The 56,074-nt window shown below is 70.2% G+C and carries 55 protein-coding genes and 2 pseudogenes (1 of these 57 only partly in view); 31 read left to right on the top strand and 26 right to left on the bottom strand.

The annotated features are described in order from the left end of the window. A protein-coding gene (locus OG306_RS23700) for a MarR family winged helix-turn-helix transcriptional regulator (RefSeq protein WP_266748079.1) crosses the window boundary here: on the top strand, positions 1 to 195 show its end. The gene continues 315 nt to the left of window position 1, outside the view; only the last 195 of its 510 coding nucleotides appear in the window; its start codon lies beyond the left edge, outside the window; the stop codon is at positions 193 to 195. 178 nt (positions 196 to 373) lie between these two features. Here OG306_RS23700 and OG306_RS23705 read toward each other — a convergent pair. From OG306_RS23705 to OG306_RS23740, 8 genes and pseudogenes are all read right to left on the bottom strand, one after another. Next, a pseudogene (locus OG306_RS23705) lies at positions 374 to 1,087 on the bottom strand (IS200/IS605 family accessory protein TnpB-related protein); the annotation flags it as partial. Between the two features lie 157 nt (positions 1,088 to 1,244). Next, on the bottom strand, positions 1,245 to 1,631 hold the full coding sequence (locus OG306_RS23710) for a hypothetical protein (protein WP_371665600.1): 387 nt from the start codon (positions 1,629 to 1,631) through the stop codon (positions 1,245 to 1,247). A gap of 12 nt (positions 1,632 to 1,643) precedes the next feature. Further along, positions 1,644 to 2,237, bottom strand: coding sequence for a hypothetical protein (locus tag OG306_RS23715; RefSeq protein WP_266748081.1), 594 nt, complete (start codon positions 2,235 to 2,237; stop codon positions 1,644 to 1,646). 182 nt (positions 2,238 to 2,419) lie between these two features. Next, complete coding sequence (locus OG306_RS23720; protein WP_266748082.1) at positions 2,420 to 3,187, bottom strand: succinate dehydrogenase iron-sulfur subunit; 768 nt, start codon at positions 3,185 to 3,187, stop codon at positions 2,420 to 2,422. Next, positions 3,187 to 4,941, bottom strand: coding sequence for a succinate dehydrogenase flavoprotein subunit (gene sdhA, locus OG306_RS23725; RefSeq protein ID WP_266748083.1), 1,755 nt, complete (start codon positions 4,939 to 4,941; stop codon positions 3,187 to 3,189). Before sdhA ends, OG306_RS23720 begins: the two co-directional genes overlap by 1 nt. A 29-nt stretch (positions 4,942 to 4,970) precedes the next feature. Beyond that, positions 4,971 to 5,447, bottom strand: coding sequence for a succinate dehydrogenase hydrophobic membrane anchor subunit (locus OG306_RS23730; protein WP_266748084.1), 477 nt, complete (start codon positions 5,445 to 5,447; stop codon positions 4,971 to 4,973). Positions 5,448 to 5,452: 5 nt separating this feature from the next. After that, positions 5,453 to 5,833: a succinate dehydrogenase, cytochrome b556 subunit gene (sdhC, locus tag OG306_RS23735; protein ID WP_266748085.1), complete on the bottom strand. Its 381-nt coding sequence runs from the start codon at positions 5,831 to 5,833 to the stop codon at positions 5,453 to 5,455. Between the two features lie 207 nt (positions 5,834 to 6,040). After that, positions 6,041 to 6,571 (bottom strand): 2-oxo-4-hydroxy-4-carboxy-5-ureidoimidazoline decarboxylase, encoded by a 531-nt coding sequence (locus OG306_RS23740; RefSeq protein ID WP_327259652.1) that lies wholly within the window; start codon positions 6,569 to 6,571, stop codon positions 6,041 to 6,043. Between the two features lie 390 nt (positions 6,572 to 6,961). On the opposite strand from OG306_RS23740, the gene OG306_RS23745 reads away from it, so the two are divergent. The 3 genes from OG306_RS23745 (at position 6,962) to OG306_RS23755 (ending at position 10,223) form a co-directional block, all read left to right on the top strand. Then, positions 6,962 to 8,566 (top strand): beta-N-acetylhexosaminidase, encoded by a 1,605-nt coding sequence (locus tag OG306_RS23745; RefSeq protein WP_266748086.1) that lies wholly within the window; start codon positions 6,962 to 6,964, stop codon positions 8,564 to 8,566. 221 nt (positions 8,567 to 8,787) lie between these two features. Further along, positions 8,788 to 9,495 carry a DUF4328 domain-containing protein gene (locus tag OG306_RS23750; protein WP_266905668.1) on the top strand — a complete coding sequence of 236 codons (708 nt, stop codon included), beginning with the start codon at positions 8,788 to 8,790 and terminating at the stop codon, positions 9,493 to 9,495. A gap of 134 nt (positions 9,496 to 9,629) precedes the next feature. Then, on the top strand, positions 9,630 to 10,223 hold the full coding sequence (locus tag OG306_RS23755; RefSeq protein WP_266748088.1) for a hypothetical protein: 594 nt from the start codon (positions 9,630 to 9,632) through the stop codon (positions 10,221 to 10,223). 59 nt (positions 10,224 to 10,282) lie between these two features. Here OG306_RS23755 and OG306_RS23760 read toward each other — a convergent pair whose 3' ends face one another. Further along, positions 10,283 to 10,561, bottom strand: a complete 279-nt coding sequence (locus tag OG306_RS23760) for a DUF397 domain-containing protein (protein WP_266905664.1) — start codon at positions 10,559 to 10,561, stop codon at positions 10,283 to 10,285. A 1-nt stretch (position 10,562) separates the two neighbouring features. Next, on the bottom strand, positions 10,563 to 11,417 hold the full coding sequence (locus OG306_RS23765; RefSeq protein ID WP_327258861.1) for a helix-turn-helix domain-containing protein: 855 nt from the start codon (positions 11,415 to 11,417) through the stop codon (positions 10,563 to 10,565). Between the two features lie 198 nt (positions 11,418 to 11,615). Between OG306_RS23765 and OG306_RS23770 the strand changes: the two genes are divergently transcribed. The 3 genes from OG306_RS23770 to OG306_RS23780 all read left to right on the top strand — a co-directional run bounded on the left by OG306_RS23770 (position 11,616) and on the right by OG306_RS23780 (position 13,222). Beyond that, positions 11,616 to 11,843, top strand: a complete 228-nt coding sequence (locus tag OG306_RS23770; RefSeq protein ID WP_371665601.1) for a hypothetical protein — start codon at positions 11,616 to 11,618, stop codon at positions 11,841 to 11,843. Then, positions 11,843 to 12,289 carry an ATP-binding protein gene (locus OG306_RS23775; protein ID WP_327258860.1) on the top strand — a complete coding sequence of 149 codons (447 nt, stop codon included), beginning with the start codon at positions 11,843 to 11,845 and terminating at the stop codon, positions 12,287 to 12,289. The genes OG306_RS23770 and OG306_RS23775 overlap by 1 nt, the downstream gene beginning before the upstream one ends. Before the next feature lie 84 nt (positions 12,290 to 12,373). Beyond that, a complete protein-coding gene (locus OG306_RS23780; protein WP_266905660.1) occupies positions 12,374 to 13,222 on the top strand; it encodes a hypothetical protein in 849 nt (282 codons plus the stop codon). A 235-nt stretch (positions 13,223 to 13,457) separates the two neighbouring features. On the opposite strand, the pseudogene OG306_RS23785 reads toward OG306_RS23780, so the two are convergent. From OG306_RS23785 to OG306_RS23795, 3 genes and pseudogenes are all read right to left on the bottom strand, one after another. Continuing rightward, a pseudogene (locus OG306_RS23785) lies at positions 13,458 to 13,750 on the bottom strand (IS1380 family transposase); the annotation flags it as partial. 50 nt (positions 13,751 to 13,800) lie between these two features. Beyond that, positions 13,801 to 14,139 (bottom strand): hypothetical protein, encoded by a 339-nt coding sequence (locus OG306_RS23790; protein WP_266905658.1) that lies wholly within the window; start codon positions 14,137 to 14,139, stop codon positions 13,801 to 13,803. Beyond that, positions 14,136 to 14,753: a DUF6232 family protein gene (locus OG306_RS23795; RefSeq protein WP_266358566.1), complete on the bottom strand. Its 618-nt coding sequence runs from the start codon at positions 14,751 to 14,753 to the stop codon at positions 14,136 to 14,138. Before OG306_RS23795 ends, OG306_RS23790 begins: the two co-directional genes overlap by 4 nt. A gap of 745 nt (positions 14,754 to 15,498) precedes the next feature. Between OG306_RS23795 and OG306_RS23800 the strand changes: the two genes are divergently transcribed. Both OG306_RS23800 and OG306_RS23805 read left to right on the top strand, forming a co-directional pair. Further along, positions 15,499 to 16,380 (top strand): RNA polymerase sigma factor, encoded by an 882-nt coding sequence (locus OG306_RS23800; RefSeq protein ID WP_266752373.1) that lies wholly within the window; start codon positions 15,499 to 15,501, stop codon positions 16,378 to 16,380. After that, positions 16,380 to 17,642 (top strand): hypothetical protein, encoded by a 1,263-nt coding sequence (locus tag OG306_RS23805; protein ID WP_266748095.1) that lies wholly within the window; start codon positions 16,380 to 16,382, stop codon positions 17,640 to 17,642. Before OG306_RS23800 ends, OG306_RS23805 begins: the two co-directional genes overlap by 1 nt. Positions 17,643 to 17,899: 257 nt before the next feature. Here the strand turns inward: OG306_RS23805 and OG306_RS23810 are convergent, their stop codons facing one another. Next, positions 17,900 to 18,862, bottom strand: coding sequence for a L,D-transpeptidase family protein (locus OG306_RS23810; RefSeq protein WP_266905654.1), 963 nt, complete (start codon positions 18,860 to 18,862; stop codon positions 17,900 to 17,902). Between the two features lie 241 nt (positions 18,863 to 19,103). Between OG306_RS23810 and OG306_RS23815 the strand changes: the two genes are divergently transcribed. The 3 genes from OG306_RS23815 (at position 19,104) to leuE (ending at position 21,705) form a co-directional block, all read left to right on the top strand. Next, positions 19,104 to 20,684 (top strand): acyl-CoA mutase large subunit family protein, encoded by a 1,581-nt coding sequence (locus tag OG306_RS23815; RefSeq protein WP_327349423.1) that lies wholly within the window; start codon positions 19,104 to 19,106, stop codon positions 20,682 to 20,684. Between the two features lie 89 nt (positions 20,685 to 20,773). Continuing rightward, a complete protein-coding gene (locus OG306_RS23820) occupies positions 20,774 to 20,938 on the top strand; it encodes a hypothetical protein (RefSeq protein ID WP_266748098.1) in 165 nt (54 codons plus the stop codon). A 101-nt stretch (positions 20,939 to 21,039) separates the two neighbouring features. Beyond that, positions 21,040 to 21,705: a leucine efflux protein LeuE gene (gene leuE / locus OG306_RS23825; protein ID WP_266748099.1), complete on the top strand. Its 666-nt coding sequence runs from the start codon at positions 21,040 to 21,042 to the stop codon at positions 21,703 to 21,705. A 187-nt stretch (positions 21,706 to 21,892) separates the two neighbouring features. Here the strand turns inward: leuE and OG306_RS23830 are convergent, their stop codons facing one another. From OG306_RS23830 to OG306_RS23840, 3 genes are all read right to left on the bottom strand, one after another. Then, positions 21,893 to 22,966, bottom strand: a complete 1,074-nt coding sequence (locus OG306_RS23830) for an acyltransferase family protein (RefSeq protein ID WP_371666268.1) — start codon at positions 22,964 to 22,966, stop codon at positions 21,893 to 21,895. Between the two features lie 286 nt (positions 22,967 to 23,252). Next, entirely contained in the window at positions 23,253 to 24,638 is a 1,386-nt protein-coding gene (locus tag OG306_RS23835; protein WP_266748100.1) for a polysialyltransferase family glycosyltransferase, read from the bottom strand. After that, positions 24,638 to 25,615, bottom strand: a complete 978-nt coding sequence (locus tag OG306_RS23840) for a glycosyltransferase family 2 protein (protein ID WP_266748101.1) — start codon at positions 25,613 to 25,615, stop codon at positions 24,638 to 24,640. Before OG306_RS23840 ends, OG306_RS23835 begins: the two co-directional genes overlap by 1 nt. A gap of 208 nt (positions 25,616 to 25,823) precedes the next feature. Here OG306_RS23840 and OG306_RS23845 point away from each other — a divergent pair, with 208 nt between their 5' ends. From OG306_RS23845 to OG306_RS23860, 4 genes are all read left to right on the top strand, one after another. Continuing rightward, on the top strand, positions 25,824 to 27,173 hold the full coding sequence (locus OG306_RS23845; RefSeq protein WP_371665602.1) for a DUF6716 putative glycosyltransferase: 1,350 nt from the start codon (positions 25,824 to 25,826) through the stop codon (positions 27,171 to 27,173). 20 nt (positions 27,174 to 27,193) lie between these two features. Then, a complete protein-coding gene (locus OG306_RS23850) occupies positions 27,194 to 28,429 on the top strand; it encodes an acylneuraminate cytidylyltransferase (protein ID WP_266748103.1) in 1,236 nt (411 codons plus the stop codon). 131 nt (positions 28,430 to 28,560) lie between these two features. Beyond that, entirely contained in the window at positions 28,561 to 29,505 is a 945-nt protein-coding gene (locus OG306_RS23855) for an N-acetylneuraminate synthase family protein (RefSeq protein WP_266748104.1), read from the top strand. An 11-nt stretch (positions 29,506 to 29,516) separates the two neighbouring features. Next, positions 29,517 to 30,572: a hypothetical protein gene (locus OG306_RS23860; protein WP_266748105.1), complete on the top strand. Its 1,056-nt coding sequence runs from the start codon at positions 29,517 to 29,519 to the stop codon at positions 30,570 to 30,572. A gap of 34 nt (positions 30,573 to 30,606) precedes the next feature. On the opposite strand, the gene OG306_RS23865 is transcribed toward OG306_RS23860, so the two are convergent. Together OG306_RS23865 and OG306_RS23870 are read right to left on the bottom strand one after the other, a co-directional pair. Further along, a complete protein-coding gene (locus OG306_RS23865; protein WP_266748106.1) occupies positions 30,607 to 30,981 on the bottom strand; it encodes a type II toxin-antitoxin system VapC family toxin in 375 nt (124 codons plus the stop codon). Beyond that, complete coding sequence (locus tag OG306_RS23870; protein WP_266748107.1) at positions 30,981 to 31,223, bottom strand: type II toxin-antitoxin system Phd/YefM family antitoxin; 243 nt, start codon at positions 31,221 to 31,223, stop codon at positions 30,981 to 30,983. The genes OG306_RS23865 and OG306_RS23870 overlap by 1 nt, the downstream gene beginning before the upstream one ends. 256 nt (positions 31,224 to 31,479) lie before the next feature. Here OG306_RS23870 and OG306_RS23875 point away from each other — a divergent pair, with 256 nt between their 5' ends. The 8 genes from OG306_RS23875 to OG306_RS23910 all read left to right on the top strand — a co-directional run bounded on the left by OG306_RS23875 (position 31,480) and on the right by OG306_RS23910 (position 40,945). Further along, positions 31,480 to 32,100 (top strand): hypothetical protein, encoded by a 621-nt coding sequence (locus OG306_RS23875; protein WP_371665603.1) that lies wholly within the window; start codon positions 31,480 to 31,482, stop codon positions 32,098 to 32,100. A gap of 199 nt (positions 32,101 to 32,299) precedes the next feature. Then, complete coding sequence (locus OG306_RS23880) at positions 32,300 to 33,526, top strand: amidohydrolase (protein WP_266752377.1); 1,227 nt, start codon at positions 32,300 to 32,302, stop codon at positions 33,524 to 33,526. Between the two features lie 138 nt (positions 33,527 to 33,664). After that, positions 33,665 to 34,714: a BMP family lipoprotein gene (locus OG306_RS23885; protein ID WP_266748109.1), complete on the top strand. Its 1,050-nt coding sequence runs from the start codon at positions 33,665 to 33,667 to the stop codon at positions 34,712 to 34,714. Positions 34,715 to 35,129: 415 nt separating this feature from the next. Continuing rightward, complete coding sequence (locus tag OG306_RS23890; protein ID WP_266752379.1) at positions 35,130 to 36,713, top strand: ABC transporter ATP-binding protein; 1,584 nt, start codon at positions 35,130 to 35,132, stop codon at positions 36,711 to 36,713. Continuing rightward, the gene (locus OG306_RS23895) at positions 36,713 to 37,831 is read left to right on the top strand and encodes an ABC transporter permease (protein WP_266748110.1); all 1,119 of its coding nucleotides are present in this window, start codon (positions 36,713 to 36,715) and stop codon (positions 37,829 to 37,831) included. Before OG306_RS23890 ends, OG306_RS23895 begins: the two co-directional genes overlap by 1 nt. A 35-nt stretch (positions 37,832 to 37,866) precedes the next feature. Continuing rightward, positions 37,867 to 39,093: an ABC transporter permease gene (locus OG306_RS23900; protein WP_266752381.1), complete on the top strand. Its 1,227-nt coding sequence runs from the start codon at positions 37,867 to 37,869 to the stop codon at positions 39,091 to 39,093. After that, positions 39,090 to 39,521, top strand: coding sequence for a cytidine deaminase (locus OG306_RS23905; protein ID WP_266748111.1), 432 nt, complete (start codon positions 39,090 to 39,092; stop codon positions 39,519 to 39,521). Before OG306_RS23900 ends, OG306_RS23905 begins: the two co-directional genes overlap by 4 nt. 146 nt (positions 39,522 to 39,667) lie before the next feature. Continuing rightward, positions 39,668 to 40,945: a thymidine phosphorylase gene (locus tag OG306_RS23910; RefSeq protein ID WP_266748112.1), complete on the top strand. Its 1,278-nt coding sequence runs from the start codon at positions 39,668 to 39,670 to the stop codon at positions 40,943 to 40,945. 81 nt (positions 40,946 to 41,026) lie between these two features. Here OG306_RS23910 and OG306_RS23915 read toward each other — a convergent pair whose 3' ends face one another. Beyond that, positions 41,027 to 44,368: a S8 family peptidase gene (locus OG306_RS23915; protein ID WP_405681123.1), complete on the bottom strand. Its 3,342-nt coding sequence runs from the start codon at positions 44,366 to 44,368 to the stop codon at positions 41,027 to 41,029. Between the two features lie 302 nt (positions 44,369 to 44,670). On the opposite strand from OG306_RS23915, the gene OG306_RS23920 reads away from it, so the two are divergent. After that, positions 44,671 to 45,063, top strand: coding sequence for an STAS domain-containing protein (locus OG306_RS23920; RefSeq protein ID WP_266748113.1), 393 nt, complete (start codon positions 44,671 to 44,673; stop codon positions 45,061 to 45,063). A gap of 187 nt (positions 45,064 to 45,250) precedes the next feature. Here OG306_RS23920 and OG306_RS23925 read toward each other — a convergent pair whose 3' ends face one another. The 3 genes from OG306_RS23925 to OG306_RS23935 form a co-directional block, all read right to left on the bottom strand. Next, entirely contained in the window at positions 45,251 to 46,240 is a 990-nt protein-coding gene (locus OG306_RS23925; protein WP_266748114.1) for a sigma-70 family RNA polymerase sigma factor, read from the bottom strand. Positions 46,241 to 46,345: 105 nt separating this feature from the next. Further along, positions 46,346 to 47,062 (bottom strand): L,D-transpeptidase family protein, encoded by a 717-nt coding sequence (locus OG306_RS23930; RefSeq protein WP_266748115.1) that lies wholly within the window; start codon positions 47,060 to 47,062, stop codon positions 46,346 to 46,348. A gap of 110 nt (positions 47,063 to 47,172) precedes the next feature. Next, positions 47,173 to 48,495, bottom strand: a complete 1,323-nt coding sequence (locus tag OG306_RS23935; protein WP_266748116.1) for an MFS transporter — start codon at positions 48,493 to 48,495, stop codon at positions 47,173 to 47,175. A 62-nt stretch (positions 48,496 to 48,557) separates the two neighbouring features. Between OG306_RS23935 and OG306_RS23940 the strand changes: the two genes are divergently transcribed. The 4 genes from OG306_RS23940 to OG306_RS23955 all read left to right on the top strand — a co-directional run bounded on the left by OG306_RS23940 (position 48,558) and on the right by OG306_RS23955 (position 52,436). Further along, complete coding sequence (locus OG306_RS23940) at positions 48,558 to 49,511, top strand: LysR family transcriptional regulator (protein WP_266748117.1); 954 nt, start codon at positions 48,558 to 48,560, stop codon at positions 49,509 to 49,511. A 395-nt stretch (positions 49,512 to 49,906) separates the two neighbouring features. Beyond that, positions 49,907 to 50,806 carry an MBL fold metallo-hydrolase gene (locus OG306_RS23945; RefSeq protein WP_266748118.1) on the top strand — a complete coding sequence of 300 codons (900 nt, stop codon included), beginning with the start codon at positions 49,907 to 49,909 and terminating at the stop codon, positions 50,804 to 50,806. A gap of 166 nt (positions 50,807 to 50,972) precedes the next feature. Then, positions 50,973 to 51,368: a nuclear transport factor 2 family protein gene (locus OG306_RS23950; protein WP_266748119.1), complete on the top strand. Its 396-nt coding sequence runs from the start codon at positions 50,973 to 50,975 to the stop codon at positions 51,366 to 51,368. Between the two features lie 135 nt (positions 51,369 to 51,503). Next, positions 51,504 to 52,436, top strand: a complete 933-nt coding sequence (locus tag OG306_RS23955; RefSeq protein WP_266748120.1) for an NAD(P)H-binding protein — start codon at positions 51,504 to 51,506, stop codon at positions 52,434 to 52,436. 190 nt (positions 52,437 to 52,626) lie between these two features. On the opposite strand, the gene OG306_RS23960 is transcribed toward OG306_RS23955, so the two are convergent. Next, positions 52,627 to 53,304: an alpha/beta hydrolase gene (locus OG306_RS23960; RefSeq protein WP_371665604.1), complete on the bottom strand. Its 678-nt coding sequence runs from the start codon at positions 53,302 to 53,304 to the stop codon at positions 52,627 to 52,629. A 187-nt stretch (positions 53,305 to 53,491) separates the two neighbouring features. Between OG306_RS23960 and OG306_RS23965 the strand changes: the two genes are divergently transcribed. Together OG306_RS23965 and OG306_RS23970 are read left to right on the top strand one after the other, a co-directional pair. Continuing rightward, the gene (locus OG306_RS23965; protein ID WP_266748122.1) at positions 53,492 to 54,646 is read left to right on the top strand and encodes an adenosine deaminase; all 1,155 of its coding nucleotides are present in this window, start codon (positions 53,492 to 53,494) and stop codon (positions 54,644 to 54,646) included. A 136-nt stretch (positions 54,647 to 54,782) separates the two neighbouring features. Continuing rightward, on the top strand, positions 54,783 to 55,100 hold the full coding sequence (locus OG306_RS23970) for a hypothetical protein (RefSeq protein ID WP_266748123.1): 318 nt from the start codon (positions 54,783 to 54,785) through the stop codon (positions 55,098 to 55,100). 91 nt (positions 55,101 to 55,191) lie between these two features. Here the strand turns inward: OG306_RS23970 and OG306_RS23975 are convergent, their stop codons facing one another. Both OG306_RS23975 and OG306_RS23980 read right to left on the bottom strand, forming a co-directional pair. Further along, positions 55,192 to 55,392: a PspC domain-containing protein gene (locus OG306_RS23975; protein ID WP_266748124.1), complete on the bottom strand. Its 201-nt coding sequence runs from the start codon at positions 55,390 to 55,392 to the stop codon at positions 55,192 to 55,194. Positions 55,393 to 55,487: 95 nt separating this feature from the next. Continuing rightward, a complete protein-coding gene (locus OG306_RS23980) occupies positions 55,488 to 56,036 on the bottom strand; it encodes a VanZ family protein (protein WP_266748125.1) in 549 nt (182 codons plus the stop codon). Positions 56,037 to 56,074: the final 38 nt, after the last annotated feature.

Here is a 56,074-nt window from a genome sequence, read left to right on the forward strand (position 1 = left end):
GCCGACCGCCGCCGGGTCGATGTGGAACTCACCGACGAGGGCCGCTCGACCTGGCTGGGCGCGATGGACGTCCTCGGCCACGAGGAGTACCGGCTGCTCGGCGTCCTCGACAAGGACGAACGCACGCTGCTCAACGACATGCTGCGGCGCATCATGGTGGTCGCCGAGGACCGGGGCGGCGCCGAGTGGGACTGAGGTGCGGGGCGCCGGGCGGTCAGCCGGCGTCGTCAGGGTCTCTGACGACGTGATCGGCCAGCTCCGTCCGGAGTTCGTCCAGATCCTGCGCCAGGATGCGGCCGAGAGTCTCGTTCCATTGCGCGGCCGCCTGCTCCACCGACGAACGGAAGCCGCGCCGCAGCGGCACGCCCGCGAGCAGCAGGGCGAACGCGGCGGGCAGTTTGATGCTGACCTCGCCGTCCGGGGTGACGCGGATCGTTTCGTTCCCGAACCGTTTCCCCGACTCGCCGTCGGCGGCAAGGAACCAGCGTTCCGCCTCCCAGCGCTCTCGCCACTGGTCTTCGGTCAGCCGGGCCTGGGTGAGGTGGTGGCGGGTGTTGAGGAGGCGTCTGCCGCCCCGCACGACCCGGACGCGTCCGGCCTGCCGGTCGGCGACAACGGCCGCATGCCGCGCCTCCAGTACAGCGAGACGGCGGGACTTATGGAACCACTCACCCTTGGAGCGGTAGCCACCGGCCGCCCGCTTCGTTCCCGGCGCGCCGATGGGGAGGGACAGGCGGTGCCGCAGCGTCCCGATCCCGGCTTCCAGCGTCTGGATGTGCGCCGCCTGGCAACGGCGCGCCAGCGCCCACTGATCGTGTGTGGCCTTGGTGATCGCACCGGCGATCCGCGATGACGACTGTCCGGTCAGGTCCCGCTTGCGGGACGCCCAGGTGTTCGCGCTGTGCTCCAGACCATCCGCACAGCGGGTCCTGAGGTCACGGGAAGCGAGCGCGCCCTGATGCTCACCGACCGCACGCAGGACTATCTCGTCCTGGGGTGTGAGGTGCTTGAGGCGGTCCCGGATCGCCACCCCGCACGGCCCGGGCGCCACGAAGGATGCCGCCAACTCCCGCACACCACCAACCACAACGCCCCCTCCCACAGACTGGACACCTGCCCAACGAGCAGCAGACGCCAAGGTCACCCATTCGACCCCAGAACTTCTGTTCCCACTCGGTGAACCCGCCGACAGGACTCACTCCTGCTCACTACAACGCACTTCAGCTCAGCAAACCGACAGCAGCTCACAACCCCTCCGGGCCCCGCACCCGCCCCTCGATCTCCAGCCACCTGGGGCGCTCGGGGCTGCGCAGCCGCAGGGCCATCCGTCCGGTGAACTCCGGTGACCGCACCAGCTGTTCCAGGGCGACGACACTGCCACGCCGCCACTCCCGTACCACCGTCGCCTCCAGCTCCTCGGTGTCGGAGCCGGAGGGCTCGTACCGGGCGCCGGGTCGCAGATGGCGTCCCTTGACCAGGCCCAGGCCGTACGGGGCCCGCCCGTCGGGCAGCACGATGTCCTGGCCCCGCTCCCGGGTGGACTCGACGAGGTCGCAGACCAGCCCGGCATACGCGTGGAGCCGGTCGCGGTCCAGCGCGGCGACCGTGACGGTGTGCTGGAGACGGGACATCTGCGCGGCCCGTCAGATGCTCATCGAGCGGGCCGTGTTGATCTGGGCCATCACCATCTGGAAGGTCTCCGGGCCCGTCGCCGGGATCAACGTCGAGTGGTGCCTGCCGCCGCTGGTCACCGAGACCTGGATGTAGCCGGTCGTCTCCTTCTCCTTCATCAGGAGGAAGAGCAGACCGACCAGGCAGAGCAGCGCGAAGACGATCGCGAGCACGATCGCGACCGTCGGGATCTTCTCCTCGGTGCGCGAGAGGTCCGTGGCCGTCCACACGGCGCCCTTGAGCGGCATCGTGCCGGCCGGTGTCACGATCTGGTCGTTCATGACGGCGATGTCGCCGAACGCCAGCATCGGCGCGCCCGCGCCGGGCGGCAGGCCCGGCTGCTGCGGGTAGCCGTAACCCTGCATGGTCGGCTGCCCCGCCTGCTCCTGGGGGTAGCCGTATCCGGGCGGGGCCGCCGGACCGGGCTGCTGCGGGTAGCCGTAGGCCCCGGCGCCCGGGCCGGCCTGCCCGGGCGCCGGGCCGTCCGCGACGGTGGGCGGATTGCCCGGCTGCTGGGGAGGCCCCCACTTGTATGAGTCGTCCGCGTACGGATTCGGATCGCTCAACGTTTCCCGCTCTCGGTCAAACCTGTGCGCCCCGGGCCTTGTCGCGCCGGGGGCGGCGAACCGGTGTCCGGTTCGGCATGACCGTACCGGTCAAGCCCCGGACGGCGCAGCAAAAGGCCCCGCTTCCCGCACGGGTCGTGCGGAAAACGGGGCCCCTGATGTGACAGGTGTGCCGGTGGCGGTCAGAAGCGGCGCGTGATCAGCGCCCGCTTGACCTCCTGGATCGCCTTGGTGACCTCGATGCCACGCGGGCAGGCGTCCGTGCAGTTGAAGGTGGTGCGGCAACGCCACACGCCGTCACGGTCGTTGAGGATCTCCAGACGCTGCTCGCCGCCCTCGTCGCGCGAGTCGAAGATGAAGCGGTGCGCGTTGACGATCGCCGCCGGGCCGAAGTACTGGCCGTCGTTCCAGAACACCGGGCACGAGGACGTGCACGCGGCGCACAGGATGCACTTGGTGGTGTCGTCGAAGCGCTCGCGGTCCTCGGCGGACTGCAGACGCTCACGGGTCGGCTCGTTCCCCTTGGTGATGAGGAAGGGCATGACATCGCGGTAGGCCTGGAAGAACGGGTCCATGTCGACCACGAGGTCCTTGAGGACCGTGAGGCCCTTGATGGCCTCGACCGTGATCGGCTTCTCCGGGCTCAGGTCCTTGATCAGCGTCTTGCAGGCGAGCCTGTTCTTGCCGTTGATCCGCATCGCATCGGAGCCGCAGATGCCGTGCGCGCAGGAGCGCCGGAAGGTCAGGGTGCCGTCCAGCTCCCACTTGATCTTGTGAAGGGCGTCGAGAACACGCTCCTTCGGGTCGATCGAGACCTGGAAGTCCTGCCACTGGACCTCGTCGGAGACCTCGGGGTTGAACCGGCGGATCCGGAAGGTGGCCGTGATGTACGGGGAGTCGGCGAAGCCCGCCTCGGCCTGGCCGGCCTTTTCCATCGTCGGGGTAGCCATCAGTACTTACGCTCCATCGGCTGGTAGCGGGTCTGGACGACCGGCTTGTAGTCGAGCCGGATCGACTCGGTGCCGTCGGCCGCGACCTCGCGGTACGCCATGGTGTGGCGCATGAAGTTGACGTCGTCGCGGTTCGGGTAGTCCTCGCGGTAGTGACCGCCGCGGGACTCCTTGCGGGCCAGCGCGGAGGTCGCCATGACCTCGGCCAGGTCGAGCAGGTTGCCCAGCTCGATGGCCTCCAGGAGGTCCGTGTTGAACCGCTTGCCCTTGTCCTGGATGGACACGTCGAGGTAGCGCCTGCGCAGCTCGGCGATCTTGTCGACGGCCGTCTTGATGGTCTGCTCGGTACGGAACACCATCACATTGGCGTCCATGCACTCCTGCAGCTCCAGACGGATCGTGGCGACCCGCTCGGTGCCCGTCGAGTTGCGCAGCCGTTCGACCTGCTCCTCGACCATCTGCGCCGGGTTCTCGGGAAGCTCGACGAAGTCGTTCTTCGCGGAGTACTCGGCGGCACCGATGCCCGAGCGGCGTCCGAAGACGTTGATGTCGAGCAGCGAGTTCGTGCCCAGCCGGTTGGCGCCGTGCACGGAGACGCACGCGACTTCACCGGCGGCGTACAGGCCCGGGACGACGGTGGTGTTGTCGGCCAGCACCTCGCCCTCGACGTTGGTCGGGATGCCGCCCATGGCGTAGTGCGCGGTCGGCTGGATCGGGATCGGGTCCGTGTAGGGCTCGATGCCGAGGTACGTACGCGCGAACTCGGTGATGTCCGGGAGCTTGGCGTCGAGCTGCTCCGGCGGCAGGTGCGTGAGGTCGAGGTAGACGTGGTCGCCCTCGGGACCGCAGCCGCGGCCCTCACGGATCTCCGTGTAGATGGAGCGGGACACGACGTCACGGGACGCGAGGTCCTTCATGACGGGCGCGTACTTCTCCATGAAGCGCTCGCCGTCCTTGTTGCGGAGGATGCCGCCCTCACCGCGGGCGCCCTCCGTCAGCAGGATGCCCATGCGCCAGATGCCCGTCGGGTGGAACTGGAAGAACTCCATGTCCTCCAGCGGCAGGCCGCGGCGCCAGGCGGCGGCCTGGCCGTCACCGGTCAGGGTGTGCGCGTTCGACGTCACCTTGAAGAACTTGCCGGTGCCGCCGGAGGCGAAGATGATCGCCTTCGCCTGGAAGACGTGGATCTCGCCGGTCGCCAGCTCGTACGCGACGACGCCGGCGGACTTCTTGACGCCGTCGACGTCCTGGAGCAGGAGGTCCAGGACGTAGAACTCGTTGAAGAACTCCACACCCTCCTTGACGCAGTTCTGGTACAGCGTCTGGAGGATCATGTGGCCGGTGCGGTCCGAGGCGTAGCAGGACCGGCGGACCGGGGCCTCGCCGTGGCTACGGGTGTGACCACCGAAGCGGCGCTGGTCGATACGGCCCTCGGGCGTGCGGTTGAACGGCAGGCCCATCTTCTCCAGGTCGAGGACGGCGTCGATGGCCTCCTTCGCCAGGATCTCGGCGGCGTCCTGGTCGACCAGGTAGTCGCCGCCCTTGATCGTGTCGAAGGTGTGCCACTCCCAGTTGTCCTCCTCCACGTTGGCGAGCGCGGCGGCCATGCCGCCCTGCGCGGCGCCCGTGTGGGAGCGGGTGGGGTAGAGCTTCGTGAGCACGGCGGTACGGCTGCGCTTCGTGGACTCGATGGCCGCGCGCATACCGGCGCCGCCGGCGCCGACGATGACGGTGTCGTACTTGTGGATCTGCATGATTTCCTCTGGTCCCTCTGGCCCGGCGCCTAGCGGATGTTCGGGTCGAAGGTGAAGATCACCAGCGTGCCCAGCAGGACGGTGAACACCGTGGCGGTGTACAGCAGCATCTTCAGCCAGAAGCGGGTGTTGTCCCGTTCGGCGTAGTCGTTGATGACCGTACGGAGGCCGTTGGCGCCGTGCAGCATGGCCAGCCACAGCATCGCCAGGTCCCAGAGCTGCCAGAACGGCGAGGCCCAGCGGCCCGCCACGAAGGCGAAGCCGATCTTGGAGACGCCGCCGTCCAGCACGAGCTGGATCAGCAGGTGGCCCAGGACCAGGACGACCAGGACGATGCCCGACAGGCGCATGAAGAGCCAGGCGTACATCTCGAAATTGGTGCGCGAACCCTTGGGTGTCTTGCCGGTCCGCGTGCGCGGCGGCTCGATGACCGGGGCCGGGTTCTCGACGTCGAAGAGGGTGACGCCCTCGACGGAGCCGATCGCGGCGGAGGACTCGGTGGACATTGGCCTCAGCTCCCGAAGACTGCGCGTACGGCGTGGCCGAGGACGGGGTACAGGGCCCCGACCATCAGCACGATCCAGATGCCCACGACGGACCAGAGCATCTGCTTCTGGTAGCGCGGGCCCTTGGCCCAGAAGTCCACGGCGACGATGCGAAGACCGTTCAGCGCGTGGAAGAGAATGGCGGCCACGAGGCCGTATTCGAGGAGCGCGACGATCGGCGTCTTGTACGTGGCCACGACATTGTCGTATGCCTCGGGGGAAACGCGGACGAGAGCGGTGTCCAGGACGTGTACGAACAGGAAGAAGAAAATGAGGACACCGGTGACTCGATGAGCCACCCAGGACCACATGCCTTCCCGGCCGCGGTACAGCGTTCCAGCCGGCACGGAAGAACCCTCCGGGAGCGGGGATTGGGGTCGGCCGGCTTGACTGTCGGTCTGACCCGGCCGGGTACGGTCCACCGGCCCCGGCCATCGTAGCGACGCTTTGTCGGTTCGTTCGCGCCGGGGCCCCTGGTGTGATCAAAGTGGCAATCAAACTGCCACGGACGGGCTACAGCAGACCGGTGAGCACCGCTGACCGGCCCCGTTCCGTTATGAACCCGATATCAGCTCGATAATGCGGCCCCGGGCGAGTCGCCGCATTTCCTCCGCGGTGACCACCCGCTCATGGTCGGGGTCGTGGCCCAGCCTGGCCCGGATTCCGGCGAGCACCTGGTCCGGCTGTTCGGCGGGCTCGAAGCCGTCCAGGCAGATCACGAAGACATGGCCGAAGCGGCACTCGTACGCGGCGTGCGCGGCCCGCAGCGCGAGATGGGCGGAGTGCGGCGCGGCGTGATGCAGTCCGGAGGAGACCTCGGCGGCGAGCGCCTCGGCGAGATCCGCCGGGGGCAGGTCGTAGCCCGCCTCGTCGGCGGCGGCCAGCAGTGCGTCGAGGTCCGGGTAGGGGCGGTGGGCGGCCAGCCGCGCGGCCCAGCGGCGGCTGCCGGAGCACTCCAGCAGAGCGGCCTCGGCTTCGGCGGCCGGCGCGGTGTTGAAGCGGTCGAGGCCCGGGTGGGCGACCGGGCTCTGCGCCGGTCCGGAAGTCTGGACGGGTACGGCCGTCCGGGTGGCCGGTTGCCTCAGTCGCTTCGGGAGGCCGGCGTGGGACTCGCTGGACCTGGACAGCGTGGGGCTCCTCGAATCAGCGGCATCGGTGAACCTGGAGTCAGAAGTGGAACGGGGCGGGTGAGTCCAGGCGGATGCAGGGTGAAGGGAGAGTTGCGGAAGGAAGGGAGAGTTGCGGAGTGAGAGAAGTGTTGCAGGGTGAAGGGAGAGACGAATGTGCCTCAAAGCTAACGAGGCCGGGCAACGGCCGTCCGTCGGATACGCGAACTTCACCCGGACGAGAGAGTTTCGGAACGTCCGAGGGGTCGTGAGCCAAGGAAAATGCAGCCCGGCCGGCTCCCTGTTTCTGGCTATTTCTCCTCCGCGTGCCTCTGCCCGACTTCCCCCCATATCGGAGGTTTCTGACCGATGTCGCCCTCACGCGGCACTCTCGTGGCCGGTGCGGTCCTCACCGTGGCGGCCGCCGCGACGATCGCCGTCGTCGTCTGGCCGGAAGGTTCCGGCAACGGACCCGCGGGGGAGTCGGGGTCCCGCACCCCCTCGGGCTCCTCTGCCGCCCCCTCGCCGACCCGGAGCTACCCGCTCTCCACCCCGCCCCGCACCATTCCCGCCGTACGCGAACACATCGCCGCCCGCGGCCCCGGCTGGCGGCCCGGCCCGGCCGCCGGGGTCGTCATCGCGCCCGGCAGCGGGACGCTCGCGGACGAGGGGCAGCTGCTCGCCCAGGAGCTGAAGATCCACTACCGGGGTGACGTCGCCGCCCGCCCGGGCGACGTGAAGCTGGCCCTCACCCCGGGCAAGGGCACCCCCGAGTCGTACACCCTCAGCACCCACGACGGACGGGTCACGATCAGCGGACCCGATCAGGCCGGCGTCTTCTACGGGACCCGCACCCTGAAACAGTCCGTGCGCGCCGACGGCGCCATGCCCGAGGGCGAGGTGCGCGACCGCCCCGACCGGCCGCAGCGCGGCCTCAACCTCGACATCGCGCGCAAGTACTACAGCGTCGCCTGGATCGAGGACCGGCTGCGCGAGATGGCCGACCTCAAGCTCAACCAGCTCGGCCTGCACTTCTCCGACGACCAGGCGTTCCGGATCCAGTCCGACACCCACCCCGAGGTGGTGTCGCCGCAGCACCTCACGAAGGCGCAGGTGCGGCAGATCCTCGGCCTCGCGGGCCGGCTGCACATCGAGGTCGTCCCCGAGCTCGACTCCCCCGGCCATCTGGGCGCGGTCCTGCGGGCCCACCCCGACCTCCAGCTGCGCAATGTGTCGGGTGTGCGCTCGCCCGGCTCGCTCGACATCTCCAACCCGGGGGCGGCGAAGCTCATCGACGAACTCCTCGGCGAGTTCACCGAGCTGTTCGGCGGCCGCTACTGGCATCTCGGCGCCGACGAATACCGCGCGCTGATGGCCCGGGACCCGGCCGCCTCGTACCCGCAGCTGCAACGCGCCGCCCAGCAGAAGTACGGACCGCGGGCCGGCATCAAGGACCTTGCCACCGGCTGGCTCAACGACCGTGCGGCGGTGGTGCGTCCGCACGGCAAGCAGCCCAAGGCGTGGAACGACGGCTTCTTCCGCGACGGAGTCGTCCACGCCGACAAGGACATCGAGGTCGAGTACTGGACGGGCAAGGAGTACGGTGCCCGGCCGCCGGAGGAGTATCTGCGCGAGGGGCGGCGCGTGGTGAACCTCAACGACGAGTTCCTCTATTACGTACTGGGCCAGCCCAACAACTTCGTCTACCCCACGGGCAAGCGGATCTACGAACAGTGGACCCCGCTCGTCCTGCGCGGCACCCGGCCCGTCCCGGCGGGCTACTCCGGCCAGATCCTCGGCGGCCGGTTCGCGGTCTGGGGCGACCTCCCGAACGCGCAGACCCCGGCGCAGGTGGCGCAGGGCATCCGGATGCCGCTGCGGGCGACCAGCCAGAAGCTGTGGGACCCGCGGAAGCCGGAGCTGAGCTGGGATCAGTTCCGGGCGCTGGCCGGGCGGATCGACGGGGTGGGCTGAGAGGGCCGGACCGGACCGCATTCCCCGTGGACAGGGGGGTGGGCAAAGGTTACGTTCGCATGCCGCGCGCACCGGGGAGGGGCGCGCGGTCCTTGCGTTTCGAGCTCAGAATCCTTGGGGGGTTCTACACCATGCCGTGCTCCACCTGTCGTCTCAGACCGCCGGTCACCGCGGACGGACACTGTCTTCTCTGCGCCGGACCGGCCGGTCCGGCGGCCCCGATGCCACCGGCCCCGGTCTTCGTCGCTCCGCAGCAGTACCTGCGCTCGTCGGCCGGGCTCGCGAAGGCGGTCGTCGTCCTGCTGATGGCGGTCGCCGTGGCGGATCTGCTCGCCATGGCCGCGGGGCTGAACATCCGCCGCGTGCTCGGGAACGGGCCGGAGAACGACTTCGCCACGTACGACGACGCGGAGGCGACCCTCGCGGACAATCTGTACGGGTCCGCCGGTGCGCTGCAGGGTGTCATGACCCTGGCCACCGGCATCGTCTTCATCCTCTGGTTCCGGCGCCTGCGGATGAACGCCGAGGTGTTCGACCCGAGCGTGCAGCCGATGTCGCCCGGCTGGTCGATCGGCGCCTGGTTCGTCCCGTTCGCCAACCTCGTCCTGCCGCGCCGGATCGCGGGCGGCATCTGGACCGCGAGCGCCCAGACCAACCCCGACGGCAGCTGGCGCACGGTCCCGGCCACCGCGATGAATCTGTGGTGGGGGGCGTGGGTCTGCTCGCTGGCCTTCTCCTGGGTCACGTCCCGGCAGTACATGAGGGCCGAGAAGACGCAGGAGATCATCGACGCGGCGGGGCTGGTGATGGCGTCCGACGCCCTCGACATCGTGGCCGCGGTTTTCGCGATCCTCTTCGTACGCAAGCTGACCCGGATGCAGGGGGAGCGGGCGGCCCTCGGCGTGTATCCGCTGGGCGCCCGGGGGTAGCGGGACGCGCCCGCCGAGCGACGCTGTTCGGCCTCCGCGGTGACGCTTTTGAGCCATTCGGCGCTGAACGCGGTAACTGGAAGCGCCCGCCCCCATGCACGCACGCGCGGGGACGCGGCCGACGGGAGACGCCGATGAGCCTGCTGGAACTGATCGCCGCCGCCGACGAACGGGGGCTCGCCGCGAGCGCGGTCGCCTGCCTCGACCGCTGCCTGCCACAGCCCGCCGAGGACTCCGACCCGGATCCGCTGCGCCCGCTCCGGGCCGGCTGCGCGGACGGGTCCGGATGGCCGGACCGCCTCGCGGACGTCCGTGCCGCACTGGAGGAGCTCCTCGAAGCCGCGGACGATACGTCGGCCCTGTCGCGCAAGCTGCTCGATGCCGCGCCCCGCGACTTCTCCGCCGTTCCGTTGCGGGCATGGGCCGACGCCTGTTCGCTTGCCGCGCTGGAGATCCACTGCCGGTTCGATGCCCAGGGCGGCGACGGCGAGGCCGATTCCGAGGACCGCACCGAGCTGCTGAACCGCTGCCGCGCCGAGGGTCCGGAAGGCGCCGGTCCGCTTCTCGCCGGTGAACTGCGCCGCCAGATCCAGATCCTGGAGACCCTCGCGGAGACCACGGGCACGGTGGGCAGCGGTGCCGCCCTGCGCCGGGTGCTCGACCTGTCGACCGAGGGCCGCCGGGTACTGCGCGCGGCGGTGTCGCGCCAGGCCCGCGGCCGGGCGTGACGCGAGACGCTCCGCGCAGGAGTCCGCACACGGAACGGCAGGAGCCCCTCGGGCCGGACTTACGCAGATCGTCGGCCGGGCGTGCCCTTGAGGGATGTGACGAACGACGTCCAGGCGGGGGCCGTGACCGTGAGGACCGGACCGTGGGTGAGCTTGGAGTCGCGGACGGGGACGATGCCCGCGAGGCCGTCCGCGACCTCCACGCAGTCCCCGCCGCTGCCGTTGCTGTAGCTGCTCTTGCGCCAGCGGGCGGCGCCGGGGAAGGCCTCGGCGACCTCCACGCAGTCCCCGCCGTCGCCGTTGCTGTAGCTGCTCTTGCGCCAGACAGCCGTGCTCAAGTCAATCCCGTTGCTTGCCATTTCGGTCATCCTCAGCCGTTTGCTCGATCAGGGCGAGGGACGCCTCCGGCGGCAGTGCGGCGGCCCTGAGCCGATCGTATGCCTTGCGGTACTGCTTCACGAGGGCCGGATCGTCGATGGTGTCACCGCTGTACTGAGCCTCCGTGTAGACCAGGGGCGGGGCGTCCGGGAAGGTCATGATCTTGGCCGTGCCCAGCATGAGGGGATGCGGCCCGCAGTTCCACGGAAGGATCTGGGGAACGATCCGGCGGCGCGTTGCCAGCGCCACGATGCGCTCCAGCTGTTCGGCCGCCCGAGCCGGTGGCAGCATCGGCTGGCGCAGCAGCGACTCGGGCAGGATCGCCCAGTATTCCGGGGTCTTGTGGTCGTCCTCGAACAGACTGGCGCGTGCCATCCGGGCGGTGACCTTCTCCTCCACCTCGTCGTCGGGCGCCAGCGGGTGCGCCGCCCGGACCACCGAACGCGCGTACGCATCCGTCTGCAGCAGGCCGGGAATCAGAGTCGGGCACCACTCCTCGATGGTCTCCGCGTGCTTCTCCGCCTCCAGCACGCGCTCGAAGTAGCTGGCGTGGCCGCGCCTCTTCGCCTTTCGTACGTCCTCGCAGCGGCGCTGGAAGAAACCGTCGGTACCCAGCGTCCGGTCCACGTGCTCGGCCAGTTCGGCCGGCATGCGGCGCTGTCCGCGTTCGATCTCGCTGAGGTGGCTGGGGCCGTAGAAGCTGCCCTCCACCAGCTGTTGGAGGGTCAGTCCGGCCTCCTCCCGTTTCCAGCGCAACTCCTTGCCGTAGAAGGTGGGGACGCTTGCCGACCCGTCGATGTCCTTGCGCTGTCCCATCGTTCACCGCCTTTGGTGTCGTTGCCGCCCGTTTCGCAGCGTGTCCGCCCGAGCCCCGGGGATTCCCGCGCCGATGCCAACACCCGAGGGCATACGCGCAGTTCACGGCCGGGAGCCGGACGCTCTTTCACGGTAGGCCGCGGCGCGTCAGAGTGTGAGCGATTCGTCACAGAGCGCACTGGAAGGTGTGACACCCCCATGAACGACCACCCCCACGACGGCACGGGTGCGGATGCCGATATGCAGGACTGCGTGAACGACCTGCGGGCCGGGCTCGCCGCCCACGGCGTCACGCTGCCCTCCCTCGGAATCGACCTGCCGACCTTCGCCGCCCGCTACCGCACTTTGCCGCTCGTCACGTTGGGCAACTGCAACCTGCCCACCGCACGCGCTCTGGTCGCCGCGCTGCGCAAGGGAGTCGCGTGATGCGACAACCGCTGATCCTGGAGCTTCTCGCCACCCCCGAGGTCGTGCCCGAGGTGCGTAGCGCCCTGCGCGCGTACCTGGACGGCCCCTGTGGCGACCTTGAGTTGTGTGCCACCGAGCTGATCACCAACGTCATCCGCCACCTGGGCGAGGGTGTCCCCGTAACGGTCCGCGCCTCCTGCGAGCAGGGCCGTACGCGCTTGGAGGTCACCGCCCCCGACCCCCGGGCCCTGCCTGTCCTGTGCAGGGCGACCGGTGACGACGAAACCGGCCGCGGCCTCGCCCTGCTCGATGCACTGGCTCTGCGCTGGGGCGTGGAGCAGGGCCCCGGCACCAAGACAGTGTGGTGCGAGCTGCCGGGCGGCGACCGCACGTCCCCTGGTGAGCCCTCCGCGGTCATTCGGGCCGATTTGGAAGGGATGTCCGTGGGCGTGATCGCGAGGTGAATGCTGCTGTACAGTCCGCCCGCCGTGCAGGCTCGGTGGTCGTGACTAAGGAATGGGTACGTGCGAATTCGTTTCAGGTGTGCTGTGTTGCTCCTCCCCCTGTCGCTCTCGCTCGCCGCTTGCGGCACTGAGGACGCGCAGTCGGAGGCGGCCGTGTCGAAGAGCCCGGAGACGAAGGAGTCGCCGAAGCCCTCCGCCGCTCCCGTGCCCGAGTCGCCGGAGGACTTCCTCGACCTCGCCGAGAAGGCGATGGCGGAGGAAAGCGCGTGGACGTTCTCCGTGAAGGGGCAGGAAGGGCTGACGTTGCAGGGCCGGAAGAGCGCTGCGTCCTACCGGGCCGCGGTCCGGCGTGGCATGGCGCCGGAGGCGCTGCACTCGCAGGGCGTCAGCACCAGCAGCAAGGGGGCCAAGGAGAACGAGGAGATCTACGTCGTCGACGGCACGGCGTACCTCAAGCAAGGGGGCGCACCGTGGAAGGACGCGCCCGCTTCCGATGCCGAGATGCGGAACAAGGTCGAGGACCCGGTCGCGGCCATCGAGGAGTTCCGGGCGTACGCGCGGGCCGCCACCGGCGACGAGGTGAAGCTGACCGCGGTGGACGGCACGGTCGAACTCCGCGTCGGCAGCGACAAGCAGAAGCTGACAGCCGTCCGGGACCGTGCGTGGGTGAAGAAGGCGATGCGGGAGTTCGACCCCACTGCCGAGCGGCTCCGCACGGCCGGCATCCCGGTGAGCGACGCGCAGCTCACCTTGTCCGGCCTGGAGGAGGTGTTGGTCCTGGACGCGACGACGTACCGCATCAAGAGCCACCGCTTCGAGTTCGGCTTTCTGATCCCTTACGGCGGACAGGACATCACTTTCGAGCAGGACGTACAGCAGGAGAACCAGGGCACGTTCAACGGGAAGATCGAGCTTCCCGCCGGCGTGCGCTGACCTGGTCCGCAGTTTCGGCAGCCGGAGGCCGGCTCTCCGCGCCGCCCCACTTGGTTTCGGCGACTGTCACTCGCCGATGCGGCGCACCGGCTGGCCCGTGACACGGGCAATCGCCTCGAAGTCAGCATCCTGGTGGAGGACTGCGAACTTGTGATGTCGGGCAGGGACGGCGACGAGTAGGTCAACGGGGCTGGCGCACTGATGCCACCCCCTGTCCGCGAGGCGTTGCCGCAGGGGACGGGGCGCGAATACCGCCGAACAGGGCCGGCATCGCCCCGTGCCGCAGGACGTCCAGGTCGTCGATGCTGTCCACACCCGCGACCATCCCGGCCACGATGTGGTGACCTTGGCACCCGCCGCAGCCCCCGCACCGTTCCTTGCTCCGGTCAGCTTCACCTTCGCAGCCACCAGTCGCGGCAGGCCGCACCGCTTGGCCAGCCGCATCACCGGGACCAGCCCGGCCTGCGCGATCAGATTCGAGTCATCGAACACAGCAGAGACCGCTGCCGGAGTGTGGGTAGCTTGCATCTACGAGGTGCCTTGCTGATTGCGCCTGACCGGACGGATCAGTCAGGAAACTAGCGTCCGAGAAGTTCGAGCGCGGCCCGGACAGAGTCCAGAAGCGGCTGGCCGATCGTCCCGACGGTGGCGGCAATGGCAGCGAGGGCCATCAGCGACCGGCGCCGGGTCGCCGGCTCGGCGGACGGGCCGGCCGCGAGGACGGGCAGCGCGTTGTCGATGGACGCCTGGTCCTCCTCGGGCACCTCGCCGCGCAGCGCCCGCGCCAGCTCGACGACGGCCCGCAGCGTGTCCTCCAGAGTGGGCTGCGGGGCGTGATGGTTGTGGACGATGCCTGTGTGGCCGTCGCCGCCATTGATGACGACCTCGTCTCCGAAGTGGTAGTTCCCGCCCGTCACTTCGACACCCCCGTGTGACCGATACCGCCGTAGATGTTCACCGAGTCGCCGAAATGGTAGTTGCCGTAGTTGGTGATCGCCAGCGATGTCACCGAGGCGTGGAACTCCGCGTCCGGCCGGTCGATCGCCTCGGCGATCGAGTACACGAGCCCGTTCAGGTACTCGAGTTTTCCCGTCACCAGGGCCGTGGACCGGCCGTTCGTCTCGACGGCGAGGACGGGGTGGCTCGCGGCGAAGACCACGCCAACCATCTCGGCGAAGAAGTAGATGAGCATGCCCACGACGACCACCAGGAAGAACTGGAACACGCCTTCGAGGTCGGAGGAGGATCCGTATCCGTACGACCCTCCCGACGAATCGGAGAGCCACATCAGGAGAAAGAGCAGGAGCAGGGTGAACCCGCCTCGCCTCAGGAACCGCGTGAACGCCTCTCCGCGACGCGGCGTCAGCTCGAAGGTGTAGACGCGGACGATATTCTCCAGCGGGTAGGCGGCCCCGTGCACCCAGAGTAGCCGCTTGCTGATGACAAGGCCGTCGCGTGGCGGGACACCCGGCGCGACACGGGGCGACGGCGCGTGCGTCGGCTTTGGTGGTGGCGCTTCGGACGCTCCCATGCTTCCCCCTGAGATGGAACGGCTGTGGCGTGGCACTCATTACGTACCCGAACCACGTACCCCACAAGGAGAGTTCAGGTCTTCCGAGAGGCGAATTCGGCCACCGCGAGAGTGTAGGCGTGGACCAGGGGACGGGGAGCGTCCACGCGCCAGGCGTGGGCGAAGCGTCTACTGCGACGGGCTCCTCGGACGTCCGGCACCGGGGAAGCCGAAGAGCGTCCAGGACAACCAGGACGCGAAGGAGAAGGTGGAGAAGGCCGTGCCTGAGGAGAAGCAGGGCCGGCCGGTGCCGTCGAAAGGGAGCGGGACCGGGACCGGGAGCGGCGGAATGGACAGGGCCGCTGTCGGCTGAATCGCCGACCGGTCCGTCACTGGGGCGGATGGGCGTCGCACCCGACTCTCGAGCTGGTCGACGGGGGAACGGCGCTGGTCGGGATCCCGGACCGGCCGAACAGACGAGGACGACCGGCCGGACAGAGAGAGTTGAGGGGGAACGAGGACGACCGGGGCCGCCACCCCCCACAGGAGAGGCCCCGGTCGTCTTCCGCGGGGCCGTAGGACGACCCCGTACTCCTCTCAGCGCCGTCGCTGCGTTTTCTGTCACACCGCACCGTGCCGGGAGAACGTTGCAGCTTGTACAAGCCATGGACGCGAACCCCGCGAAGGACGTAGCGTGCTGAGTCGCGCAGGGTGGCGCGGCAGTGATGACCAGCTGCGATTCAGGACAGCAGGGCGGGTTGAGGGAGTGCTGGGGGACGACGCGGAGCTCACTGCCGCGGTGCTCGCGGCGCAGGACGGGGACGAAGACGCCTTCCGTACTGTGTACCGCGCGGTGCAGCCGCGGCTGCTGGGCTATATACGGACGTTGGTGGGGGAGCCGGACGCCGAGGACGTGGCGTCCGAGTCGTGGCTGCAGATAGCGCGAGACCTCGGCCGGTTCAGCGGCGACGCCGACCGCTTCCGTGGCTGGGCGGCGCGGATAGCCCGTAACCGTGCCCTGGACCATCTGCGCATGCGCGGCAGGCGCCCCGCGATCGGCGGCGACGAGTCGGAGCTGTCGGACAGGCCCGCCGAATCCGACACCGCCGACGAGGCGATGGAGGCCCTGGCCACCGGCCGCACGATGTCGCTCATCGCCCAACTGCCGCAGGACCAGGCCGAGGCCGTGGTGCTGCGGGTGGTCGTCGGCCTGGACGCGAAGAGCGCGGCGCAGACGCTGGGCAAACGGCCGGGAGCGGTACGCACCGCGGCGCACCGGGGACTGAAGCGGCTGGCGGAGCTGCTGCGCACCGAAAACGCCGGAGGCACCGAAATCGCCGAAATCGCCGGAAGTGCCGGAAGCGCGGACAGCTCAGGCGGTTCGGGTGGTGCGGGCGGTTCGGGCGACGCTGGTGGTGCTCCCGGCGACAGGGGCGGTGCGGACGGCGCGGTCCCCGACGGCGGCGCGGGCGTCGCCGTGGACCGGGCTCCCGCGGGCGATCCGGCGGGTCCGGCCGCCCCTCGCGAGAGCGCGGCAGGTCGGACGGCGGATCTCGGCGCCGTACCCGCTCAGCGCCTCTCCCGCAGCGGTCCGGCGGCGCCGGCCGGTGTGACGCATTCGCGTCTGTCGACGCAGAAGGACATGTGATGGCCGACGAGCACTGCGAATGGCTTGACAAGGACGCGGCGGAGAAATTGCTCCGCGGCGAACCGGTCGACCCCGTTGGCGGCCACTCGTGTACGGAAGCGGAGATGCTCGCGGCAGCACTGGACGCCGCGGCACGGGCCGCCCGCCCGGCCACCGGCGAACTGCCGGGCGAAGCCGCCGCGCTGGCCGCCTTCCGCACCGCCACGCACTCCGCGCGCGCGAGGACACAGGCGGCGAACCCGCAGGCGAAGGAGTACGCCGAACAGCCGGTCCAGCAAGCGGTCCAGCAACCGGTCGAGCAGCCCGTGGGGCCGCCGCCGACCGGCGTACTCGGCCCGGTGCACATCCGGCCCGTCTCCGGCGGGACCGCGCCGGACACCTCGGCTGCGGGCCCTCGCCGTACCCGCCCGCTGCGCTGGAGCCGGCCCATCCGCTTCGGGCTGGCCGCCTCCTTCGCGGGCTGCGCGATCGGCGGAATGGCCGTGGCCGCGGGCACCGGGATGCTCCCCGGACCGTTCGGCGGGCACGCCCCCGCACCGGCCACGTCCGTCTCGGTCGCGGCGACGCCCGACGCGCTCGGCTCGGGGTCCGGCACCGACGCGAGCCCGTCGCCGCCCGTCTCCCCGGAGACCAAACCCTCCGTGCCCCCGCCGAGCTCCTCCGCCCCCATGGACGGCCGGGACAGCGGAGCAACGGGCAAGGGAGACAAGGGCGGGAGCGGCGAGGGCAACCGGAAGTCCGACGGCGCCGGGAGCGGGTCCTCGACCGGCACCGAGAGCGGCCAGACACCCAAGGGCTCCGGAGCCGACGCCTCCGGCGAGTGGTACGCCAAGACGCTCAAGGCCTGCCGCGACTACCGCAACGGCAAGCTGGACGCCGACAGCCGGCGGAAGCTCGAAGCGCTGGCGCAGGGCGCCCGCAATCTGGACCGGTTCTGCGACCGGGTGGCCGCCAGAGCCGCGAAGGGCCAGAACGGCCGGAACGGCCGGAACGGCCAGGGCAGTCAGGGCAGTCAGGGCGGCGACAACAGCAGCGATGACGACCAGGGCGAGGACGGCGATTCGAACGGGGACGGGGCCGGGGCCGAGAGCTCCCGCGCGCTCCCGCGGATCTGGTTCACCTCCACTCCGTCGCCGTCACCTTCTCCGTCGGCCTCGAATCGGGCCTCGAATCCCGTCTCTGATCCGGTCCCGAAATCGGCCTCGGCCGTCCCGTCGGCGGTGGCCCGGGCGGTCGGCGCGGCCACGCGCCAACTCCGCTGAGAGCCGGACGCGCCAGTCCCTTGCACGCCGCCACCGGGTGCGACGTGCGGGTGCGACGTGCGGGGGCGACATCCGGGTGTGACATCCGGGTGTGACATTTTTCGAGGCTCTGTCGCAGTACTGAGTGAGCCGACTGGTCATCGGCAGCGCTCAGAGCCGGGGTTCCCCCCGTACCTGCGGCTCAGCGCAATGGCGCGGGCGGGACACGTTCCCCCGGTCCCGTCCGCGCCCCTTTTTCCTCCGGCCGGGCCCCCGCCCTACCCGTAGACGACGACCTTGTCGCCCGTCCTCACCTGGGCGAAGAGCGCGGCGACCTTTCCCTCGTCCCGGACGTTGACGCAGCCGTGCGAGGCGCCGCTGTAGCCGCGGGCAGCGAAGTCCGCCGAGTAGTGCACCGCCTGGCCGCCGCTGAAGAACATCGCGTACGGCATGGCCGTGTGATAGATCGTCGACACGTGGTGCCGTGACTTCCAGTAGACGGAGAAGGTGCCCTCGCGGGTCGGCGTGTACTGAGAGCCGAAGCGGACGTCCATCGACGAGACGACGCGGCCGTCGATCATCCATGACAGCGTCCGGCTGTTCTTGCTGATGCAGAGCACCCGGCCCGTCATGCAGCGCTTGTCCGGCTTGGCGACGGGCACGGTGGTCGGCGGGTTCAGCTCGGCGGCCGTCGGCTCGTGCGTCATGCCGAGCAGCTTCTGCCAGGTGAGGGTGTCCGTCCTGCCCGTGGTGGAGAGGCCGCGCTTGCCCTGGAAGGACCGGACCGCGGCGGCCGTGAGGGTGCCGTAGTAGCCGGTGGGGGAGCGGTCGAAGTGGCCGATCTGCCGCAGCCGGGCCTGCAGTTCCCGTACCTGCTTGCCCTGGGCGCCGCTCGTCATCAGCGTCGTGCCCTGCGGGTCCGGCTTCGGTGCGGGCGTGGCGGGGGGCTCCGAGGACGGCGACGGCGACGACGCGTCCGGCGAGGGCGACCGGCCGGCGGGCTTGGCGTCGTCGGCCGCCGTGGTCCGGGGCGGTGCCGACGGCTCGCCGTCGACGGGCTGCGCCTTGCAGCCGGCGGTCGCGGCGGCCATGACGAGCACGGCGAGCGCCGCCGTGGCCGCGTGACGCGCCCCGCCCCGCGCCCCGCCCCGTACCTTGCCCGCCGCCCCGCCAGGCTTCCTGCCCGGTGCCCTGCCCCGTGCCCTGCCCCGTGACGCGCTTCCGCTGATGCTGCGTACCATCTCGGCCCCCTGCTTCTCCGGGTTTCTCCGGTGTCCCATTGGACGGATTCCCGCTCTGCCCGGTTGCCAAAGCCCGCGCATGATGGTGGAGAGCGGCGGCGCGGACCGCCGGGAAGGGCTGTGAGCAAGGTCCCAGCCGGTGACTCTCCACCGGTCTCGTGACCGCCGCTACAGTCCGTCACGAGAATCCTCGGTTACCAGTAAGTAGCTTTACGAGCAGCTTCAGCGGGAGGCACAGCAGATGACGCGTGAGTCGGAGTCGGGACTGCCCATCGAGCCGGTGTACGGGCCGGACGCACTCGACGGGTGGCACCCCGACGACAAGCTGGGAGAGCCGGGTGCCTACCCCTTCACGCGCGGCGTCTACCCGACGATGTACACCGGCCGGCCGTGGACGATGCGCCAGTACGCGGGGTTCGGTACGGCCACGGAATCCAACGCCCGCTACAAGCAGCTCATCGCCAACGGCACCATGGGCCTCTCCGTCGCCTTCGACCTCCCCACCCAGATGGGCCACGACTCCGACGCGGCGATCGCGTCCGGCGAGGTCGGCAAGGTCGGGGTCGCGATCGACTCGATCGACGACATGCGGGTCCTGTTCGACGGGATTCCGCTGGACAAGGTCTCCACGTCCATGACGATCAACGCGCCCGCCGCCCTTCTCCTCCTCCTCTACCAGCTGGTCGGCGAGGAGCAGGGTGTCCCGGCCCAGAAGCTCACCGGCACCATCCAGAACGATGTGCTCAAGGAGTACATCGCGCGCGGCACGTACATCTTTCCGCCCAAGCCCTCACTCCGGCTGATCGCCGACATCTTCAAGTACTGCCGGGCCGAGATCCCGAAGTGGAACACCATCTCGATCTCCGGGTACCACATGGCGGAGGCCGGTGCCTCGCCCGCGCAGGAGATCGCGTTCACCCTCGCCGACGGCATCGAGTACGTCCGTACCGCCGTCGCTGCGGGCATGGACGTCGACGACTTCGCCCCCCGTCTCTCCTTCTTCTTCGTCTCCCGCACGACGATCCTCGAAGAGGTCGCCAAGTTCCGTGCCGCGCGCCGGATCTGGGCGCGGGTGATGAAGGAGGAGTTCGGCGCGAAGAACCCCAAGTCGATGATGCTGCGCTTCCACACCCAGACCGCGGGCGTCCAGCTCACCGCCCAGCAGCCCGAGGTGAACCTGGTGCGCGTCGCCGTCCAGGGCCTGGCCGCAGTCCTAGGCGGTACGCAGTCGCTGCACACCAACTCCTTCGACGAGGCGATCGCCCTCCCGACCGACAAGTCCGCCCGCCTCGCGCTCCGTACCCAGCAGGTCCTGGCGTACGAGACGGACGTCACCGCGACGGTCGACCCGTTCGCGGGTTCGTACGTCGTCGAGAAGATGACCGACGAGGTCGAGGCCGCCGCCCTGGAGCTGATGCTCAAGGTCGAGGACATGGGCGGCGCGGTCGACGCGATCGAGCGCGGCTTCCAGAAGAACGAGATCGAGCGCAGCGCCTACCGCATCGCCCTGGAGACCGACAGCGCGGAGCGTGTGGTGGTCGGCGTCAACCGCTTCCAGCTCGACGAGGAGGAGCCGTACGAGCCCCTGCGCGTCGACCCCGCGATCGAGGCCCAGCAGGCGGCCCGCCTGGCGAAGCTTCGCGCCGAACGCGACCAGGGCGCGGTGGACACGGCGCTGGCACAGCTGCGGAAGGCCGCCGAGGGCACGGACAACGTCCTGTACCCGATGAAGGAAGCGCTCAGGGCGCGGGCGACGGTGGGCGAGGTGTGCAACGCGCTGCGCGGGGTGTGGGGGACGTATGAGCCGTCGGACGCGTCCTGAGGGGGTGTCCACCCGCGGGGATGATCCCTCGCTGAATCTCCACGGCCACGGTCAAGCTCATGAACAGTGGTCCCCGAAAGGAGGATGCCGTGGCCGTCATACAGCACGAGGAGCAGGTGCACGTGCAGGAACAGCCGGAGCTGACGCTCGGCGAGGCAGCCGACCAGCTCGCACGCTCGCTGCCTGGGCATCGCGTGGAGATTCTCCAGGGGAGGCTCACTGCGACACCACCGGCGGACGTATCGCCGAGATGAAGCTCTCCGCGGACCGTCTCCTCGACGGCGACGAGGACTGACCTCGGTTCTCACCGAACCCCCCGAACGGAGTGTCGTACCCGCGTGCGACACTCCGTTTCATGCTGGGTGTCACGGACCTTCCGACCTATCTCGCCGGCCTGGTGCTGATCGTTCTGCTGCCGGGGCCGAATTCGCTGTACGTGCTGTCCGTCGCCGCCCGGCGCGGAGTGCGGACCGGCTATGTGGCCGCGGCCGGGGTGTGGACCGGGGACACCGTGCTGATGACGTTGTCCGCGTTGGGGGCCTCGTCCCTGCTGCGGACGACTCCGGTGCTCTTCGCCGTCGTCAAGTTCGCGGGTGCGGGCTATCTGACGTGGCTGGCGATCGGCATGCTGCGGTCCGCGGTGGCCATGTGGCGTGAGCGGCACCGGCGGGTGGCCGAGCTGACCGAGGAGAGCGCCGGGCCCGAGGCCGCCGCCGCGATGGAGCGGCCGTACCGGCGGGCGCTGGTGGTCAGCCTCTTCAACCCGAAGGCGATCCTGTTCCTGATCTCGTTCTTCGTGCAGTTCGTCGACCCCGGCTACGCCTACCCGGCGCTCTCGTTCCTGGTGCTGGGCACCCTGCTGCAGATCGCCAGCTTCCTCTATCTTTCGATGCTGATATTCGGCGGCACCCGGCTGTCCGCCGCGTTCCGCCGCCGCAGGCGGCTGTCGGCGGGGGCCACCTCGGCGGCCGGTCTGCTGTTCCTGGGGTTCGCGGCGAAGCTCTCGTTCAGCAGCGTGTGAGCGCGGTGCGCCGACCGGGGCTATCCGGCACGAGTGGGACCTGCGGACCCAGATCAACGCCATGCACCGGCACTGGGTGCTCCCCTCGGGCGGCGAGGCCCAGGACGAGATCCGCAGGCGTGTCCTGTTCCTGACGGCAGTAGTGACGCGGCGCCCCCGCCGGCACGGCCACTCCGTCGTGTCCCGCTCACGCCCCCATGCGCAATGCCGCGCGCAACCGGGCGCTCTGGGCGGTCATGGCTCGTTTCAGGCGAGGGCCGACCGGCTTCTCCACGTACCGGTGGATCAGCCAGGCGAGGATCAGCAGCGAGCCGACCGCGCCGAGCAGTGTCGGGACCGGGGGCAGGCCCCAGCCGCGGTGCAGGATCCGGATGGCGAACCAGCCGAGATGTTCGTGCACCAGGTAGAACGGGTAGGTCAGGGCGCCGGCGACCGTCAGCCAGCGCCAGTTCGCCCAGCGCAGCCACCCCAGCGCCACCGCGGCGACCGAGAGGAACGCGGCGGCGACGATCAGCTGGATCACGTACGGGGAGCGGTGGAAGTCGCCGTCCATGCCCGGGTGCCAGAGCGCGGTGACGGAGTAGCGCTGGCCGAGGAGGAAGCTCATCACGACGATTCCCCACAGCAGCAGGTCGCTGCCGTACCGGTGGATCAGGTACAGAGCCAGGCCGCCGATGAAGAACGGCGCGTGGTCGCGCATGACCAGTTCGTCCGTCAGCGGGGTCTGGGCGACCCGGGCGAGCACCCCCGCGAACGTCCACAGACAGCAGAAGGTCACCACCCTGCGGTAGGTGACACCACGCCGGACGACGAAGAGCGCGAACAACACGTAGAAGCGCAGCTCCACCCAGAGCGTCCAGCACACGCCCAGCACCCGGTCCGCGCCCATGGGCTGCTGCAGCATCGTCAGGTTGAGCAGCAGTTCGTCCGAGCGCAGTGGCTTCACGACGACCGGCAGGACGCACGCGGCCGCCGTCACGAGGATGATCGCGGCCCAGTACGCCGGGTAGAGGCGGGCGACCCTGGACCGGAAGAAGTCGCCCAGCGAGCGCCCCCAGCTGCTCATGCAGATGACGAAGCCGCTGATGACGAAGAAGAACTGCACCCCGAGACAGCCGTAGACGGCCGCCTGGGAGAGGGTCGGGAACATCTGGCCCGGCGACTGCCCCCAGGACTGAGCGACCGGGCCGTCCTTCCCCGCGAAGTGGTACAGGCAGACCATGAGGGCGGCCAGAATGCGCAGTCCGTCCAGGGCCCGCATCCGGCCTGCGCCCGCGCCGGAGCGCGGATCGCGCAGGACGGGGGGTGCGGACGGGGCGGGTATCACGGCAGCCGCAGCGGACCGGGTTGTCGTGGGCGCTTCGGCCACGGTGATGCTCCTCTCCCGGAACGGACCGGGACGTGTGGAATCTGGAACCGGCCGCCCCGGGCCGCTCGCGCGGCCGGCCGGGCCTGCTGCCGCGCCGGGGACGGCCGGAGGATCCGCCGTCATCGCGGCGGCGGAGCACGGACGGCCCGCCGGCCACCTCGTCGGACGGCAGGGCGGGTCAGCCCGCCGCCGCCCGCTTCAGGGTGCGGGCCTTGCGGGCGATCCGGCGCACCGTCGCGTTGCGCGGGATGAACGCGAGCTGTGCGGGTACGGCTCCGGGCAGCCCCAGAGCGGTCAGCCGACGCCGTTTGAAGTAGCGCCGGAGGTTGTCGCGGTGCCCGGTGAGATACCGCTCGGCCTCAGGGCGCAGTGCGACCTGGATCTGCGGTTGCATGGCGTAGCCGACCGCCCTGACCAGGCCGGTCGGCTCGCCCCGGACCTCTTCGGCGGAGGGCAGCGACCAGCCGGTGACCGCGGACGGGTCCTCCAGGTCGGGCAGGAGTGCGTCGACGATCGTCAGCGGGATGCGGTTGCTGTTCTGGTACGGGGCGAGCCGTTCCAGCAGGGAGCCGGTGCCGACGCGGGCGACCGGGAGCCCGTAGAACGAGGCGGCGGTCAGCAGCGCGGTGGAGAAGCAGCCGACGACCAGGGCGGGGCGCATGGTTTCGAACAGCGTCTCGGCGAGGACGGGGCTGTCGAGAACGGTGAGATCCGCGCCGAGCCGTTCCGCCTCCTGCTCCAGCGACCGCGCCCAGTGGGCGGGTGCGCTGGGGTGCGGCTTGAAGACGACCCGGGTGTGGCCGAGAGCGACGGCGCCGCGCAGCATCCGCGCGTGCAGGTCCTCCTCCTGCTGGGGCGTGAGAATGCCCAGCGTGGAGAGGTACTGACCGAGCAGCAGGGCCGGGGCGGGGCCGCCGTCGGGGCCGGGGACGTCCGCCGATCCGGCGAGCTCGTCCAGCACCTTCAGGAAGACATCGGTCGGTACGATCTCCGGCTCGACGCCGAACTCGGTGAGCAGCAGCGGCCGCAGGCCCGGCACCAGGTCCAGGTGGAGCAGCCGGCGGATGCGGGTGCTGATCAGCTGGTCGAGCTTGCTGCGGGTCGGCCCGTAGCTCATCAGCCCGTCGGCGTAGATGTGCACCGGGCTGTCGCCGAAGATCACCGCGAGGGCCTGGGAGGGGTTGGCCTGGATGGACTCGCAGGCGATCTCGACCGGTTCGTCGCCGAGGTTCCATGCCCGGCGTACAGCCCGCTCCCACAGCGAGGCGTCCTGTTGCCGGGGCGACCAACCCGCCGGGTGGAACGGCCGGATGAAGTCGTTCCAGGAATGCACCGTGTCGAATTCGGACTCCAGTTTCTCGAATCCGGGCCTGCGATGGAGCGGTGTGCCCAGTTCGGGAGAGGGCGAGGTGTCGCTCACGACGAGGATGCGCCGGTGCTCCGAGCGCGGACCGAACTGGCCCGCGCGCAATGCCGCGACGAGTGTGGCGGCGGCGTACTGCGTGCACGCGGAGAAGATCTGGGTGGTGGACCGGCCGACCGGCGCGGTGTACATGCCGGACATCAGGCCGCGACCTCCCGGGAAACGGAACGACGGCGTACTCGGCGCAGCTGGTCCGCACGGCGGTCGCCCAGCGAATTCAGCGTATCGGCGAGAATGTCCTGGGGCATGCGCCGCAGAGAAGCCGCACTCATGGAGCGCAATTTCCGTGCCACTGCTGGTTCGAACCTTTCGATGGATTCCAAGTGGTGCGCCATGACCGCGCAATAGGTGCGCACCGCCTTCGGCAGCAGCCGGTCCGCCTCCGGATCCCGCGCCGTCTCTTCGAGGACCTGGTCGAAGGCCCGGATGAAGTCGAGCTGGCGCACGTCGCCGATCTGGGTGAGCGACGACGCCACCCCGCGCCGGTAGAAGACCCCCGGCAGGCCGACCACCGCGAACGATTCGGCCTCGCGGTGCAGGCGCCATATCCAGGGCCGGTCCTCGGCCGTGCGCAGCCCGTCCCGGAATCGGAGCAGCCCCGACTCCACGAGCCTGCGGTGATACGCACCGGCCCAGGCGTAGGCATAGTCCACGGGCGTAGACCGGTCGGACGGCAGGATTACGTCGCGCGGCCGCATGACGGTGTTGCGCAGACCGTGCGGGACCCGATGGACGGTGCGCGTCCGGTCCGTGAACTGCACATGGTCCGTACGGACGAAGTCGCACCCCAGATCCGTGATGGCGGCCAGCAGCCGCTCGTAGTGGCCGGGAACGACCCAGTCGTCGCCGTCGAGAAAGGTGAGGTACTCGCCGCGCGCCGCATCGATTCCCGTGTTGCGTGCGGTGGCCAGGCCCCCGTTCTTCTCGTGTCCGACCAGGACGGCACCGGGGATCTCGCGCTCGGCGCGCTGGAGGATCTCCAGAGTTCCGTCGGTCGAACAGTCGTCGACGAAGATGAATTCGAAATCATTTCGGGCATTGGCCCGCAGACTTCGCAAGGTATCGGGGGCATATGCCTGCACGTTGTAGAACGGCACGATGACGGAGAGCTTAACCACGCGTCACACGCTAGGCGGAGGTCCGTCATTTGCCTTGGCCCCGGAAGGGACGGCAGGTGAACGAAGAATGTCGAAATGGTGAACCGGTCGATCCCTTGCCCCGTGTGGGGCTTTTGTGTAGGCGATTCGCCAAGCGTCGTCGGGCTGTTAACCAGCTGTTGCCGTCACGTTGGGCCGCGCATCGAAATGCCTTCCTAAGTTCTGGGACGTGCCCCCACGTACAGATAAGACGACCGCCCTCCGGGTAGCCGTACTCGCCGACTCCGACACCCGGTGGAAATGGGGCGCGCTCACCGCGCGCCGCCTCACCACCGGTGCGTCCGGAACGTCGGCGCAGCACGTCGAGATCACCGGACTCCTGCTGCGCGGCCGGGCCACCCCGACCCCGCGCCAGCTCGCCGAGGTCGGCGACGTCGGGGTCGACGCCGAGCGGGTGCGCGAGGCGACGGCCGTCGAATTCCTGCACACGGTGCGTGACGAGGGATACGACGTCGTCGTCCTCGCGCTCGTCGGGGGAGCCGTCCAGGCGATGCTGCACGGCCTCGCCGCGCTGCGCCTGCCGGCCAGGCCCGTCGTCGTCACCGGCTATGTCGGCGTCGTCTACGAGAAGCTCGCCGACGGACTGCTGCTGCGGCACGGTGCGGACGTCGTTCTCGCCAACTCCCGCCACGACGCGGAGCGTTTCCGCGCCGTGTACGAGGGGGTGGGCGCCGACGCCTCGGCCGTCACGGAGGCCGCCCTGCCGTTCCTCGGCGGCGAGCCGCACCGCCCGCAGGAGGGCCGCGACACCGTCGTCTTCGCCGCCCAGCCCTCCGTACCGGCCTCCCGCGCCGACCGTACGTACCTGCTGCGCAGGCTCGTCGAGCACGCCCGGCTGCACCCGGACCGCGAGGTGCTGCTGAAGCTGCGCTCCAAGCCCGGCGAGCACACCACGCACATCGAGGAGCTCCCGTACCAGCGCCTCGCGGAGCGGCTGCCCGGCGGGCTGCCGCCCAACTTCCGCCTGGTGTACGGGCACATGGGCGAGGTCCTGGACCGCACCGACCTGCTGGTCACGGTCTCCTCGACCGCCGCGCTGGAGTCCCTGCACCGGCGCATCCCGACCGCGGTCCTCACCGACCTCGGCGTCCGCGAGGCCCTCGGCAACCACCACTTCACCGGCTCCGGCCTGCTCACCTCCTGGGACCACCTGGACGGCGGCTTCCGCCCGGAGCCCGACCCCGCGTGGCTGGCCGGCCAGGGTGTCGCCGCCGACGGCACCTACGCCACGGCCTACGACCACGCCCGCGCCCGTGTCGACGCCCTGCTCGACGCCGCGCGCCTGCCCGACCTCGCCCCGTACTACACGCCCGCCACCGCTGCCGGCTACCTGCCCGGCATCCTCGCCCGCCACCACCTCGCCCCCGACGGCCACCCGCTGCCGGGTGCCGGCCGGCCGCGCGAGACCGGCGGGGTGCGGGGCGCGGTGCGCGATGCGGTCCGGGAGGCGGCGCGGGGCGCGTACCGGCAGGGCGTCCAGCGGGTCGCCCCGGTGATCCGACGGATGGGCGAGCTGTGAACACCACTTCAGGAGCAGAGATGACCCCGACCCCGACCGTGCTCGCCGTGATCCCCGCCCGCGGCGGATCCAAGGGCGTCCCCGCCAAGAACCTCGCCCAGGTCGGCGGCGTGCCGCTGGTCGCCCGCGCCGTACGCGCCTGCCTGGCCTCCCGCGAGGTCACGGACGTCGTCGTGACCACCGACGACGCGGCCATCGCCGACGCCGCCCGCGCCGCGGGCGACACGCTGGGTGCCCCGGAGCGGGTGCACATCGTCCAGCGCCCCGCGGCCATCGCGGGGGACAGGGCGAGCAGCGAGGACGCGGTGCTGCACGCCCTGGACGCGTACGAGGCGCTGCACGACCGGACGGCCGACGTGGTGCTGCTCGTCCAGTGCACCAGCCCGTTCGTCGTACGGGAGGACATCGACGGCGTCGCCGCGGCGGTCGCCCGCGACGGTGCCGACACGGCGGTCACGGTCGCCCCCTTCCACGGCTTCCTGTGGCGCGACGGCAGCGCGCTGGAAGAGGGCAACTACGGCGTCAACCATGACAAGTCCGTCCGGCAGATGCGCCAGGACCGGCCCGAGGACCTGCTGGAGACCGGCACCGCGTACGCCATGAACGCGGCCGGCTTCCGTACCCACCGCCACCGCTTCTTCGGCCACACCGCCCTGGTGCGCACCGACGCCGCCCGGGTCCTGGAGGTCGACGACCCGCACGACCTGGCCCGCGCCCGCGCCCTCGCCCCGCTCCTGGACCCCTCCCCGCTGCCGACCCTCGACGACGTCGACGCGGTCGTCATCGACTTCGACGGCACGCAGACCGACGACCGGGTCCTCATCGACGCCGACGGACGGGAGATCGTCGCCGTCCACCGCGGCGACGGTCTGGGCATCGCGGCCCTGCGCAAGGCCGGAATGCCGCTACTGATCCTCTCCACGGAACAGAACCCGGTCGTCGCGGCCCGCGCCCACAAGCTCCGCATCCCCGTCCTGCACGGCATCGACCGCAAGGACCTGGCGCTCAAGCAGTGGTGCGACGAACAGTCCATCGCTCCCGAGCGCGTCCTCTACGTGGGCAACGACGTCAACGACCTGCCCTGCTTCGCACTCGCCGGCTGGCCGGTCGCGGTCGCGAGCGCCCACGACTCGGTACGGGCCGCGGCGCGCGCCGTCACGACGACCCCCGGCGGCTTCGGCGCCATCCGCGAGATCGCGGCCTGGCTGCTCGGCCCCACCCTCACGACCACGACTCCCACCCGCTCACCCGAGTGACCCGGGACCCCCAAGCCCCGGGCAACCCTCAAGTCCCCCAAGCCCCAATCGAATCCCCAAGTCCCCCAAGCCCCACTCGAATCCTCAAGTCCCGCACATCCCGCACGTCCCCCGAGTAAGGAACAGCACTCATGAGCACCTCCCGTCTGCGCACCCTCGGCACCCGCACCGCCGGCCCCGGCCACCCCGTCTACGTCACCGGCGAGATCGGCATCAACCACAACGGTGACCTCGACAACGCCCTCGCGCTGATCGACGTGGCGGCCGAAGCCGGCTGCGACGCCGTCAAGTTCCAGAAGCGCACCCCGGAGATCTGCACCCCGCGCGACCAGTGGGACATCGAGCGCGACACCCCCTGGGGCCGGATGACGTACATCGACTACCGTCACCGCGTCGAGTTCGGCGAGGCCGAGTACCGGGCGATCTCCGAGCACTGCGCCGAGCGCGGCATCGACTGGTTCGCTTCCCCGTGGGACACCGAGGCCGTCGCCTTCCTGGAGAAGTTCGACGTCCCCGCGCACAAGGTGGCCTCGGCCTCCCTCACCGACGACGAACTCCTGCGCGCCCTGCGCGCCACCGGCCGCACGGTCATCCTCTCCACCGGCATGTCGACCCCGCGCCAGATCCGCCACGCGGTGGAGGTGCTGGGATCGGACAACATCCTTCTCTGCCACGCCACTTCGACGTACCCGGCCAAGGCCGAGGAGCTGAACCTGCGGGTCATCAACAGCCTCCAGCAGGAGTACCCCAACGTCCCGATCGGCTACAGCGGCCACGAGACCGGCCTCCAGACGACCCTCGCCGCCGTCGCCCTCGGCGCCGCGTTCGTCGAGCGCCACATCACCCTCGACCGCGCCATGTGGGGCTCCGACCAGGCCGCCTCCGTCGAGCCGCAGGGCCTCACCCGCCTCGTCCGTGACATCCGCACCATCGAGGCCTCGCTCGGCGACGGCATCAAGAAGGTGTACGAGTCCGAGCTCGGCCCGATGAAGAAGCTCCGCCGGGTCGCGGGCGTCGTCGCCGAGAACGCCGAGAACGCCGAGGCGGCCCCGGTCGCCGAGCCGGTCGCGGTCTGACGGGCCGACCGGTGAACCTCGCCTTCGTCGAGAGCCCGGTCCAGCTCCTGAACGTCCTGGAGTGGGCCTACACAGAGGGAGGCGACGACCACGTCTTCACCGACATAACGGTCGTCGTCCTCCCCCCGGTCGACCCGATGTCGCGCGGCCAGCTGCGCCGGATGGCGGAGCTGGCCCGCGACGAGGGCGTCAACGTCCGCTGGCAGGAGGCGCGCGGCGGCGCGGGCGCGCCCCTGAAGACCCTGCGCTCACTGACCGGACTTCTGCGCAGGGCGGAGCGCGTCGTCATCGGCGACCCGTTCTCCCGCTATGTCCAACTGCTGCTCACCCTGGTCCGCGCCCGCCGCCTCACCGTGGTCGACGACGGCACGGCCACCATGGAGTTCGTCGCCCAGCTGGCGCGCGGCGAACGGCTGGTGCGCTGGCACCGCAAGGGCAGCTCGGGCCCGCGCGAACTGGTCCTGGCTCCGGTCACGGCCCGCGCCCGCAGCCGCTTCACCCCGTCCGCGACCCGTACGGTCGAGGTCTTCACGGCCATGCCGGTCGAGGCTCCGCCCGGCGTCACCATCACGCCCAACACCTTCGCCTGGACTCGGGCCCGGTTCGGCCCGCCGCTGCTGACCAAGGGCGCGGACCTGGTCGGCACCTCGCTCGTCGAGACGGGTGTGGTCGAGACGGCCCAGTACCTGGAGGCCGTCGCGGGCCTGGCGCGCACCCACCACGCCACCCGCTACTTCGCCCACCGCCGCGAATCCGCCGACAAGCTCCACGCCCTGGAAGCCGCCACCGGCCTGGAGATCGTCCGCCCCGACCTGCCCCTGGAACTCATCGCCCGCCGCGGCCCCATCGGCCGCACGGTCCTGAGCTTCCCCTCCACGGTCGTCCACACCCTGCCCCTGGCCCTGGCCGGCACGGACGTCAAGGTCGCCGTCTGCGACATCGCCCCGGAGTGGCTCCGCGACACGGCATCCCCCCGTGCCCAGAGCTTCCTGGCCGGCGTCACGGAAACGGCCCGTGACGTGCAACGGCTGGCGCCCTGGCGGGCGACGGCGGTGACGGAGGCGTAGGGGGCGAAAGCCCGGCGGGTGTGGCGCAGAGCCGTCAGACGGGCATGACCTGCACGTCGTAGGAGGGAATCCACTTGTCGCGGGTCAGGATGGTCATCCCCTCGGTCTGAGCCTGTGCGATCAGTATCCGGTCGAACGGATCGCTGTGATGTGCGGGCAGTCTGCCCGCCCGCGCGCCATGTCCCGCGGTGATGGGGAGCGCGGTGAACTGGCTGTCCCGTACCCGTTCCGCCAGGTCCTCGGGGCCCTCAAGCTTTCCGAGAGACTGCTTGATCGCGATCTCCCACGGGGTGACCGCGCTGACGAAGACCGAGGGCTCCGTGTCCAGCAGGTGTTTGATTTCGTCGGTGAGCTCGGCGGAGTCGTCGAGCCACCACAGGACGACACGTGTGTCGAGCAGCATTTTCATCAGCGCATCCCGAAGGCGTCGGCCAGCTCGTCCGGCAGGTCGTCGAAGTCCTCCCTGATGTGGATCTGTCCCTGGAGCGAGCCGCGCCCGGTCCGCTTCACCCGGGCACGGAGCGGCACCACCTTGGCCACCGGTTCTCCCGCTTTGGAGATCACCACTTCCTCGCCCGTGGCCACCTGTTCCAGGATGCGCGAGAGGTGGGTCTTGGCTTCATGGACGTTGTACTGACGAGCTGCTTCCACGGCTGCCTCGCAGGGGCGGATCGACGGGTGGACTAACCACTGGACTAAGTCTACCCCGCGATCCGGAGGCGTGCGCCGATGACGGCTCCTGCCTGCCGTGGCAAGGGGTCGAGCGGGCGCGTGTGGCGGCCGATGCCGTACGCAAGCGTGAGCGGGGCGTCATGGATCACCCTGACCCGTAAGTGGCGTACGTCCAGGGTTTGTTGGGGGGAAGCCCCGATAGCGGGCAGGGTCGGCCGGGCGCGAGCATCAGCGCATGACAACGATGCGGATGGCGGCGGAGCGGCAGGGCGAGACGGCCAAGGCGGTCGGTACGGCCCTCCTGGCGGGACCGGCCCTGATGGCCGCGTACGGAGCGGTGCGGCTGATCGGGCGGGCCGTCAGTGATTACGGGCCCGGTGCGTGGTGGACGGTGGCGCATCTGCTGTTCCTGGCCGGGATCACCGTGTTCGTGCCGGTGTTCCTGGGGCTGCGGAGGATCGCCGTGGTGCGTGGCGGCAAACGGCTGGCCGTGGAGGTGGCGGCCTGGGCCGGGCTGCTCGGATCGGCGGCGGTGGCGGTCCAGGCGGTGATCGACCTGGCGGTCGGGTTCGTCGCGGCGGACGAGCAGGCCATGAGCGACCTGTTCGGGCGGGTGCAGGACGTACCCGGCGTGATGCCGTTGGTTTATACGGTGGTGCCGATGCTGTTCTGGTTCGGGCTGCTGGGCCTCGTCACCCTGCTCGCGTTCTTCCGCCGGGACCTGGTCCGGGCATGGGCTCCCGTGGCCGTGCTGGCCGGGACCGTACTGATGGCCACGAGCCTGGACCTGCTGCCGGCCGGAGCCCTGTGCATCGGGCTGGCGCTGATTCCGGTACGCCAGGGGCTGCCCCACTGACGGAGCCCCTCCGGGGTGTCGTGCGCGTGGCGGGTGGCCGGGGTGACCGGCCAGGGTGCGAAATGGGTGAGTTTACCCACCCCGTCATCACCTCACACGCCACGACCCAGTCATTTATTCGTCTATGTGGCTGAACTTTTCTTGTTTCATGGTCAGTTGACGGGGGAAGGGCCTTACCCTTCAGCAGGTGAACCCGTTGATGTCCCGCGATTCCGATGCCCAGCTGCCCGGGGATGAGGTGCTGTCCGGCACCCTGCCCGAGGCCTTGCGTGCCGAGCTGATCGCCTTCCGGCGTGACTTGCACATGCACCCCGAGCTGGGCAACCAGGAGTTCCGTACCACCGCGGCCATCAAGGCCAGGCTGGAGAAGGCGGGGCTGGCGCCTCGGGTGCTGGACACGGGGACCGGGCTCGTCTGTGACGTGGGCGGGAGCGACGGCGACCCGCGGCCCGTGCTCGCCCTGCGCGCGGACATCGACGCCCTGCCCATCCCGGACACCAAGGCCGGCATCCCGTACCGCTCCACCGTCCCCGACCGCGCACATGCCTGCGGGCACGACATCCACACCACCGCGGTCCTCGGCGCCGGTCTCGTGCTCGCCGAGCTCGACCGGCAGGGGCTGCTGCCGCGGCCGGTGCGGCTGATCTTCCAGCCGGCCGAGGAAGTGCTGCCCGGCGGGGCGCCCGACACGATCGAGTCCGGGGCGCTGGAGGGGGTCGGGCGGATCATCGGGGTGCACTGCGATCCGAAGGTGGACGTGGGGCGGATCGGGCTGCGGGCCGGGGCGATCACCTCGGCCTGCGACCGGCTGGAGGTCAGCCTCGACGGCCCCGGCGGGCACACCGCCCGGCCGCATCTGACCACCGACCTCGTCACCGCCGCCGCCAAGGTCGCCACCGAGGTGCCCGCGCTGCTGGCCCGCCGGGTCGACGCACGGGCCGGGCTCGCCGTCACCTGGGGCCGGCTGGAGGCCGGGCACGCCTGCAACGTGATCCCGCAGCACGCCGAGCTCTCCGGCACCGTGCGCTGTCTGGACCTGGCGGCCTGGCGGGAGGCGCCGGACCTGGTGCACGCGGCGATCGACGAGGTGGCCGGGATGTACGGCGCCAAGACGGTGATCAACTACGTCCGCGGCGTCCCGCCCGTCGTGAACGACGCCATCATGATCGATCTGCTCGCGAGGGCGATGACCGCACGCCGCGGTTCGCATGCGATCGAGGACACCGAGCAGAGCCTCGGCGGCGAGGACTTCTCCTGGTACCTGGAACGCGTCCCGGGAGCCATGGCCCGGCTCGGGGTCCGCACGCCCGGCGACACTGCCCGGCTCGACCTGCATCGTGGTGATTTCGACGCCGACGAGGAGGCGATCACGGTGGCCGTGGAGCTCTTCACCGCCTGCGCGTTGCTGGACGGCAACCATCTGTAACCGGACAGGTCACCTCTCGTTCGCGACGATCCGATAACAGCTTCCGTACAGGGCTTTATCTGACATCTACGCGCGTTACGATCGCCGCGAAACCAGCGCCGGAAGAGGCGCTTCGGTCAGGTTTGAAGGAGCCTTCCCTTGCGCCGGATCACCCGGATTGCCACCGTGGGCCTTGCGTCCGCGGCGCTTGCGCTCAGTGCCACCGCCTGTGGCGGTAAGTCCTCGTCAGATGCTGGTTCCGACTCCAAGGAGGCCAAGGCCGCCCTCGCGTACGACATCGGGGGCCGCGGCGACCAGTCGTTCAATGATGCCGCCTATGCCGGACTGGTCAAGGCCGAGAAGGAACTCGGCTTCAAGGGCGCCGAGGCCGAACCGTCCGACGGTGAGTCGGACGCCGACAAGGTGCAGCGTCTCACCACGCTGGCCCGTGCCGGCAACAACCCGGTGATCGGCGTCGGGTTCGCGTACGCGCCCGCCATCAAGAAGGTCGCGCCGAAGTTCCCGAAGATCACCTTCGGCATCATCGACGACGCCTCGGTGACCGGCGAGAACATCGCCAACCTGGTCTTCAACGAGGAGCAGGGCTCGTACCTCGCGGGCGTCGCCGCCGCCAAGGTCACCAAGACGAAGACGGTCGGCTTCCTCGGCGGTGTGGAGACCCCGCTGATCAAGAAGTTCCAGGCGGGCTTCGAGCAGGGCGTCAAGGACACCGACCCGTCGGTGAAGGTCCTGTCGCAGTACCTGACCCAGCCGCCGAACTTCGACGGCTTCTCCAAGCCCGACCTCGGCAAGGCCGCCGCCCAGGGGCAGCTCGACAAGAAGGCCGATGTCGTCTACGCCGCGGCCGGTAACGCCGGCTCGGGCTCGATCGAGGCCACGGCCAAGGCGGGCAAGTGGGCCATCGGCGTCGACTCCGACCAGTACAGCCAGAAGGGTCTGGCGGCCTACAAGGCGCAGATCCTGACCTCGGTCACCAAGGACGTCTCGGGATCCGTCTTCAACCTGATCAAGTCGGTCAAGGACGGCAAGCCGCAGACCGGTGAGATCCGCTTCGGCCTGGACAAGGACGGTGTCGGCCTGGCCGGCTCCAACCCGGCCTTCGCCAAGATGACCGAGGTCACCGCCGCTGTCGACAAGGCGAAGAAGGCCATCATCGACGGCACGGTCACGGTCAAGACCACCCCGTAGCAACTGCCGTACGGCTGGTTTCCCGGGGGCCCGGAGCGCGCAGTCCTGCCGCTCCGGGCCCACGGGGTGCTCATCGAAGAAGTTCCGCCCGTCGCAGCGTCCTGGTGCCCCTCCCGGCACCAGGGCCTGTCCGGCAGATCATGGCCGGGGTCGCGACGCCTGGCACGGCACCTCGCGGGTTGCCGAAACGCCCGAATAGCTCCGCTATGAGGACGCTCCGGCGCCCTGCGATGCACCGCACCAGACGCCGCGCCCTGTCCGACCCCGATCCGCCGGACAGGCCCCAGCCGCACAGGCCCAGGACCGAGTCTTTCGCGATGCTGTGTGCGCTGCCTTACGATTCAGCAGCGCTACGCGTGTAGACGGCCCTCCGGCGCGATAGCTTCACCCCGCCCCCTGCCCCTTTGCCCCGCTCCTGTCCGGCCAAGGAGAGTGCGTCATCAACGCGTCCACCAGCCCCCCCGCCGTAGTACTGCACGGCATCACCAAGCGTTTCCCAGGCGTCGTCGCCAACCACGACATCGACATCACCATCCGTAAGGGCACGGTTCACGCCCTCGTCGGTGAGAACGGCGCCGGCAAGTCCACTCTGATGAAGATCCTCTACGGCATGCAGAAGCCGGACGAGGGCACCATCACGGTCGACGGGGCCGAGGTGGCGTTCGGCAGCCCGGCCGACGCCATCGCGCGCGGCATCGGCATGGTGCACCAGCACTTCATGCTCGCCGACAACTTCACCGTCCTGGAGAACGTGGTTCTCGGTGGTGAGAAGCTGCACGGCATCGGCGCCGCCGCACGCAAGAAGGTCATGGAGATCTCGGACGCGTACGGTCTGGGGGTCCGGCCCGACGCGCTCGTCGAGGACCTCGGCGTCGCCGACCGGCAGCGCGTGGAGATCCTCAAGGTCCTCTACCGGGGCGCCCGCATCCTGATCCTGGACGAGCCGACGGCCGTGCTCGTCCCGCAGGAGGTCGACGCGCTCTTCGACAACCTGCGCGAACTCAAGGCGGAGGGCCTGACCGTCATCTTCATCTCGCACAAGCTGGGCGAGGTGCTGTCGGTCGCCGACGACATCACGGTGATCCGCCGCGGCACGACGGTCGGCACCGCCGACCCGGCGAACACCACCACCAAGCAGCTCGCCGAGCTGATGGTCGGCAGCGAACTGCCCTCGCCCGAGACCCGGGAATCCACGGTGACGGACGTTCCGATGCTCCGTGTCGAGAACCTCGCGCTCGGCGTCACCGACCCGGACGGCGTGGTACGCGACGTGCTGGCCGGCATCGACTTCACCATCCACAAGGGTGAGGTGCTGGGCATTGCCGGGGTCGAGGGCAACGGCCAGACCGAGTTGATCGAGGCCCTGATCGGCATGCGGGACCCCGACAGCGGGGCGATCACCCTCGACGGCGACGACATCTCGCACGTCCCCACGCGCAAGCGACGCGAGAGCGGCATCGGTTACATCCCCGAGGACCGGCACCGGCACGGTGTGCTGCTGGAGGCCTCGCTCTGGGAGAACCGGATACTCGGCCACGTCACGGAAAGGCCCAACAGCCGGGGCTGGCTGCTGGACATCAAGGCGGCCCGCGCCGACACCGAACGGATCGTGCGCGAGTACGACGTCCGCACCCCGGGCATCGAGGTCACCGCGGCCTCCCTCTCCGGCGGCAACCAGCAGAAGCTGATCGTCGGCCGGGAGATGAGCCACGCGCCGAAACTGCTGATCGCCGCGCACCCCACCCGCGGAGTGGACGTCGGCGCACAGGCGCAGATCTGGGACCAGATCCGGGAGGCGCGCCGCGAGGGCCTCGCCGTCCTGCTCATCTCGGCGGACCTGGACGAGCTGATCGGGCTCTCCGACACCCTGCGCGTCATGTACCGCGGCCGGCTGGTCGCCGACGCCGACCCCGGCACCATCACCCCGGAGGAACTGGGCTCGGCCATGACCGGCGCCGCCACCGGTCATCTCGAGGCAGCACCGGAGGACGAGGCCTGATGAAGAAATTCGACAAGGACCGGCTGATTCTGGGCTTCGCCGGCCCCGTTCTCGCCCTGGTCGTCGCCTTCGCGCTCACCACCGTGGTGCTGCTCGCCTCGGGCAAGAACCCGTTCGAGCCGTACAGCCTGATGTTCGACTCGGCGACGTACGCCGACGTACAGGTACTGATCATCAACCAGGCCGGTACGTACTACCTCGCCGCCCTCGCGGTCGCCATCGGCTTCCGCATGAACCTCTTCAACATCGGCGTCGACGGCCAGTACCGGCTCGCCGCGATGATGGCCGCGCTGGTCGGCGCGAGCGTCCATCTGCCGGGGGCGCTGCAGATCGCGCTGATCGTGATCGTCGCGATGCTGGTCGGCGCCTTCTGGGCGGGCATCGCCGGTTTCCTCAAGACCACCCGCGGGGTGAGCGAGGTCGTCTCGACGATCATGCTCAACTCCATCGCGACCGCACTGATCGCCTGGCTGATCCTGCCGAAGAACTTCGGTGAGCAGCCCGCCGGTTCCAACAACCTGACCACCGGCGACATCCCGGAGTCCGCCTGGTTCCCCGGTCTGTCCATGGGTGCCGACGCGGGGGAGATCTACGGGTTCACCTTCGTCGCGGCCGCCTGCGGTGTCGTCTACTGGTTCGTCCTGAACCGCACCCGCTTCGGCTTCGACCTGCGGGCCACGGGCGAGAGCGAGAGCGCCGCCCAGGCCTCCGGAGTGGACGCCAAGAAGATGGTGCTCACCTCGATGCTGATCTCCGGAGCCGTCGCCGGCCTGGCCGGCATGCCGACGCTCCTCGGAGACACGCACACGTACAGCCTCGACTTCCCGACCGGAATCGGTTTCACCGGCATCACCATCGCCCTGCTGGGCCGGAACAACCCGATAGGCATCGCGTTCAGCGCGCTGCTGATCGCCTTCCTGGACAAGACGTCCGCCTCTCTCGACCAGTTCGGGTACGAGAAGGAGATCGCCACGATCATGCAGGGCCTGATCGTGATCTCGGTCGTCGTCAGTTACGAACTCGTCCGCCGTTACGGAACCCGCCGCCAGCAGCAGAAGGTCGGCGAGGAGCTCGCCGCCGGTCATGCCCTCACGACCGAGAAGGAGGCCGCACTGTGAGCGCCAGCAAAGTCGCCGCCGCAAGCGTCGCCCCCATGAAGGGCGGCGGTCGCCGCAAGCTCACCCTGCCCGTCGTCCTGTTGATCGTCGCGGGCGGGCTCGCCCTGGTCTCGCTGGTCCGCCTGATCAGCGGCGCCAACGACGTGACCTCCGTGGGCCAGGTCGCCGGTGCCCTCGAACTGGCCGTCCCGATCGGGCTGGCCGGGCTCGGCGGTCTGTGGGCGGAGCGCGCGGGTGTCGTCAACATCGGCCTCGAAGGCATGATGATCCTGGGCACCTGGTTCGGCGCCTGGGCCGGATTCCAGTGGGGCCCCTGGGTGGGTGTCCTGTTCGGCATCCTCGGCGGCGCCCTCGGCGGGCTGCTGCACGCGATCATCACCGTCACCTTCGGGGTGAACCACATCGTCTCCGGTGTGGCCATCAACATCCTTGCCGTCGGGCTCACCCGCTACCTCTCCAACTTCGCCTTCGACGGCGTCGAGGGAGGTTCCTCCAAGCAGTCCCCACGGATCGAGGCGATCGACCGGATCACCATTCCGGGCCTGTCGGACTGGCTGATCGATCTCCAGCAGAGACACTGGTTCCTCGTCTCCGACATCGCCGGAGTCGTCGGTGGTCTGATCACCAACCTGTCCTGGCTGACCGTGGTCGCGCTGCTGCTGATCCCCGGCACCTGGTGGGTGCTGTGGCGCACCTCGTTCGGCCTGCGGCTGCGTTCCTGCGGCGAGAGCCCGGTGGCCGCCGAGTCGCTCGGCGTCAACGTGTACAAGTACAAGTACATCGCCGTCATGGTGTCCGGCGGCATGGCCGGACTCGCCGGTGCCTTCCTCGCGATCGTCTCCACCGGCATCTACCAGGAGAGCCAGACCGGCGGCCGCGGTTACATCGGTCTCGCCGCGATGATCTTCGGCAACTGGATGCCGGGCGGCATGGCGCTGGGCGCCGGCCTCTTCGGCTTCACCGACAGCCTCAAGCTGCGCGGCGGCGCCGAGAACGTGCACGCGATGCTGCTGCTGCTGGCGATCCTGCTGGTGGTCGTGGTGCTCTGGAAGCTGTACCAGAAGAAGTACCTGACCGCGGTGATCTCGGCAGCCGTCTCCGCGCTGCTCTTCACCTGGTATGCGCTGACGGACCAGGTGCCGAGCCAGTTCGTCGACGCGGCCCCGTACGTCACGACGCTGCTCGTGCTGGCGCTCTCCGCGCAACGGCTGCGCATGCCGAAGGCGGACGGCCTCGTCTACCGCAAGGGCCAGGGCAAGTGACGGCCGCCCCGGAGGTCGACTGGGCGGCGCTGCGGAGCGCCGCACGGTCCGCCATGACGCGTGCGTACGTCCCCTACTCGCACTACCCGGTCGGCGCGGCGGCCCGCGTCGACGACGGGCGTACGGTGTCCGGCTGCAACGTCGAGAACGCCTCGTACGGCCTCGGGCTGTGCGCCGAGTGCGGCCTGGTCTCCCAGCTCCACGCCACCGGCGGCGGCCGGCTGACCCACTTCACCTGCGTGGACGGGGCCGGCGAGATCCTGGTGCCGTGCGGCAGGTGCAGGCAGTTGCTGTACGAGTTCGGCGGGCCGGAGCTGGTCCTTCAGACGCCGGACGGGCTGCGCACGCTCGACGAGATGCTGCCACAGGCGTTCGGACCGGACCACCTGAAGCCGGACCACCTGAAGCCGGACCACCTGAAGCCGTAGCATCCGAAGCAGGCGGCATCCGCCGACGAACCACCGTGGCCCTCCCGCCCGCCGGGAGGGCCACCCCCCTCTCGACTCTCTATGCGCGTAGAGTCATACGGGACTCTCTTGCGTACGTCACGTACCGGCCGGAAGGACTCCAGGACATGGACGCCATCTCCGTCATCCGCACCAAGCGGGACCGAGGCGAGCTGACCCCCGAGCAGATCGACTGGGTCGTCGACGCGTACACCCGCGGTGAGGTCGCCGACGAGCAGATGTCCGCGCTGGCCATGGCGATCCTGCTGAACGGCATGAACCGCACCGAGATCGCCCGCTGGACCGCCGCGATGATCGCCTCCGGGGAGCGCATGGACTTCGCGTCGCTCTCCCGGCCCACCACCGACAAGCACTCCACCGGCGGCGTCGGCGACAAGATCACCCTGCCGCTCGCCCCGCTGGTCGCCGCGTGTGGCGCCGCCGTGCCGCAGCTCAGCGGGCGCGGCCTCGGCCACACCGGCGGCACCCTCGACAAGCTGGAGTCCATCCCCGGCTGGCGCGCCCACCTCTCGAACGAGGCGATGCTGAGCGTCCTGGACACCACCGGCGCGGTGATCTGCGCCGCCGGTGACGGGCTCGCCCCCGCCGACAAGAAGCTGTACGCCCTCCGCGATGTCACCGGCACCGTGGAGGCCATCCCGCTGATCGCCAGCTCGATCATGTCCAAGAAGATCGCCGAGGGCACCGGCGCACTCGTCCTGGACGTCAAGGTCGGCTCGGGCGCCTTCATGAAGACCCTCGACGACGCCCGCGAGCTGGCCTCCACCATGGTCGCGCTGGGCACCGACAGCGGGGTGCGGACGGTCGCGCTGCTCACCGACATGGCCACCCCGCTCGGCCTGACCGCGGGCAACGCCCTGGAGGTGCGCGAGTCGGTCGAGGTGCTGGCCGGCGGCGGCCCGAAGGACGTCGTGGACCTCACCCTGGCCCTCGCCCGCGAGATGCTGGACGCGGCCGGGCTCAAGGACGCCGACCCGGAGAAGGCCCTCGCCGACGGCTCCGCGATGGACGTCTGGCGCCGGATGATCTCCGCCCAGGGCGGCGACCCGGACGCCCCGCTCCCGTTCGCCCGCGAACAGCACGTCGTAACGGCCCCGGCCACCGGCGTACTGACCCGCCTCGACGCGTACGACATCGGCGTCGCCGCCTGGCGCCTCGGCGCGGGCCGGGCCCGCAAGGAGGACCCGGTGCAGGCGGGCGCGGGCGTCGAACTGCACGCCAAGCCGGGTGACACGGTCACGGCCGGACAGCCGTTGCTGACGCTGCACACCGACACCCCGGAGAAGTTCGACTACGCGCTGAACGCCCTGCCCTCCTCGTACGACATCGCCCCGGAGGGCACGGAGTTCACGCCGACGCCGGTCGTGCGCGAGCGCATCGCGTAACAGCTTCGATCGCACCGCACACGAACGGCCCGCCGGGGCGGAGGAATCCATCCCGGCGGGCCGCTCTCATGCGGTCGGCGCCTACTTGCCGAAGTACGCGTTGTAGATCGACACCGAGGACTTGTTGCCCTGCTTGTCCGTGACATTGGCCCGGTAGGAGATCGACTTGCCCCTGGCCGGGTTCTTCACGGAGATCTTGCCCGACTTGACCGTGGTCTTCTTCCAGGTCTTACCGGCGTTGTAACTGACGTACACGGTCAGCGACTTGAGGTTCTTGCCGGCGGCCGAACCCTGCACCGTCACCGGCACCGAGGCAGTCCTGCCCGCCGTCACCTTGCCGTCCAGCGTCACGTTGGGTGTGAAGCGGACCGTGGATGCCGGGAGCTTCGCGAAGCCCGCCTTCTTGGACTTGAAGGTCCAGCTCGCGTCGATACGGCTGGACAGGGTGGCGATTCTGGCGCTGCGCCGGACCGAGGTCGTCAGCTTGTAGTCCGCCGAGGCGGCCGGAAGGACGAACGGCTCCAGCCCGAAGAGCGGATCCTGGTTCTCGGCGAACTTCTTGCCGTTGCGGTAGAGGACCGTCTTCACCGAGGTGTAGTCCATGTAGCCCTCGTGGCCCTTGCCGTCGGCGTGCAGCGGGACGAAGGCCGCCAGTTCGTTGCCCTGGCGCAGGATGCCGTCGCCCTTGGCCAGCCGCGGTCCGAAGACACCGGCGTTCACGGTCTTCGCGTATGTCTTGCCGCCGGTGAACGCCTGCTCGGCACCGAGCACGTACATGGAGTCGACGATCGGGAAGCCCTGCGCGTCGTGACCGCCGTTCTGCGCGAAGTCGAATCCCCACGTGGCCTTGTCGGCGGTGGAGACATGGACCGTGCGGGTGCCGGGGAGCTTCTGCTCCACCGACTGAAGGGGGAATGACCCGCTTCCGTCGGGGAGGCTGCCCCACGCGTCGATGGCACCGGTCTTACGGCTCACGCCGGGCGTACCCATGGCCACCTTGACCGCGGCGAACTGCTTGGCCGTCAGCTTGCGGGTATAGCCGTCCGAGAGCTGGGTCACCGGGCCGCCGAGCACGATGTCGTACTCGCTCGACGCACCGTTGTACCAGGTGCCCGTCCAGTGCTGGGACAGTGAACGGTCGGTCACCTTCGGGCCGACGTGTGCCGTCCGGAAGTTCTTCTGGTCCGGCACGAAGTAGGCGAAGGACGCCCAGCTGTTCTTGTCGCGGATCGTGTAGTCGCCTGCGACGTAGCCCGGCTTGAGCCCCTTCGCGGGCAGGGTGATGCTCACCGGCTTGGTCTTGCGGGCGTCGAACGTGATCGTGGTGTTCTTGGTGACGTTCAGCTTCGGCTGGGCGAACCAGTCGGCGCCCCGGTAGACGTCACCGGAGCCCGGCACCTGCTCCGCGTTGAGCGAGTACAGGCCCTTGGGGACCCGGAGCTTCACCGAACCGTTGGTGATCCGGGGCATGAGCCACACGTCGGCGACGGCGTCGCCGAGGCCGGAGAGATCGGCGTTCGCGTTCGTGGGTACGCCGCCGTTACGGCCGATGGCCTTGAGCGTCACGTCGTACGACTCGATCTCGCGCTCCACCGCGGCCGCCGTGCGGACGGTCTGGCCATCACCGGTCGCCACCACGTAGGCCGAGTACGAACCGTCCACCGTGCCACCGAGCCGGGTGTCCGCCGTCAGCGGCACGTCGGCCGTGCCGCCCGCCGGGACGGTGACCTCGGTCGCGCCCAGGGTGAAGAAACCGGCCGGGGCGGGCTTGCCCTTCGGGCCGAGACCCGTCACCGACAGGGAGAGAGTGACGTCCGTCGTTCCCAGGTTGCGGTACGTCACCTGCTTGGTGACCGGGGTGTCATCGGTGTGCGGCCACTGCTGCACACCGAGGTTCACCGAGACGGGGTCGGCGACGACGGTCTGGGCGATCGCCCGGTCGACGGCGATCCGCCCCGAACCCTGCTCGAACGGGGTGTACGCACCCGGCTCCGTCGAGGCCGTGAGCGCCCCCTTGAGCTCGGTGTACGTCCACTCCGGGTGCTGCTGCTTGAGGAGCGCCGCCGCGCCCGCGACGTGCGGGGTCGCCATCGACGTACCGGAGATGGTCGTGTAACCGGCCGGCTTCTGGCCGTACTCCCGGTCGATGAGCGAGCCCGGCACCGCGGCTGCCGTGATGTCCACGCCCGGGGCGGTGACATCGGGCTTGATCGCGCTGTCGCCGATGCGCGGGCCGCGGCTGGAGAAGTCGGCCAGCTTGTCGTTGTCGTCGACCGCGCCCACGGTCAGTGCGGCCTCCGCACTGCCCGGCGAGCCGACCGTACCGGCGCCGAGATCGCCCTCGTTGCCCGCCGCGATGGCGAACAGGACGCCCTTGTCGGCCGACAGCTTGTTGACCGCCGCTTCGAGCGGGTCGATCTCCGGGGTGTCCAGGCCGCCGAGGCTCAGGTTGATGATGTCGGCGCCCTGAGCGGCGGCCCACTCCATGCCGGCCAGGATGCGGGAGTCGTCGCCGTAGCCGTCGTCGTCGAGCACCTTGCCCTCGATCAGCTTGGCGTCCGGCGCCACGCCCTTGAACCTCCCGCCGGACTTGGCGCCCGTACCGGCCACGATCGAGGACACATGCGTACCGTGCCCGACCCGGTCCTTCGTGTCGGACGACGTGCTGAAGTTCTTCGTCGCCAGGATCTGGCCCTTGAGGTCCGGGTGGGTGGCGTCCACACCGCTGTCCAGGACGGCGATCTTGACGCCCTTGCCGGTGTAGCCGGCCTTCCACACGGCGGGCACGCCGATCTGCGGCACGCTCTTGTCGAGGCTCGCCTTGCGTACGCCGTCCAGCCAGACCCGGTTGATTCCCGGGGCCGTGGTGCGCTGGGGGCTGCGCTGCGGTTTGGTGGTGAGTGCATGCCAGATGTCCCCGGCATCGCGCTTGGGCGTGACCACCGACTCGGCGTTCAGGGACTTCAGCGTCCGGCCGACCGCGGTGCCGCCGGCATCCCTGACATCGGCCCGGGCGGACGAGCTCTGTGCGCCCTGGTAACCGACGATCAGCCGCAGGCCCTTCTGCTGGGACCTGCGTATCTCCGGACGGTTCAGCACAGTGACGTCGAAGAGCCTCCGGTCGAGCTTGCCGGAGCCGATCAGCCGACGGGCGTCCGACGGAATGATGAAGGTGTGACCACCGTGGTCCTGCCGCTGTACGGGTATCTGCGCACGCCCCTTCGCGGGCTGGAAGCCCACGACCCGGCCCTTGGCGTCCACCGAGACGCGGTCGCCGGTGATGAGCGTCAGCTGATGGCGGGGCAGGGACTTCGTCCCCGTCGGCCGGACCTGACCCGGCTGTGCCACCGCTGGGGTGGTCATACCGGCCGCGAGCGCCACGGCGGCTGCCGTGGCGATGGTCGAAACACACGCGTTTCTCACGTGTCTGCGCAACTCTCCCCCTGGAGAATCGGGCGGCCCCCGAGGGGAGCCACTGGACAGTCGGTACCGACGAGATGCCGGTGCTGACCGGTTCACCTGCCTAGAGGGGGAATTGATCGAAATGGTTCACAGGAACCGCACAGATGAACGCAGTTGACGGATATTCATCGATTGCTTGTCTGCCCGAGGGGCGGGCGAGGGGCGGGCAAGAAGCGGGTGCGCGGCGGGTGGGGGCGGTTCCTTGGGCGGGTGCAGGGCGTGAGGAGGACCGGGGCGCAGCGAAAGCGCGGAGGCGGTCAGCGATGAGTTTCGGCCGCCGGGCCGGTCTCCCTGGTGTGGAAGGCAGGACCTCGATCGTTCTCGTCGTCACCGGCCGCGTCACGCGGGCCACGGTGCCGGGACTCTGTGCCGAGCTGGAGTCGCTGCTGTACGACCCCGGGGACGTCGTCCGCGAACCCGACGCCGGGGTGGACTGTGACGTGGGCGGGGTTGTACAGGCGGACCTGGCACTGGTCGAGGCGATAGCGCGACTGGGGCTGATCGCACGCCGGGCGGGCGGCAGACGGCTGCGGCTGCGCAACGCACCGCCCGAACTGCGGGCCCTGCTGGACCTGGTGGGGCTGGCCGACATGGTGGACGTCGAGTGCGGGACCGGGGCCGAAGCCGAAGCCGAAGCCGGGGGAAGCGGGGTCTGAGGGGGCGGGGCCCGGAGGCAGCGGGGGCTTTCGCCCGTCCGTGCGCGCCGTCCGTCCGCGCCCCGCTCACCCTCGGTCCCGCCTCACGGCCTCCCGCCTCACGGCCTCCCGCCTCACGGCCTCCCGCCTCACGGCCTCCCGCCTCACGGCCCCCGCCTCACGGCCTCCCGCCTCACGGCCTCCCGCCTCACGCCGCGTCGTCGTCGAGGCGATCCGGCAGGCCGAACAGCGGGAACCAGCGCGGGGTGTCCAGGAAGCAGTGCATCCCCGTGATGGAGCCCTCCGAGATGTCGATGACCTGCACCGCCCACGGCACGAACCCGGGCCCGTCCGGATCCGGCTTGTAGTGCGCGAACGCCGGAGTGCCGTTCGCCGACGTCGCCACCAGGCGGGAGCCCGCGCAGCCCGCGCCGAAGGAGAGCATGAAGCCGGTGATGTCGTCGTACCCCTGGAGCCAGAGGTCGAACGGCGGCATCGTCATCACGGCGTCCTCATGGAGCAGCGCGGTCAGCGCCGCCATGTCGTAGCCCTCGAAGGCCGCCACGTACCGCTCAAGGAGCTTGCGCTGCTGCTCGTCGAGCGGATTCGCGGTGTCGACGTCCTGGCCCTTGTGTTCCGAGAGGGTCGCGCGCGCCCGCTGGAGGGCGCTGTTGACCGAGGCGACCGAGGTGTCGAGCAGCTCGGCGACCTCGCTCGCCTTCCAGGCCAGCACCTCGCGCAGGATCAGCACGGCCCGCTGCTTGGGCGGCAGATGCTGCAACGCGGCGACGAACGCGAGCCGCACCGACTCGCGCGTCACCGCGGCCTCCGCCGGGTCCGCGACCGTGGGCAGGATCCGTCCGTCCGGCATCGGCTCCAGCCAGGTGTTCTCCGGCAGCGGGTTGAGCGCCGCCTGCGCGAGCGGCGTCGGGCCCGTCAGATCGACCGGACGGGCCCGCTTGTTGCCCGCGTTCAGCATGTCCAGACAGACGTTGGTGGCGATGCGGTACAGCCAGGACCGCAGCGAGGAACGCCCCTCGAACTTCTCGAAGCTGCGCCAGGCACGCACCAGCGTGTCCTGGACCGCGTCCTCCGCCTCGAAGGCCGAACCGAGCATCCGGTAGCAGTAGCCGGTCAGCTCGACCCGGTATCCCTCCAGACGGCTGTCGATGTCCGCCGTCGCTGTCAGATCACTCATCGCTCCGCCCCTGTTGCGCTGTGACACCGCTCACCCAGCACTTCGGAAGCTACAGCAGGCCACTGACAACGGGGGCGGGAAGAGCCGGAGCCGCACACCTACCGGTCACGTTCCGGGCTTGCGCCCGTACACGTAGACGTCGTCGCCGTTCTTCAGCAGATTCCAGTACGCCTTCGCGTCGGCGGGCCGCATGTTGACGCAGCCGTGCGACCCCGGCGGGTTCCACATCTTCAGGCCCACCGAGTGGAACGCCTGCCCGCCGTCGAAGAATTGCGCGTACGGCATCGACACGTGGTAGATCGACGAGACGTGGTTGATGTGCCGCCAGTAGATCTTCTTCGCCCCGGTGCGCGTCTCGTACGTGTCCCGCCCGGTCCGCACCGGCACGGGACCGAACTTCAGCTTGCTGCCGTCCTGGATCCAGCTCAGCTGCCGGGTCAGGTCGACGCACGCGATGCGCCCCTTGTTCGTGGGGCACTTCTTGTCCTTGTTGGGGTTCTTGCCGGCCGCCTTCTGGGCCGTCAGCGTCTTCATGGTGCGCCAGGTGACCGGTCCCGCGTAACCGATCGTGGGCGTGACGCCGTAGGTGGTCTGGAACGACCGGATCGCCTTGCAGTCGGCGGCCGACTGCCTGCCGTCGACCGGCCGGTGCAGATACTTCTCGACCTGCTTCTGGTACGGCCCGGTGGACGTCGTGCAGGACGCCGCCTGCGCTGATCCGCCGGTGCCCACGACGAGGGCGGGCGCCGCCATCAGACCGGCGACGGACAGCGCGAGCGCGCGCCGCGACCCGACCCCCCGTATGTTCCCTGCGATGCTCATGTACGCCAACTCCCCTTCGCGCGCCGTGAGGTGATTCCGCCTGCTAGACGCGCGTCGGGGAGTGGATGGTTGTGCGCCGTATGTCTCAGTTCCGTACGGACGCCACCGTGTCAGCTCTGTACGGATGCCACCGGCACGAGCCGCCGCCGCTCGGTGCGCGCGGCCCGCGAGCCGTACAGCGTGACCGAGACGACGCCGAGGACCGCGAGCAGCCCCAGTGACACGGTCCCGGCCCAGCCCCCGGCGTGGAAGGCGACCGCGCCGAGCGTGCCGCCCGCGCTGGAGCCCAGGTAGTACGCGGACTGGTACAGCGCCGACGCCTGGGCCCGGCCCTTCGTCGCCGTACGGCTCACGGACGAGGAGGCGACCGCGTGCCCGGCGAAGAATCCCGCCGTGATCAGGACCAGGCCGAGGAGTACGGCGGCCAACTGGTCGGCGAGCGACAGCAGCAGACCGGCGGCCGTCGTGGAGACGGCCAGGTACAGCGCGCCCCGTCGGCCGAGCCGGGCGACCAGCCGGCCGGCCGCGGCGGAGGAGACCGTACCGACGAGATAGACCAGGAAGATCGAACCGACGACACCCTGCGGGAGGTTGAACGGCGCCTCCACCAGGCGGTAGCCGATCACCGTGTAGACCGCGCCGAACACCGTCATGAACAGCGCGCCGATCGCGTACAGCCTGCGCAGCAGCGGGTCGGCGAGGTGCCCGCCCACCGTCTTCGCGAGGGCCTTCGGGTTCAGCGAACCAGGGGTGAAGTGCCGGGCCCTGGGGATCATGAAGTGGAAGACGACCGCGCAGGCCACGGCCAGCAGCCCGACCGCGCCGAGCGCCGCCCGCCAGCCCCACAGCTGGGCGATCCAGCCGGTGAGGATACGGCCGCTCATCCCGCCGATGCTGTTGCCCGCCACGAACAGCCCGATCGCGGCGACCAGCGCCTTCGGCCGTACCTCCTCGGCCAGATACGCCATCGCGGACGCCGGGAGTCCGGCCAGTGCCGCGCCCTGGACGGCGCGCAGCGCGATCAGCCAGCCCAGCGAGGGCGCGAACGGCACGAGCAGCCCGACCAGCACGGCGACCGTCAGCGAGGCGGTCATCATCTGCCGCCGCCCGAACCGCTCGGACAGCGCACTCATCGGCAGCACACACAGCGCCAGCGCGCCCGTCGCGGCGGAGACCGTCCAGCTGGCCTGGCCGGCCGTGGCGCCGAGGGAGGCGGAGACGGCGGGCAGCAGGGCCTGGGTGGAGTAGAGGAGTGCGAATGTCGCGACACCGGCGGCGAAGAGAGCGAAGCTCATCCGGCGGTAGCCGGGGCGGCCCGGTTCGAGACGGTCCGGCGCGGCTTTGCCGGTGGTGGTGGCAGCGGCGGCGACGGGGGACGGCTGGGGCGAGGCGGCCACGGTGAGGGTGGACGCCCCGGTACTGGCAGGAGGCATGGTTCGAAAGTAGGCCGCCCGGCTTCATGCGTCCAATGCACGAAGTGGCGATAATCAATCCCATGGTGCATGAACACAGGTCACAGCCACGGCTGTCACCGAGTAGTTACGAAGAAGACATTCGCGCCGTCCTCGCGCCGCGGCTGGCCCACTTCGAGGCGGTGGCCCGCCACGAGCACGTCACCCGCGCCGCGCACGAACTCGGCGTCCCGCAGTCGACGCTCTCGCGGTCGATGGTCCGGCTCGAACAGGACCTGGGAGTCGCCCTGTTCGCCCGCAAGGGCCGTACCGTCTCCCTCACGCCCGCGGGCCGCACCTTCCTGGGCTCCGCCGAGCGGGCCCTGGCCGAGGTCGAGAAGGCCGCCGACTCGGTACGGGCCGACGCGGACCCGGCCACCGGCAAGGTCGCCTTCGGCTTCCTGCACACCATGGGCTCCGAGACCGTGCCCGCCCTGATCCGCGCCTTCCGCGCCGACCACCCCCGGGTCCGCTTCCAGCTCGTGCAGAACTACGGCGAGGCGATGATCGAACGACTCCGGTCCGGCGGCCTCGACCTCTGCCTCACCTCACCCGTCCCGGACGCCCCCGACCTCGTCGCCCGCCGCCTCGACGAGCAGCGACTGCGCCTGGTCGTCCCCGAGGACCACCGGCTCGCCTCGCGCCGCCGCATCCGCCTGGCGGAGGCCGCCGAGGAGAAGTTCGTCACCCTCGAACCCGGGTACGGCCTGCGGCGGATCACCGACGACCTGTGTGCGGAGGCAGGCTTCACCCCCCGTGTCGCCTTCGAGGGCGAGGAGGCGGAGACCCTGCGCGGTCTGGTCGCGGCCGGCCTCGGCGTGGCCCTGCTGCCGCCGCCCGCGGTGGCCCGCCCGGGCGTCGTCGAACTCACGGTGACGGCCCCGAGGGCGGCCCGCGAGATCGGCGTCGCCTGGCTGGACGGCCACCCGGACACCCCGCCGGTGGCGGCGTTCAAGCGGTTCCTGCTGTCGCGGCGGGGACATTTGCTGCCGGACTGAGCGGGCGCCCGGGGGCGACGGGCGGTACCGCCGAGCGGATCGGCGGCGTACGGGGCGCCCTCGCTTTGCTCGGAGCCCGCCCGCCGTACCGCACGGACCCGGGCCCCGCCGGAAAATGAACTGCGGTGCGGTACCGGCCGTGACAGGGTGACGGGCCCACGGTCCGGTCCCGCAGTCCACCGGCCGCCCCAGGAGTGTTCGATGACCGCACCGCCCCGACCTGTGAGTCGCGGCGGCGAAGCGGTAGGAGTGCGCGGACTCCGTCTCGGGAAACAACGGAACAGCCATGAACACGGCCCCTGGTGGCCCAGCCGTATCACGCCGCGCCCCGTTCCCTCGGAGGTGCGGTCGGGTGACCGATAGCGCCCTCCTCATCCGGCGCGCAGGCTGGAGACATGGACACCATCGCGCTTGGAAACGTGGAGATCACCCGCGTGGTCGAGTTGCCCGCAAGAGGCAGCGCCCGTGACTACATCTTTCCCGACGTGTCCGTCGCGCACTGGCAGGCGCACGAGAGCTGGCTCGCCCCCGTCTTCCTGGACCCGGCCGCCGACGAGGTCCGCACCATGAGCCAGACCTGGCTGATCCGCAGCGAGGGCCGGACGATCCTGATCGACACCGGCATCGGCAACGACCGGGAACGCCCGGCCATGCCGTCCTTCCACCATCTGAACACCCACTACCTCGGTGAGCTGGCCGCGGCAGGCGTCCGCCCGCAGGACGTGGACACGGTGATCTGCACCCATGTCCACGGCGACCACGTCGGCTGGAACACCCGACGGACGGACGACGGAAAGTGGCGGCCGACCTTCCCCCACGCCCAGTACGTCATCTCGCGCGCCGACTTCGACTACTGGAACCCGGCCAACGGACACCGGACCCGCTCCGGCCCTCAGATGGCCAACGTCTTCGAGGACAGCGTCGCCCCCGTGCACCAGGCCGGGCAGACCGTGCTGTGGGAGGGCGACCACCACGACATCGGCGCCCGGCTCCGCATCGAGCCGGCCCCGGGCCATACGCCCGGCTCCTGTGTCGTATGGCTGCGGTCGGGCACCGATCGGGCGGTGTTCGCCGGGGATCTGCTGCACAGCCCACTGCAGATCGTGGAGCCGGACGACTGTCCCGGCTTCGACGAGGACGAGCCCCGGGCACGTCACAGCCGGCGCCGGGTGCTGGGGGAGGCCGCGGACCGCGGCGCCCTGCTGTTCCCCGCACACTTCCCCGGGCCGGGCGCGGCCGAAGTGCGGCGCGCGGGCGACCGGTTCGCGGTGAAGGAGTGGGCGGCATGGCGGTGAGGACGTTCCGCGGCATCCCGTGCGCGGCCGCCCCGGCCGCCGCCGCGCGACGTCGGCCGGGGCCACGGCAGAGCCTGGCCGTCGGTGATCCGAACGCGCGCGGCGAAGGCGCGGCTGTGGCACACCACGTACCGCCAGAACCGCAGGCACTCACCTGGAGACCGATATGACAACCCCGGAGCAGAACAAGGAGCTGGTGCTGAAAGCGTTCGACACCCTGTTCGAGAAGCGTGACTACGCGACCGCCGAGGAGTTCTGGTCCGAGGAATACGTCCAGCACAGCAGACACATCCCGCCAGGGCGCGAAGGACTGTTCGGCCTAGTCCGCTCGCTGCCCGACACGCTGCACTACGAGCACCAGCTCGTGGTCGCCGAAGGCGACTACGTCATGCTCTACGGCCGCTACTCCGGCACGGGCAATCCCGAGGCCGCAGTTGTGGCCGACGTGGTGCGCATCAAGGACGGCAAGCTCGCCGAACACTGGGATGTCTGGGAGGAAGAGGCGACCCGGGACGAGTCCGCCAGCAGGCTCGTTCGTGATCAATTCCCGCCCGGCCACTGAACGGCGCCGGTGCAGGGTCCGAGTGCCCGGAAACTGCCGCGAACCGCTCGTGCCCGAGGAGGCTCACCGGGTGGCTCCGCGTCCTCGGGGGAGGCTCCGGTTGCGTCCTGGCCGCGTGCGTCGCAGGCTGCCGCTATGGATCACCCCTCGGGAGCCGGTGTGCTGCCCATCCTGGTGACCGGCGCCGCGGGCAGGGTCGGCGCCGTAGGACGTTCCGTCGTCGAGGGCCTTCGGCGACGCGGCCTGCCCGTCCGGGCAGCGGTACATCGCGAGGACGATCGCGCACGGGCACTGCGGGCGACCGGCGCCGAAGTCGTGGTCGCGGACCTGACGCGTGCGGGCGAGCTCGCCGACGTCCTGGACGGTTGCGGGCGGATGTACTTCGGCATGGGCGTGTCGGCGCAGTACCTGGAGGCGGCCCTGACGGCAGCGGTCGTCGCGCGCGCGTACGGGCGCCTGGAGGTGTTCGTGAACATGTCGCAGCTGACCGTCGCCGAGATGGACCTCACCCGTACCTCCGAGTCGGGCCAGCAGCGGCAGCAGTGGCTGGTCGAGCAGGTCCTCGACTGGTCCGGCCTGCCCGTTGTCCAGATCAGGCCCACCGTGTTCCTGGAGAACCCGCTCTTCCGCGTCGGCTTCTCCTCGATCGCGAAGACGGGCACCATCAGGCTGCCCTTCGGCGAGGCGAAGACCTCCCCGGTGCAGGCCGGTGACGTCGCTGCGGTCGTGGAGGAGATCCTGGCCGACCCGGCTGCGCACACCGGACGGACCTACGAGCTGACCGGTCCCCGTTCGGAGGGCATCACCGCCATGGCGGCGCAGGTCTCCGCAGTCCTGGGCAGGCCGGTCGGCTACGACGACGTTCCGCTGCAGGAATGGATCGACCACGATCTCAAGCCGCTGGGGCTGCCGGACCACGTCTTCCAGCACATCTCCACCATGGCCCGCCTTCATGCGGAGAACCGGTACGACCGCAAGACGGACGGCGTGGAGCAGGTCACCGGGCGGCCCCCTTCGGAAGTGGCCGACTTCGTCCGGACGCACGCCGACCTGTTCAGCGGCCCCTGACCGGCAACTCCTCGACCTGCCCGTCGCCACTCCCGGCGGCCGAGAACCGTCGCGCACACCCGGCGGAAAGGGCCTGCTGCTTCGGGACGCCTCAACGTACGACGTCACCAGCCCCGCGATACGACCTCAGCAGTCCCGCGGCCGTGCTCAACTCCGGTTGCGCTGCCGCCGGTCACCGGCTCCGTCCCCCTCAGTCCCGCAGCGACTTCCCGAACCCCGCCGCCAGCGGCATCCGCAGCCCCAGCGGCGGCGGCGCCGCCAGTGCGTCGGCGACCGGGCGGGCGTAGGCGCGGCCGAAGAGTGAGCCGCGGACGAAGTCCGTGGCCAGGGCCGCTACTTCGGCGCGGTGCTGACGCAGGCCGTGGCCGTCGGAGTGGACTTCGAAGCGGCACGTGTCGCGGTTGGCCTTCTTGGCGCGTTCGGCCAGGCGGAAGGAGAGCTCGGGGTCGGTACGGGCATCGTTCGTACCGTGGACGAGCAGGACCTGCCGGCCGAGCAGATGCTTCACCGGTTCCGGCTCGCCCGTCACGTTCTCGGGCAGCCAAGGGGCCATCGCCAGAACGGAGCTGACGGCCGCGTGGCCGCCCGCGTGGAGGGCGGCGCGGCCGCCCATGCCGTGGCCGGCGAGGCAGACGGGGACGTCGCCGTAGCGTCGTACGACCTCGTCCACCGCCCATCGGGCGTCCGCCGCGAGCTGCGCGTCGGTCGCGTTCCAGCCGCGGCAGCGGTAGCGCACGACATGCGCGGTGAGCCCGTCCTCCCGGCCCGCGCGGGCCAGGGTCCGGGCCAGCGGGAGCTGGAGGGCGTACGAGAGGGGTGAGGGGCGGCGGTGCGAGTCGGCCTCGCCGTCCGGGAGCAGCAGAACCACGCCGCTGACCGCAGTTGGTGCTCCGGCCGTCCTGACGGCCCGTCCCAGCCTCGCAGCAGGCAGGGGGAGTGCGCGCTGTGCCATGACAGAACAGTGTCAGAAGGAGAGGTGTACTCCACCCCTATTCGCGGTCACTGTTACGCATCGGCAAGCGACAATCTACGCGCGTAGGCGTTAGAGTGCCCGAATGATGAGCCCGACCCTCCATGTGCCCGGCCAGGATCAGATCCGGCGTGCCCCCAAGGTTCTTCTCCACGACCACCTCGACGGCGGCCTGCGCCCCGGAACGATCGTCGACCTCGCCGCCGCGAGCGGATACGGCGGACTCCCCGAGAACGAGCCCGACAAGCTCGGCATCTGGTTCCGCGAGGCCGCCGACTCCGGATCGCTGGAGCGCTACCTGGAGACGTTCGCCCACACCTGCGCCGTCATGCAGACCCGTGACGCCCTGGTCCGGGTGGCCACCGAATGTGCCGAGGACCTGGCGGCGGACGGTGTCGTCTACGCCGAGGTGCGGTACGCCCCCGAGCAGCACCTGGAAGCCGGGCTGACCCTCGAAGAGGTCGTCGAGGCGGTCAACGAGGGCTTCCGGGAGGGTGAGCGCCGGGCCCGCCTGGACGGCCACCGCATCCGGATGGGCGCCCTCCTCACCGCGATGCGGCACGCCGCCCGGTCCCTGGAGATCGCCGAACTCGCCAACCGCTACCGCGACCAGGGCGTCGTCGGCTTCGACATCGCGGGCGCGGAGGCGGGCTTCCCGCCCACCCGGCACCTCGACGCGTTCGAGTACCTCAAGCGCGAGAACAACCACTTCACCATCCACGCGGGCGAGGCGTTCGGTCTGCCGTCGATCTGGCAGGCCATCCAGTGGTGCGGCGCCGACCGGCTCGGCCACGGCGTCCGCATCATCGACGACATCGAGGTCGCCGAGGACGGCTCCGTGACGCTCGGCCGGCTCGCCTCCTACGTACGGGACAAGCGCATCCCGCTGGAGCTGTGTCCGACCTCGAACCTTCAGACCGGCGCCGCCGCCTCCTACGCCGAGCACCCCATCGGGCTGCTGCGGAGGCTGCATTTCCGGGCCACCGTGAATACGGACAACCGGCTGATGAGCGGTACGAGCATGAGCCAGGAATTCGAGAAGCTGACCGAGACCTTCGGATACACGCTCGACGACATGCAGTGGTTCACCGTCAATGCGATGAAGTCGGCATTCATTCCTTTCGATGAACGTCTGGCGATGATCAACGACGTGATCAAGCCCGGATACGCCGAGCTGAAGTCCGAGTGGCTCTTCGAGCAGACCGCTACGACCAGCATTTCTTCCGCTTCCGCGGGCTGATCGGCACGCGTTCGGTATGCGGCCGGGATGGCGGATTCCCGGCCGTTTCCCGTATTCGGCAGGTTTGCGGGACGGGCAGGGAGCTGACTACGTTTCAGGCCCCCCCCACATTCCTCTCCCCAAGGATGAATTTCACATGAAGCAGTCTGCTGTCAGGACTCTCGGCGTCGCCGCTGTCGGTGCCGCTTTCGCCGCTGCCGCCGCGGGTACCGCCTCCGCCGCCGTGCTCCCGGCCGACGCCGCGACCACCGCCCTGCCGGCCGCCGGTTCGGCGCTGGAGACCGCGACCCGGTCCCTGCCGGCCCAGGACACGGCCACCAAGCTCCTCGGCACCGGCCGGCAGAAGCTCGTCGGCGACGCCACCACCCCGGTCAGGGGTCTGCTCGGCGGCCTGCCCGCGGGCGGCATGCAGGCCGGCGGCCTGACGGCCAACGGTCTCCCGCTCGGCGGCTGACCCACGTCCCGGGGACGTTCCCCGTACACACGCCTGTGGGCGGACACCCGGACCGGGTTGCCCGCCCACAGGCGTGTGGTGCGTACGTGTGTCACCAGGAGGTGGACGCCGTCTTCTCGGCCGGGAACAGCACCCACAGCGCCAGGTAGAGCAGGCACTGCGGCCCCGGAAGCAGGCAGGAGACCAGGAAGATGATGCGCATGGTTCCCGCGGAGGTGCCGAAGCGCCGTGCCAGCGCTGCGCACACTCCGCCGATCATGCGTCCGTCACGGGGGCGGGCAAGTGCGGCCATGGTGGGCTCCTTCGCGAACCGTTGCTGTGGGAGCAGCTCCGTCGTGCTCCCGACGCATCCCATGGTCACCCGACGAACAGGGGCAAAGCGTCGCTCTACGGTGCGATACCGACCCTGGGAATCGTCGGGGTCGACCCCTGGGGCGCCTCGTCCCTGGGGTGGGGCAGCACCCTGATCCGCTGCTGCTTCCTGCGGCGCAGCCGCGCCCGGCACAGGGGTACGACCAGCAGGTGGGCGAGCGCCACGCCGGTGGTGTTCAGCAGCAGTGAGTCGACGTCGACGACCTGCCCCGGAACGCCGGTCTGCGCCAGTTCGATCGCCAGCGAGATCAGCGCCCCCGCCGCGACGGTACGGGCCAGCGAGGCCCACGGGGAGACGAACAGCCGGCCTCCGGCCATCGGCAGCAGTACGCCCAGCGGGGCGAGCAGCAGCAGCCCCTCACCGATGCGGCGGGCGGCCTCGACCGGGCCGAGGGACAGGTCCGCTCTGATGCCGGCGAGCGGATGAAGGTTCGAGGCGGTCGTCCACGGCACGTCGAGGGGGCGCAGCGTCAGCCACCCGACAAACAGCAGATGCGCGAGGAGGAGAAGGACCCCGGCCGCGCGGAAGCGGATGACAGTCTGACTGCCCGAACCATGACGCACGCACCCCAAGACGCGCCGGGCGGCAGGATCGGTTCCGC

Origin of the sequence: Streptomyces sp. NBC_01241, from assembly GCF_041435435.1 — a bacterium.
Lineage (GTDB): Bacteria > Actinomycetota > Actinomycetes > Streptomycetales > Streptomycetaceae > Streptomyces.

Excerpts from the sequence above, each read along its gene's own strand:
- OG306_RS23710 (WP_371665600.1), bottom strand. The coding sequence starts at position 1,631 with ATGTCCCGTCTCCAGCACACCGTCACGGTCGCCGCGCTGGACCGCGAC.
- OG306_RS23720 (WP_266748082.1), bottom strand. The coding sequence starts at position 3,187 with ATGGCTACCCCGACGATGGAAAAGGCCGGCCAGGCCGAGGCGGGCTTC.
- sdhA (WP_266748083.1), bottom strand. The coding sequence starts at position 4,941 with ATGCAGATCCACAAGTACGACACCGTCATCGTCGGCGCCGGCGGCGCC.
- OG306_RS23730 (WP_266748084.1), bottom strand. The coding sequence starts at position 5,447 with ATGTCCACCGAGTCCTCCGCCGCGATCGGCTCCGTCGAGGGCGTCACC.
- OG306_RS23745 (WP_266748086.1), top strand. The coding sequence starts at position 6,962 with ATGTCGCCCTCACGCGGCACTCTCGTGGCCGGTGCGGTCCTCACCGTG.
- OG306_RS23750 (WP_266905668.1), top strand. The coding sequence starts at position 8,788 with ATGCCACCGGCCCCGGTCTTCGTCGCTCCGCAGCAGTACCTGCGCTCG.
- OG306_RS23755 (WP_266748088.1), top strand. The coding sequence starts at position 9,630 with ATGAGCCTGCTGGAACTGATCGCCGCCGCCGACGAACGGGGGCTCGCC.
- OG306_RS23765 (WP_327258861.1), bottom strand. The coding sequence starts at position 11,417 with ATGGGACAGCGCAAGGACATCGACGGGTCGGCAAGCGTCCCCACCTTC.
- OG306_RS23770 (WP_371665601.1), top strand. The coding sequence starts at position 11,616 with ATGAACGACCACCCCCACGACGGCACGGGTGCGGATGCCGATATGCAG.
- OG306_RS23775 (WP_327258860.1), top strand. The coding sequence starts at position 11,843 with ATGCGACAACCGCTGATCCTGGAGCTTCTCGCCACCCCCGAGGTCGTG.
- OG306_RS23795 (WP_266358566.1), bottom strand. The coding sequence starts at position 14,753 with ATGGGAGCGTCCGAAGCGCCACCACCAAAGCCGACGCACGCGCCGTCG.
- OG306_RS23805 (WP_266748095.1), top strand. The coding sequence starts at position 16,380 with ATGGCCGACGAGCACTGCGAATGGCTTGACAAGGACGCGGCGGAGAAA.
- OG306_RS23810 (WP_266905654.1), bottom strand. The coding sequence starts at position 18,862 with ATGGTACGCAGCATCAGCGGAAGCGCGTCACGGGGCAGGGCACGGGGC.
- OG306_RS23815 (WP_327349423.1), top strand. The coding sequence starts at position 19,104 with ATGACGCGTGAGTCGGAGTCGGGACTGCCCATCGAGCCGGTGTACGGG.
- leuE (WP_266748099.1), top strand. The coding sequence starts at position 21,040 with ATGCTGGGTGTCACGGACCTTCCGACCTATCTCGCCGGCCTGGTGCTG.
- OG306_RS23830 (WP_371666268.1), bottom strand. The coding sequence starts at position 22,966 with ATGCGGGCCCTGGACGGACTGCGCATTCTGGCCGCCCTCATGGTCTGC.
- OG306_RS23835 (WP_266748100.1), bottom strand. The coding sequence starts at position 24,638 with ATGTCCGGCATGTACACCGCGCCGGTCGGCCGGTCCACCACCCAGATC.
- OG306_RS23850 (WP_266748103.1), top strand. The coding sequence starts at position 27,194 with ATGACCCCGACCCCGACCGTGCTCGCCGTGATCCCCGCCCGCGGCGGA.
- OG306_RS23855 (WP_266748104.1), top strand. The coding sequence starts at position 28,561 with ATGAGCACCTCCCGTCTGCGCACCCTCGGCACCCGCACCGCCGGCCCC.
- OG306_RS23865 (WP_266748106.1), bottom strand. The coding sequence starts at position 30,981 with ATGAAAATGCTGCTCGACACACGTGTCGTCCTGTGGTGGCTCGACGAC.
- OG306_RS23875 (WP_371665603.1), top strand. The coding sequence starts at position 31,480 with ATGACAACGATGCGGATGGCGGCGGAGCGGCAGGGCGAGACGGCCAAG.
- OG306_RS23880 (WP_266752377.1), top strand. The coding sequence starts at position 32,300 with ATGTCCCGCGATTCCGATGCCCAGCTGCCCGGGGATGAGGTGCTGTCC.
- OG306_RS23895 (WP_266748110.1), top strand. The coding sequence starts at position 36,713 with ATGAAGAAATTCGACAAGGACCGGCTGATTCTGGGCTTCGCCGGCCCC.
- OG306_RS23900 (WP_266752381.1), top strand. The coding sequence starts at position 37,867 with ATGAAGGGCGGCGGTCGCCGCAAGCTCACCCTGCCCGTCGTCCTGTTG.
- OG306_RS23910 (WP_266748112.1), top strand. The coding sequence starts at position 39,668 with ATGGACGCCATCTCCGTCATCCGCACCAAGCGGGACCGAGGCGAGCTG.
- OG306_RS23920 (WP_266748113.1), top strand. The coding sequence starts at position 44,671 with ATGAGTTTCGGCCGCCGGGCCGGTCTCCCTGGTGTGGAAGGCAGGACC.
- OG306_RS23925 (WP_266748114.1), bottom strand. The coding sequence starts at position 46,240 with ATGAGTGATCTGACAGCGACGGCGGACATCGACAGCCGTCTGGAGGGA.
- OG306_RS23930 (WP_266748115.1), bottom strand. The coding sequence starts at position 47,062 with ATGAGCATCGCAGGGAACATACGGGGGGTCGGGTCGCGGCGCGCGCTC.
- OG306_RS23935 (WP_266748116.1), bottom strand. The coding sequence starts at position 48,495 with ATGCCTCCTGCCAGTACCGGGGCGTCCACCCTCACCGTGGCCGCCTCG.
- OG306_RS23940 (WP_266748117.1), top strand. The coding sequence starts at position 48,558 with ATGGTGCATGAACACAGGTCACAGCCACGGCTGTCACCGAGTAGTTAC.
- OG306_RS23945 (WP_266748118.1), top strand. The coding sequence starts at position 49,907 with ATGGACACCATCGCGCTTGGAAACGTGGAGATCACCCGCGTGGTCGAG.
- OG306_RS23950 (WP_266748119.1), top strand. The coding sequence starts at position 50,973 with ATGACAACCCCGGAGCAGAACAAGGAGCTGGTGCTGAAAGCGTTCGAC.
- OG306_RS23955 (WP_266748120.1), top strand. The coding sequence starts at position 51,504 with ATGGATCACCCCTCGGGAGCCGGTGTGCTGCCCATCCTGGTGACCGGC.
- OG306_RS23965 (WP_266748122.1), top strand. The coding sequence starts at position 53,492 with ATGATGAGCCCGACCCTCCATGTGCCCGGCCAGGATCAGATCCGGCGT.
- OG306_RS23970 (WP_266748123.1), top strand. The coding sequence starts at position 54,783 with ATGAAGCAGTCTGCTGTCAGGACTCTCGGCGTCGCCGCTGTCGGTGCC.
- OG306_RS23975 (WP_266748124.1), bottom strand. The coding sequence starts at position 55,392 with ATGGCCGCACTTGCCCGCCCCCGTGACGGACGCATGATCGGCGGAGTG.